This is a genomic window from Nocardia africana NBRC 100379 (assembly GCF_001612635.1).
Taxonomy (GTDB): Bacteria; Actinomycetota; Actinomycetes; order Mycobacteriales; family Mycobacteriaceae; genus Nocardia; species Nocardia africana.
Window position 1 is genome coordinate 57,430 of sequence record NZ_BDAV01000004.1, and the last position, 57,671, is coordinate 115,100.

The window sequence follows — 57,671 nt, forward strand, 5'->3', positions numbered from 1 at the left end:
TCGGAAGTATCTTTCAAGGGGGTATCTGGCTCGTTCCCCTGCTGGAATCGCTGGCATCCGGCGCCACCGTGATTCGCTCCACAGCCGAAGACGTCCCCTCCGACGCCGCCGCGATATCCACCTTCCTCACCGGCACCCTGCTGCCGTTCCTGCGCAACCCGTCGCTGAATATCCAATCCATCGGAACCCAGGACGGAACCGACCTGACCGCCGGATTGGGCAATGTGCTGCGCATCCTGGGAGCAGTCCGATGAAGCTGCGAAACGCGGTGTCGCTGTTGGGATTGTCGGCCGTCGCCGTCGGCTCGGTGCTGTACATGAATGTCCTCGGGCTCGGACTGGAACCGTCTCCCTACGACCGCGACGCGACCTTGACAGTCGGCGACACGAATGGGTTGATCGTCGGATCGAAGGTGTTGCTTCGCGGCGTCGCGATCGGCGAGATCGCTCAGGTGACGCCCGACGTCCACGGTGTGCGGATCCGGATGAAATACAAAGGCTCATATCGGATTTCCACCCAGAGCCGATTCCGGATCGATACCTTGTCCGCCCTCGGGGAGGCGTACGTTTCCGTCCTACCCCCCTCGTCCGCCGGCCCCTACCTGACGAACCACGCACAAGTCCCGGCGGCGAACGTCACCGTGCCGACGACCGTCCAAGAGCTGTCCGCGCGCCTGACCCGCCTGATGGAGCAGGTACATCCCGACCAGGTCCGCGACATCATGAACCAACTCGACCTCGCGCTGCCCGACGACAGCGTGGTCCTGGTCGACCTGAATCGCGCCTGGTCGCTCTACGAGCAGATGATCACTTCCCGAGCCGACGACCTGTCGGTCGTTCTCGACAAGTTCCAAGCACTGCTCGCCGACAGCGTATGGCTACCGAAAAGCCTGGCTGGCACCTCGGTCGATATCCGGAAATTCGGTGTGGATATGGGCAATTGGCTCAGCCATTCCGGAGACGTCGTCCTCGAGGCACCGTTCCCCGACGGCATCAGCAAGGGCACCGGTCCGTTCATCGACGAGCTGCAGAAGTTCCTCGACAAGGCAGCGCCCGGCCTGCAAGTCCTCGGTGTCACGACACTTCCGGCGGTTCGTGCGGGCGCTTCGGCCATCCGCACTCTCAATACTGCCGATCTCCTCGACAGCGCGATTGCGAACACCGCGAACGGAGCGCTGACCGTCCACGTTTCCACCCCCGGAAAGTAGTCCGGACCACGCCGAGAAGCCCATCGAGTACAGGAGCCGATCCACATCATGACAACATTCCGAGACGACATCGACACCTCGCGCGAACCGGACCCCGCGATCGCACCCGAGACGACAACATCCGCCGAGGCGAAGCCATCCGCCGAACGCACGCGCACAACACGCGCTGCTTCGGCGCTACGGCCGAACAAGGCGCTGGGCGGCAGTGTGAAGATCACAACGCTCGTGATCGCCGCACTTGTCGCCTGCCTGGCCGGCTCGTCGGTGTTCTTCGGCTGGCAGGCTCATACCCAGTCCGACCGGCTAGCATCCATGCGCGCCGACGAAGCCGACCGCGGCCACGCGGAAAAGGTGGCTCTCGACTACGCCACCGGCGCCGCCGACATGGATTTCAAAGACCTGCAAGCCTGGCAGAAACGACTGACGGCGAATACGACGCCGGAGCTGTCCAACAAGTTGAAGCAGGCGGCCGGATCGATGGAGCAGATCATCACCCCACTGCAATGGACGTCGAGCGCGACACCGATCGTGGCCAAGGTTCGCTCCGACACCAACGGCCAGTTCTCGGTGGACTGCTTCGTCAGTGTCCTCACCAAGAACGCGCAGGCGCCCGACGGCGTGCAATCGACGGCAACCTACCGATTGACGATCGACAAGAACGCCGGCTGGACGATCACCGACGTCGGTGGCATAGATTCCGCCCTTGCGAAGAAATGAAGTTCGTTTCAGCCGTGTCGGTTCGAGACGCGGCAGAAACGAGCCGGGGTTGTGCCCGTCCAGCGTTTGAAGGCTCGGGTGAAACCGCCGACGTGGGTGTAACCGAGCCGGGCCGCCACCACTTCCACCGACTCACCGCTCGCCAGACCGTCCGCGGCGATCAGATGGCGCGTCTCGTCGACAAGTTCCCGGAAGGTGGTGCCCTCCTCCGCCAGCCGCCGAAACATGGTGCGCACGCTCAGCCGCAGATCCGCGGCGATCTCCTGTTGCGACGCACTTCCACCACAGGCCAACAGCAACTGTCGTACCTGCGCCGCGACACTGGTTCGCAGACGTCGGCGGCGGCGAAGATCCTGGCACTGTCGTTCGGCCATCGCGGCGGCGTGCGGATTGGCTTGTGGCATAGAACGATTCAGAATCGACGGACTCACCGTCAATCGAGTCGCGGCCGCGCCGAAGATCGGTCGACAGCCGAGCACGCGGTCGTACAGCTCTTCGTAATCCGGCATCGGACAAGACAATTCGATCCGCGTCAGTGGCTGCTGCAGATCGAAAACACCACGAGCGGCGGCGACGACGCAGGCCACATCACGCTCGATGAGAAAGGTCCGGATCGTTGCGGGAACACACGCTGTGTCGATGACGATATCGACGCCGTCGGCACACTCCCGTAACTGCCAGTCGAAGAAGGAGCTGCCGAGATCGATGTACTCGATCGCGGTATGCAGTGCCGTTCGCACCGTCGGAGCGCTCAGCACGCACAAGGCCCACACACCATGGGTAGCGAGCTGATAACGGCTTCCCGCCGACAAGCCGATCCCCGGGACGTTTCCGACTCCGGCGACGACATTGCGCACCAGGCGAAGTTCTTGTTCCGCTTGAATGTCGGCGTCAGAATCCTCCAGGGTCACGGGATCAATACCGGTTCCCTCCAAGATCGCGGGCAACTCCATTCCGTGCTCGATGGATACTGCGGCCAGAAGCGCCGCACTCGCCGTCGATCGCGCCAGCAGCATCCGGGTTTTCGTCTCCATCGTTGTCGAAGTGTGGAAAGCACTGATCAAGAAGTGTTTTTCACTGCCCCCGCGTCACCGTATTGTAGACGAACCGGATGCGGTCACATTTTCTCGGCCGACCCCGCCGACTCCACCACCCAGGCCGCGATCTGGGCGCGAGAGGTGAAGCCGAGTTTGGTGAGGATGTGCTCGACGTGTCCCTCGGCTGTGCGTTGCGAGATAACGAGTTTCGTCGCGATCTGCTGGTTGGTGAGTCCTCGAGCGACCAGATCCGCGACCTGTCGTTCGCGTTTGGTCAAGCTCGATCCCGCACTGTGATCGGGCTCGGGTTTCGGTTCCTCGAGCGCGATGGCCACAGCGTCGCGACGACTCATCGACTGGCCACGGCGAAATTCCTTGTCGAAGTGTCGATCACCCAGCGCACGACGCAACCCCGTCTCGCATTGGTGATGAGCACGGTCCAGCTCTGGATATACGGAAAATTCCGAAGCCGAGGATTTCAGCAGCCGCTCGGCGGCCCCCAGCAGAACCGCCGCCCGGCCGGGGTCGCTATCGGCGACGCTCCATGCGAGCCCTTCGAGATCGAGCGCCGCGACCACGGGACTGTGCGCATTTCGATCCAGTTGGAGCGATTGCCGCAACAGGTTTCGCGCTTCGCTTCGACGCCCCTGGAGGAGTACGGCCAGAGCCAGTCCCCACAGGCCGCCGGCCCGAAAAAGCGTTTCGCCGTGTCTCTCGGTGATTGCCTGCAACTCCTTGTGGGAGTCGATCGACTGGGCGATATCCCCATTCGCCGCGCTGGCGACGCCGTACAGCATCAACATCTCGACTCGAACATGCTCCGGTCGCAGCGAGTCGATCCCGTCGACGGCACGATGCAGGCAGGAAACCGCCCGAGCGGCATCGCCTTCGTACAACGCCACGGCACCTTCCGCATAACCGATCAATGCCCCGTTCGCCGGCGTCGGATCCCGGTCGACAATGGCACGCGCCTGTGCGAGCAAGCGGTCCGCGGAGTCGATATCCCGTTGCAGCGCCGCGGTGACGATGCTCGCATGCAGCGCCCTGAGGCGCCCGGGGGCCGACGCGGCTCGCGGATGCGCGAGGACACTTTTGAGCCAACGCCTGCCTTCTCCTTGCATTCCGCGGAAACTCCAGAACGGGAACAGCGCAGCGGCCATACGAAGGCCGGCTTCGGCGGCCTCCGCACTGTCCTCGGTCAGCGAGAATTCCAGTGCGTCCCGCACATTGGACAGCTCGCGTTCGAGTCTGCGAAGCCAATCGATCTGCCGCTCACTGATCCACTCGGACTCGGCATTCACCACCATTCGCAGATACCAATCACGGTGGCGGCTACCGAATTCGGCGTCCTCGCCTGCTTCTCGTAGTTGGTCTCGGCCGTATTCGCGGACCGTCTCGAGCATTCGGAACCGCACGGTTCCGTCGCTGTCTTCGCGTAACACGATCGACTTGTCCACCAGCGTCGACAACGCGTCCAGCAAATCGTGCGGAGACCGATCCGGGCCGCAGATCTGTTCTGCGGCATCGAGTTCGAAGCCGCCTGTGAAGATCGACAATCGAGCCCACAGTTGTTGCTCGATGGGCGTGCACAATTGGTAGCTCCAGTCGATACACCACCGCAACGTCTGTTGCCGCCTCGGCGCCGTCCGGCTGCTGCGGGTCAACAGCGTGTAGCGATCGGTCATCCGCTGCAGAATCTGCTCCGGTGACATGGTTCGCATCCGAGCCGCCGCCAGTTCGATCGCCAGCGGGAGGCCGTCCAGCCGCGAACAGATGCCCGCGACGGCGTCCTTGTTGTCGTCGGTGATTTCGAATCCCGGCACGACGGCGGCCGCGCGTTCGGCGAACAAGGTGACCGCATCGTATTTGGGAAGGCCCCGCAATCGGTGCAGGCCCTCACCCGAGGGTGCGGACAGCGGCGGCACCCGAACCACCGCTTCCCCGGCAATGTCCAGCGGTTCACGACTGGTGACGAGAATCCGTACGTTCGGGCAGGACGCCAGCAGAGCCTCCACCAGAACAGCCAATTCCGCCACGACTTGTTCGCCGTTGTCCAAGACCAGCAACATATGTCGATCCCGCAGGAAGTCGATGAGAACGTCCCGCATGGGGCGAGCCGACTCACCCCGCAATCCCAATCCGGTGGCGACCACGTCGATCAGCAGGGATGGATCGTGCACGTCGGCCAGCGCGATGACCCGAACCCCGCCGGCGAACTCGGACCTGGAGTTCGATGCCGACCGAAGCGCCAGCCGCGTTTTGCCGACACCGCCGATACCCGTCAAGGTCACCAGCCGCGAGACCGCCAGCAGGTTCTTCACCTCTGTCGTCTCGGCACGGCGATCGATGAAACTCGTCAACTCCGGCGGTAACCCGCCAGTCCGATCCCAGTCTCGGGCAGTATCTTTCGATGCTTCAGTGGTCGGCTCGCGGTGGGAAGCCATGTCGGTGACCCGTTCTCCGCGAGCACGCTGCACGTCCTGCATCGCCTCACCGAACTCGGTCACCGACGGTCGCCTCGCCGGGTCGCGACTCATCGCCGACTCCACCAACGTCGCCAGGTCGCGGGGGACCCCGCGGTCACGCAAATCCGGTATCGGCTGGCTGGTGATTCTCAGGAACTGCGCGACGACCTGCTCACCGCTCCGGCGTTCGTACGCGGCATGTCCGGTCAACGCGGCGAACAGGGTCGCTCCGAGTCCGTACACATCGGCGGCCGGAGTGACCGAGTCTCCGCTCAACATCTCCGGCGCCGTGAAGGCCGGCGACCCGGTCAGAATGCCCGAGCCGGTCTCGAATCCTCCCGAGATCCGCGCGATACCGAAATCGGTCACCGCGGGGTCGCCGTAGTCGGTGAGCAAAATGTTGCCCGGCTTCACATCGCGATGCACGATGCCGACCCGGTGCGCGGCCGCGAGCGCACCGGCGACCTTCACCCCGATCTGCAGTACCGTCTCCACCTGGATCGCGCCCTGCCGGCGTATCCGGGCATCGAGGGAATCCAACGGGTAGTACGGCATCACCAGATACGGCCGCCCACTGGCCGTGACGCCCACCTGCAGGACCGTGACGATATTCGGATGCCCGGTCAACCGGCCCATGGCCCGCTGCTCCCGGAAGAATCTCGCTCGGTTGTCGGCGTCCAACTCCGCGGTCAGCACCTTCACCGCCACCGTGCGGTCCAGCGCCACCTGCCGGCACCGATACACCGCGCCGAAGCCGCCGTGACCGATCTCCTCCGCATCCTCGAATCCGGATGCGCTCAACTCCGCCGCCACAGGCATGTGCATGTCGCGGCGGGTCCGCTGGGGATCATCGTCGACCATCAGCGACGCTCGATTCGCTAGGCGGTGCACGAACCCGTGCACAACACGCTTACCTTCCGTCCACCGCTCAGGGTATCGCCGGCAATCGCGACCGACCTGCGAACCGAGGCACAGTTGTTACGCACTCCCCGCCACTCCACGGCAGAAAACGCGGAATCGACGTGCCACGCCTCGCGCAACGACTGCTTCAACCGAGACTTCAGGCCACGCACCACCGCGGTAGCACAATCAAAGACGCCCTCCACAAACGCCGCACCCCCATGTGCCCCGCCGGCGGAACCCGCAGCACACCGAACGCGTGTGTCGAAGTAGGGGGCTCCGGGAGTAATCGCCGAATATCGGGCGGATACGGCGTAGCTGCTGTTGGGGGTGACGTCATGGTTGTCCGCGCAGCGGGGTGGTTGGTCGGCGTGATGGAGGCTGGGTTCGTGGCGCCACGGGTCTGTCGTCGGAACCCGCGAAAGAGTCACTTATGTCTGTATCAGTGCTGGATATGTCGATGTCGCTCGACGGGTATATCGCGGACTCCGATGACCTCCTCGGCGGTGAGGACGGTGAGCGATTGCACCTGTGGGCCGAGGAGACCGACGCGTCCGGGCCGCTCGCCCAGTTTCAGGAGGAGTGGAACGCCGCAGGTGCGGTGTTGTCGGGCCGACGGACCGCGGAACTGATGGACCACTGGGGTGGCGATCACAACGGCCAACCGATCGTCGTACCCAGCCATCGCCCGCCCGCACCGGCCGCTCGCTGGGGTTACCCGCTGGTGACCTATGTGCGGGACGGCATCGAGAGCGCGATGGCACAGGCGAAAGCCGCTGCTGGGGAGCGGAATGTGCAGATACGCGGGCAGGTGAGGGCGGGCCCTCACCTCCTGGGGATCGGGTCGAACGCCGGCGGTCGACCACCAGCAGCGCCGAGGTTGCGGCGATGGATGGACTGGTCGGCCGGGACCGGGATGGTTGCCTCGATTCCATGCCGGCGCAACCAGTCCCGGTTCGCACGACTGGAACGGGCCTCGTCGGCGAGCCCAAGTCCACTGTGTCTGAGGAAATTCGCCTCGCGACCACTACCGGAGTTCCGGTGCTTGATCCTGCCAACGCAAGAGCCACCAGCAGTCGCCGGTCCAATGCCGAAGCGACCCGTTCGGCCTCGAACCACACCGTGTCCGACTCTGCAGGTGCACAGGTGTGAGGGCCGGACACGCCGGGGTGAGCGGACGTGTCGGCCGATGCAGGCGGTGCGCCTACCGTGGTTGCGTCGGGTTGTCTGCCCGGCGCCGCGCGTGAGCGCGGCCGGCCTGTCGATCAGCTTGTCCAGCAAGTTTCTTGCGCTGTCGCGGGGAGAAGCCGGCCTCGTGGCGGCACGACCGGATCGGTACGACACCCCAGGAGGTCGAAAATGCGTGATGCTCGTTGTGCCCGGCCCCTTGTGCCCACCGCCTTCCTCGCCGCCGCGGCCACGGTGACAGTGTGGGCGCCGACGGCCTCAGCCGAGCCGCTCGGTCCGCTGCCGGTCTACACCTGCGACATCGCGGAGCAAGGGTTCGGTGCGACGGAACTCGACGGAACCAGGGCCATCAGGGGGCAGAACTGCCAGGCCGACGAGGGCACGCCCACCAGCGGGAAGGTCGAGGAAGCGACGCTCATCCAGCCCAGAGATAGCGACCTCGCCTACATCTGCAACGGCACGGTGTTTGTCCACCAGAACATCATCAACGGCCAGTTGGACGTCACGACCGATCGTTGCCGCATCCCCGGGCAGTGACGAATTCGGTTACGTGCCTCCAGATCCGGGCTTGCCCAGCACCTGACGATGGACCGACCAGGAGTAGCTAGCTCGACGAGGCACCACCCGACGACAGGAGCGCCTACCGAATCCAATGACCACGAACATCACATATGCCACACCTGCATCAGAAGGCGCAAAACACCCAGCTGGGTTCGAAACAGGAAAAGAACGATATTTCCGCAGATCAGACGACTACACGGGCCGAAAACCAACCCAAAGACAACGAAAGGCCAGAATTCAGAAAAGCCTCCGACCAGGCATTATAAGAATTTGTGGACCTGGCTAGGCGTTACGCGAAACGAGACGACCTGCGGAAACTCGAAAAGCTCACCGCCGGAATCCAATCCGACAACCCCGAACCCACGCGACGGCAGCGGAAATCAGCCGGGCCGGTTCGGCCCAAGTCGGCCCGGAACATTCAACGCCGACTCCCCCGCCACACCATCGACCAACTCGTCCACGCCTACCGAGATGGCGCCACCACCCTCGAACTAGCCGCCAGATACGACATCTCAAAAACCGCCGTCCTGAACTTGCTCAACCGAGAATGCGTCACCCGCCGACACCAGCCCCTCACCGACGCCGACATCAACCACCTCGAAAACCTCTACCTCGCCGGCCACTCCCTCGCATCCTGCAGCCGACTCACCGGAACACCCGCCAGCACAATCAAAGACGCACTCCACAAACGCAGAATCCCCATGCGCCCCGCCAGCGGACATCGCAACAGCCACGCATGAGCCGATCCCGGGTGTCGACACGCTGGAAAGACCACCCAATTCAACCAATAGCGAATCTTCAGCAATCCCTGGGCTTTCAGCCGCGCGCCGTCGCTTACAACCCCACGTCGTCGACGAACAGCACACCCCCTGACAGGAGGAGGCCCGGATGACAACACGTACCCACATACCTGATCCGCCAGGTGAAAGCCCTGCATCCCCGCGAAAGCTTCGCCTCGATCCAGCACCCTCAAAGGGAATCCCGCGAACGCCCCGATTCACGCATAGCAGTGCTTCGGGAGGCCGGCATGAAGCTGCCCATCATCCTCCACCCAGTCGCCGCGTCAAGACCGGAGGGACTGTGCAAACAACTGTGTGCGACAGCCACTTAGCTCGACGTGCTCCCGTGTGGCCTCCTCGCCGCCCGGTAACCCCTTACCTGCCTACTGCGCCGGCGAGCCCCGCGGCCAGCAACTCGAACGACCTGCGTCGGTCGTGCGGGTCGTAGAGATCGGTCTTGATCAGAAGTTCCTCCGCGTCGGTCGCCTCTGCCAACTCGCGCAACTGCGGCAACACCGTCGCGGCTGCCCCGACGAAAACCCCGTCGAGTTCATCCGCGATGTCGCGTCCGGCCGCGTATCCGTAGTGATCTGCGGTCTGCGGGCTGGGTAAACGTATGGGCTGCACCTCTTTTCGCCGCGCAATCTTCATTCTCAGTGATCCGGACAGCCACCGGGCACGTTCGTCGCTGTCGGCAGCGATCGCCGACACGCTGACCATGACCCGCGGCCCGGGACACAACAGTGAAGGCTGAAAGGTCTGCCGGTAGACACGAGTGGCCGCGACGGCGTTTCCCGGCTCGAGATGATGAGCGGCGACGAAAGGAAGCCCGAGCACACCGGCGACACGCGCTGTGTAGTCGCTGCTTCCGAGCATCCAGATCTCAGGTCGGCTGCCTTGGGCGGGCACTGCCACGACGCGGCCCTCCGTCGTCGGATCGAACATGCCCAGCAGATCCCGGATCTGTTCTTCGAAGGGGACGGCCGACCGCTCGTGTGAGCTGCGGATACGATCGGCAACTTCGCGTGGCCCGCCAAGGGCCCGGCCCAATCCGAGGTCGATACGGCCGGGGTGAAAGACCTCCAACGTGCCGAATTGTTCTGCGATCACGATGGGTGAGTGATTCGGTGTCATGACACCGCCAGCTCCCACTCGCACATGACGGGTCACCGACGCGACGCGGTCGATGATGACTGCCGGTGCGGCACTGGCCACTCCGCGCATACCGTGATGCTCGGGTACCCAAAACCGGTGGTAGCCGAGCCTGTCGACGAACCGCGCCAGCTCGATACATTCGAGCAGTGCGGTCTTCGCGTTCGAGCCCTGCACGATCGGCGCCGTATCCAGGACCGAAAAACGCAGCGCAGCACGATGATTCGTCATACTCCGTACCTTTCCGCGGTTCGAAGGCCCGGGCTGTGTAAACGACGCAATGGCAGCCCAGCTCCGGAGAAGATCCGGTCACTCGAACAGCTGTAGCGCCGATAGCTTCGAAAAGTGATCGTCGACGCTGCTGGGTAGCAACTCGACGCACTGACGAATACGGTCATCACACTAGTCCGGCCAACATGTTCGATTCTTTTCGACCGCTTAAATGAGTCCGGCAAAGAGATCTACTTCCGGCATCGGCGCCCCGGTCACGTCGTAGGCGCGAATGTACTCTTCGACAGCGAAGACCGTGGGCCAGTATTCCACCGGTACCTTCGCGGTGGTGGAGGTGTGGATCTGGCTGACATGGGAAACAGCGCCGCCCGCTTTCTGGAAACGACTGAACGGATATCGATACGAGCTGCTATTTGTTCATCGATACGGTCGGTGACTCGGCGTCGACCGGGGTCGGGTTCAGGGTAGTCGATGCCTGCCTGCCGGAGAGCACCTCACACCCGGTTCCAATACCGCGTCCCATGGGCCGCGTAATACAACTTGGCCACCACGTTACCGGCGCGAACAGCGACTTCGGTTGCCGTCGCCGCATGGATGTGATCGACATGCCGAGTGCCGGTCGGCTCGTGAGTGACAACGACCTGCGGGCAGTGTTTATCGATGAGGGCGCTCAACTCCTCCGCGACGGTCTGCAGTGGAATGTCCGCGAATACTGTGCATGCCGGACGCATCTGATAGATAGAGCCCGAATCGTGATGAGAGAGTAGTTCGAGCGCGTCGACCCCGAGGTGCGTGCAAGCTGCGCGCAGCTCCTCCAGCCGGGTCCGGGCGACCTTCCCCGCGCTGTGTCCCTCAGAACCCGGTTTCGCACCGGCGACTCCGTCGCCGTACTCACCATTCGTGCAGGTCACCAACACGGTGCGCACCCCGCGTCGTGCGTACAAGCTTAAAACGCCTCCCGCACTGGTGGATTCATCGTCCGGATGGGCCATCACCGCCATCAATGTCGGAGGCGAGGCCGAGTCGGACATCATCGAGGCCCTTCTGTCGTTCACCCGCCCTATCCCACCACGGTGGTCGATGGTGATACTCGCCAACCGCAGCGTGGGCGTTTGCCTCACCGTGTGCGGCTTGTTCCCGGATCCAGCTGAGGTGGTCGCTGCAGTGTTGAACAGGTGAAGCGAGGAAAGCGGCTCGAGGACGAAACTGCGGCATACGTGAGGCGAACTCGACGCACGAGCGCACTCGCCCCAGGGCGCAACGGTGACGTTCGAGTGCGGGTTCAGTACCCAAGTTCGGCTCGATATGATCCCGGCTTCTGCAAATGTGAACTGTTGACGCTTCTGTCGGGGTTGAGGTTCTGGAGGCTCATTCATGGTCGGCAGCGCAGGGGCGAGGCGGCAATCGAATAAGGGGGTCGACGATCGGTGCCAGCTCTCGGCGGACGCGGCGGCGCGCGGTCCATATCCAGCGCAGCCGGGGTAGGACCGGATGGAATCCGGTGACGGTGGGATGCCACGCGGTATCGAAGGTGATGATCGTATGCAGCGGAAATTTCCAGTGCACCCCTGTGGTCGGCGGAGTACAGGCGGGAAGGTCGGGCAGTCGCGGCGGCGCCGGCCAATCTGGTCGGCCCGCAGCCCGACGCGTGTCTTCCTGCGTCACCGCGGACCGGAAATGCGCGTATTCCTCCGCGTCACCGGCGATCAACAGAACCAGCCGCGTGGGGGGCACGGTACGGACCGCCTCGGTGAATTCCCAGATCGTCCCGCGTCCCAGCGAAGCCATCATCAGGACCGCGTGCGCGCCCCGCAGAAGTTCGGTCACCGCGCCCTGCCAATCCTCGGCGGGCAGGTAACCGCGCTGGGCGCCGATCAACGGCAACCGCTCGCCGGGACGGCCGACCGCCACAACCCGACCTGCTGCGGCGAATTGTCGCACGACGACGTCCTCCACGGTGAGCCCGATGCCGAGAAGGATTTCGTAGGGAGAATTCATCCACCAGCGGGGACTGGTGGGCGCAGCGGCCGCGAGCGCCCGATCGTAGGCGAAGGAACGCAGATAGAGCAGGTAACGGGTGTCGTCCAGTTCATCGAAGGTGGTGACGATCCGCGCACTATATTGGCGACCGAGCCTCAGGGCCGGGAAGCTGACGGCGATGAGGAACACCCCGGCGGCATCGTAGGACAATGCCAGCATCCCGTTCCACAGCAGGGGAAGTGACGCGATGACGCTATCGAGGGCGTGTCCGCCGCTGAGCCCGATCGCGCCGATGAGGCGTGCGGACCAGCCGAGCCGCAGCAGCATACGCCGCGGTCGTGTAGAGCGCGGCCTGCCGCGGGCGCTGGGCTGGGAGGCCGAGGCCCAGTGGCGCGCCTCGGAGCGTTGGTCCCACCACAGCCCGAGCGCGATGCCGACCATGATGAGCACGAGACCCCCTTATGTCGAGCGTCCATCACCTCGGCGCCGAGGTGCGTCGATGACCGGACGGTACGCGTGGGGGCTGAGACTCGTCAACCGAACATGTTGCCGCCGAGGGTTTTTCGCCGCCGCCACCGAAGGAGTCCTCGATATCGCTTGCACCGGTATGGGTTCGTCGACCGCGACGGCTCCTGGACCAGGATCAAGAATTTTCAGGTCGGCGATGGGCTGTCGCCGGGGCTCTGTGTTGGCCCCGTCGGATCCCGGGGGAGTTCGAACGAAAGCGTTATGGTGCAACAAGATCCCGCACGTACTGAGTGCATACCGGAGCTGCCCCATCTGAGTGAACAGGGAGTGTGTTTCGCCGCGCGTTCACCGCCGTTACAGCGTGCTCGGCGTGTTGCCTATGTGTCGCGGCGCCCGGCCGACGCGGACGCCGAATATCTTGTCGAGGGCGAACATCGACACCGGTTCTGCCGGAAACGGATCCGCTTCCAGACCCAGCTACGGCGACGGCACGGTGAGCCCGAGCACCGGTCCCGGTACGTGCTCGCACCGCGGCGGCGAGGAGAAGAACCAGGGCCACGTCCACCACGGTGGCGGCGGCCACCGCGGATAGATGCGACTCGGCATCGGCGGGCGCGTAATGGGCGTCCGCATGGGGAATCAACGCGAGGTTTCGGCGCCGGCGTCGGCCCGTTCTCTGCCGGTAGCGGCTGGAGGGGTCGCCGACGCGGCCGCGGTCGACCATCGTCGTCATCTTCAGCCTGCGGCTGTCTGCCCGTGCTCGAACGCTGTTCGCCGGCTGTCTCGCACTGGCCGTGCTCTGGCTCGTGGAATGGCCGTATCTACTCGGAACCCGGCTCGTCGTTCAGGCGCACAATCCGTCGATCGCTCGCACGCTGATGGGATGGACGTTCGAGGTCCCATATCTAGCGCTCTTCGCGATGATGGCGATCGGCTGGATTACCGATGCGATGAAACCGACGCGGCCGCAACACCCGCCTGCGTACTACGGATGATCGAGCGCGGAATCGCCTTGTGATCTGATGTCTCTCGGGAAGCCGGCCGGATGGCAACGACCTGACGGCACGATCGCCCGAAGGCCACCGAGGCCCGGCGCGGCGAGCCGCCATGTCCGACTAACCGATATAGCCAAGTCAACGCGCAAAGCCGCAACGGGAAAGGAACGCCGCTGCTGCGACGTGATCCCCACGCCGCCGCCGATGTCCCGGCTCCCGTGCGGTCCGGTGCTGATAGCCGCGGCCTGCGACCGGGCACTTGGTTCGGACCGGAACGCGCGTCCGTCGGCAGTCCTGCACTCGTTCGGCGGTCGAACTGATTCCCGACGGGTTCAGCAAGGAAGACGCCGACGGGACCAGACGATGGAGGCCGCGCTGTCAGGGAAGTCGATCACCTCCGCCCAGCCCTCCGAGGAAGGGCGCGAACTCTGTTCACCGCGCTCCCGGCAGTCCAGAGGAGAGTGCAGAAATCGACCTTGCGATGTTGAAAGTGCTTCGCGCAGAACGAAACAGCTTCCGGTTAGCGAACACGAGCTGGAGCAAGAGATCGCGAAACTCACACGCAAGGAGCTGGCAATTGAGCGTTGAACGAAGGATTGCCAGGCGCTTCGCTCGGCGCGCATGTCTGAGGGGCGCATGGGCCCCATCTCCATCGGCCTGCTGCTCGGACTGATCACAAAATCGGCCGCCGGAGAGGCCGGCAAGAGCGCCTGGAAAGGGCTGTCCCAGCTCGCACGACGTGCTTCGGCGACGAGACCAGGCAGCACTGGACCTCCAGAACGCACAGGATCATGACGAGGGCGCACAAGACTTGGCCCAGCACTTGATGAGTCCCGCCGCCGCCGACCCCGGACCTTGCCGACCCCCTCCGAGACCGCCTGCAGACCGGGTAGTTGATGTTAGCGGCGATCGAGTTGGCGATGCGCATCGAACTTGATTGACCGACATCACCTGTGCGCACAGAGCGTATGTGTAATGATCGCACTTACGTGAGTCTGGGCGCGGGGGCCTGACGGTCTAGTCAAGGGGTTCGGGTTTGATAACGCATCGGTCCGATGCCGGGAACGATCATGGTCAGTTCTACTCGGGATTCATTTCCTACAACCATGAACACGATCTGGAGTTCGCGACAGCTTTGCAACGGGAACTCGAGAAGTACGGTCGACGATTCTATCAACTGCGATGTCGTCGAGTGTTTCGAGACAAGACCGAAGTCTCGATCGGGGATGAATTGCAGCCGGCTGCTCGGGCGGGTCTGGCAGACTCGCGGTGGATGATCCTGCTGGCGAACGAGCGCGCGGCGCGGTCGCGTCATGTTCAGGACGAGGTTGCCTGGTGGCTGAGTAATCGCCCTTCGGAAACTTTGCTCGTGGTCCTCACCGGCGGTGAGATCCTTTGGCAGACAGGCGCTTTCTTGGATCCGCGTTCGTCTGCAGTCCCGCCACGCCTGCTCGATTTCCCGTTGCCGGAGTTTGTGTATTCGGATCAGCGGTGGGCGTACGGCCAGGACAATTTCGCTTCGGACCCGAGGTTTCGGGAACTGGTGGTGGAGCTTGCCGCCCGCTTGGACGGCGTGCCGAAGAACGTCCTCATCGGAACGCACACAAATCAGCGACGGATTCTGAAATGGGTTGCAGCCGTGATGGTCTCACTGCTCGTGTTCGCGCTGGCGGCAACCGGAATCAGTTTGGCCGCGGTGGCTCAGAGCAGGGACTCTGTCAGAGAGAAGTCGATGCTCGCGATGTCGCGCCTGTTGGTCGCCGAGTCCGATGGACTGTCTGAATCGGACCCGGACACCGCGCGACAGTTGCTAGCGCACGCGTATCGTCTCGCCCAGACACCGCAAGTGAACGGCGCCATACAGAGGAGCGCTGCGTGGTCTCGGCAGATCTACGCTCGCGGACTTGTGCGTGCGGCGGCCTTCCGTCCCGACGGCAGAATTCTGGCGTCGGTTTCTGACGAAGGGTTGCAGATCGTGGACGTGCGCACCGGGCGGGTGCTCGCACAACGCAGCGATCAAAGCGGGTACGCCGGTGTGGTCACATTTTCCGACGACGGGACCGAACTCGCCGTTGGCAGCCGGTTTGGCGAGGTGATCTTGTACGACCTTACCGATCCCGCGAAACCTCAGGTGCGCTGGAAACGAGGCCGCTCCGAATCTTTCGTCTACGCGTTGCAGTTCGTGGGCAACGATCTCATAGTGAAAGGGGAGTCGAGCACCGCGTCGATTCTCGGTGCGCAGGGCGGAACCGGCGGACAACTGCGCACGAGTTCTGCTGCGGTCATAGACCGCCGCACCCGGATGCTAGCGACCAATGGGGGTTCCGGGGCGATGGTCAATTTCTCGTTCGTCGACCCGCACGGTGAGATCCAGCCGATCTCCGAGGTTTCGATGCCCGGCGCACTCGGCGCCTTCAGCCCGGTGGCTCCCATATTCGCGACCCTCGACGGAGCTACAGTACGCCTGTGGGACACGACCGAACCGAGGGCGCCTAGGCCGCTCGGCATTCTGTCGGTCGAGGACTATGAGGCCCAGCAGGTGGCGTTCAGTCCGGATGGCGACACCCTCGCCGTGGTCGGAAGTGGTTCGGGAACAATACGATTGTGGGATATCAGTGATCCCTTCTCCCCGAAGGCTGGCGACATGCTTCGGGGCCAGACAGGCGCGTTGCGGCGGCTCGTCTTCTCGCCCGACGGCAGGATGCTCGCCGCCTCGGGCTCGGAAGGCGCCACGGTATCACGGCCGGACAACCCGGACCGTGGATCGCTTCGGCTGTGGCCCGTGGACGGGTTCCGTCAAGGCTCATGGTCGGTTCGCTTGAATGTCGAGGGCGGCACGCCGAGGTTCTCGCCCGATGGTCGACTTCTATTCGTTTCTCGTCCGGCACGTATCTGGAACGTCGCCGGCGGTTCGGAACCGAACCCAATTTCCGACCTCAACGTGTCCCAGTCTTCCACCTTCGACTTTATGAGCCTGGATGGAGAGGGCTATGGGATAGTGCGTAGCTCGCCGCCGCAGGTGACTCTCGTCCGCGATAACGGGACGTACGGAGAATCCCGATCGGCGCCACCCGAGCTGCACGGTCCACTGACTGCGGGACCGCATGGTCTGATCTTTGCTGCGGAAACGAGCGCCGACAGCACGGTGTGGCAGGTGTCCGCGACTGGTGAGTTGCGCCGGGTGATGGTCTTGACCGGGGTGCGCAACGTCCGCTCTGCGTCTTTCAGTCCTGATACCGGACGATATCTGGCAATCGTCAGCTCCGAGGGGCAAGTGGCGGTGTGGGACCGCCGAGACGAGAATCGGCCCGCGCAGTTCGCCACATTCGCTCCACGCAGCCATGCGACACGAGTGCAGTTCCTCGATCATTCCACCCTCGTCGTGGGCGATGAAAAGGGCGCGATTTCGGTCTGGGACGTGTCGCGTCCCGCGTCGCCGCACATGATTACCAGTCGGGCCGGTCATGCGGGAGGGATCGAGGGCATAGAAGCGAGAAGCTCCGGCGATCTGGTCGTCTCGTGGGGCAGTGACCGCGTGGCCAAGTTGTGGACGCTTTATGGTGACGATCTCGTCGAGGTGTGGAGTTCGCCCTCCGCGGACGGCGATTCCGGCAACTCGATTAGTCCTGATGGAAAGCTCCTTGCGCTCACAACACCACAGGGCGTCCGGCTGGTCGATATCGACGTCGGCGCCGGAGTGATACGGCTCTGCCGGTACTCGGAAACGATCACCGAAGATCTGTGGCGACAATACGTTCCAGGAGAGGTTTATGATCCGCCGTGCAAGACGTAGCCGACAGCACCGGGGACGACTGGTTTTCGTGCTCTGCGCACTGTTGCTCGGTGGATGCGGTGGTGTACAGCCTCTGCCACCGATCGCCGGTGGGCCGGAAGACGCTTGGCTGCAATTAAATTCAGGTGACAGCAGAGAGCGCGAACCGCTCTCCGCGCCGAAGGCGATCGGACCCGCGCCGACGGATTTCCGCACCACCGACTGGACGAACCTGCGCCTGCCGGCGGAGTTCTGTCACGTGGAACAGCCGGTGGAGTTCCACAACGGCGAGGCGATGGTTACCTCCCGACAATGGGGCATCGTCCATATGAGTGCGCGCCTGGAGGCCCAGGGCGATCTGCTCAGCGACGGGAATGATTACGCCGCAGTGAGTCTCGGCTGCGACAACAACGGCGGCACGGCGGCCGGGTTGCTCGCGAACGGGGACGTGGTACTGACGGTCAAACAGCAAGCGCTGTGGAGTCTGGGAACCGTCACCCCGAAGAAGCGCCTACCGGACACGGGACCGAGCTGGACCACGAAAATCGAGCCCAGCGGGAAAGGCGCGCTCCGCGTGACGGAGTCTTGGTTTCGTCGATCCGACGGCACCTGCTGTCCGAGCGGAGTCGCTGAAACCGTCTGGACGTCAACCGATTCGGGATTCGTATCCGCCCCTACGCGCGTCGTGAAGTAGCCGCCGTCACGCAGAGGCCGGCGGATCGAGGTTCGGTGCTGTCGTGGATTGTTCCGAAGTTTGGGATTCGGCGCCCTGGGCGGGGCCAGCAGGTGAGCGGGGCAGTTCGAACGGCCGTCGCGGCGCTGCGTATCCACCGCGCTTTTGTGGCTCGTCGTCGTGCGCATCAGAGTCCGCGTTCTGCTCGTCGTGCATCTAATACTCCTGAATATCGAGGTACTCGATCTCGTTCCATCTGATCAACAGGCCGCGATCGCTGCTGACGGGTGTGGGCGTGCCCTCAGGCGTGAGAGACAACGCGCCGGTTGCACTGTCGATGTCGAAGGCAAGGGCGAGATACAGGTCGCCGTCTTCGGGAAATCCGGCCGCGTAGGAACGGCGGCCTTCGGAAGTGGTGCCGTAGTATCCGGCCAGCCAGCCCCCGGATTTCAGTTTGATCCGGACGACCGCACGTTCCGCGTGGCGCCACAGATAGTCCCAGGCACGGGGTTCCGGAGCCTCACCGACCAGTCGAATCGCCCAGTTCTTGTGGTGCTTGTGACCCCAGCCGAGGAGCGTGCCAACCAGTACAGGCACGATGACGTAAGTAAGGACCGATGCCTCCACCAGCCACGGATTGATCTTTCCGGTCGCCAGCCGGTTGCCGACCACGGCATGGCGGAACAGGAGATACTCTGGCGCGGCAAACAACGCATGGAAAAGCGCGGACGAGGCCAGGAATCGGATGAGCCGGTCGGCGAAGCTGATGCCGTAACTTCCGGCGACTCGTTCGAATGCGAAGGTGTATGACGCGCCCGGGAGAACCATCAGCAGCGCGACGACCAATGCTTGAAAAGTGGGAATCACGGCCGACGCACTCCCGGCGGCCAACTGATCAGCATGGGGCGTCCGATTGAGCGCGCGTACGCGACCGCGTCCGCGGTACCGCCGGGTCCTCGTGCGGGTTGTCCGTCCCAGACCGCCACAAGCACCTCGCAGTGCTCAACGACGAACACCCCCGCGGCGTGGAATGCCGCCTCATCCGGGCGGTCGTAGCCCAAGTGGGTGACAGTGCGCGCTGCCGCGCGCAACCGGCGATAGGAAGCCAAATCGTCGGCGCCGAAGGTAGATTCGTAGTTCTCGGCGGGAATGACGACATGCAGGCTGCCGCCATGGTCGAGTACTAGGCGCGCGAATATTTGATCAGCACCCGACGCCAGGCTGGTGATACCGACCGGAGGTTGGTTCTCGCGCGTCAGCAAGGCGCGGATGTCGGTCTCGGCTCGTCGTCGAGCGAGTTCAGGAAGCGACTGATGCCCGGTCACGCCGATGGTCGTCACAGGCGGTCTCGTTTCGCCAACTGCCAGTAGTGTCGGCCTAGGGGCGTCAGTCGGCATCCCAGGCTTTGCATCGCCGCATAATACATGTGCTGATGGCCGTCGGGCTCCACCAACTTGTTTGCGCGGCACGCTTGCAGTTGCGCGAAAACCGCCTCGTGTTCGGGATGTTTCGGCTCAGCGTCGGGCTCGTAGCTCGGGTCCAGCCGATACGTCTCGTCGGGGGTAGCGAACCAGAGGGGCAGTCGGCGCAGGGTTTCCAACGGCACCGAGGGATTGCACCGACGTAAGTCGTGCAACCGGTCCACGTTGGCCTTGAAGGTGGGGCGCTGGTCCCACGCGCCGAACGATTCGGACAGGTAGGCGTACAGGCCCGCGACGGTGACGTGACCGAGCACATCTGCCGCGCCACCGTCCAGCGCCCCTTCGAGATACGAGGAGAAAACTCCACGACCCGCGATCTCGTCCGACAGTTGGTCCCCGCGGCTCGCGGTCAGGAGCGAGAGTCCGTTCCGGAGTAGCACCTGGCGACGACTCAGAGCCGTGACCGTCCCCGCCCCGCCGGAGAAGCAGCAATCCAATATCACGACGATCTCACCGACCTCGGAACCGGCCACCATTTCCAGGATTTCGTTGAAACGGACGCCGGGCGTATTCCCTTGGCCATCGCTGGTGACCAGACAGACGTCATCTCCCACCGGAAGCCCATGGCCGGCGAAGTAGAGCAGAGCGAAGTCTGCGCCGCCGGCCAGGAGCGATACGATTCCGTCGAACAACTTCTCGCGAGTGACCGTGCCGAGCATCGTCTTGCAGTCGAAGTTGACCGAATCATCCTCGTTGCGAGCGAGCAACGGATGCAGAGCCTTCGCATCGTTGACACATCCTCGCAATGACTTGAAGTGGGTATAGTCATCGATACCGACCAGGATCGCACGTTTCATCTCAAAGCCGATCGATGAAGTCGGCGACTGCTTTCCAGGTCCACCCGCTACAGGGTGCATGACCCATTTCCGCTGGTTTCATCCTGCAGGAATCCAGCCAGATGCCTAGCAGCGGCTTGTTTTCTTCCCTCGCGCAACTGATTTCGAACAACTGCCCGGTGGCCTGCGCAGTACTCGAACTGAGCAGTGCGATCACGCCGTGGGAGCGGCGGATACGGGTACGCACCCGATCCTTCCACGCGGTCTCGTACGGCTGCTTCACCGACATGTCGATGAACTCGAACGGGGTGCGTGCGCTGATCCGCTGGCCGGTGAACAGATTTCGGCTCGCCTCGTCTTCTTTCGCAAATGCAATGAACACGGACTTCGCTGACGACATGCGACTCCATCCACTATCGGTAGGACCCAGGCGACCCGTTGAGGCGGTCACCATCAGGGGCACGGTTGCTCAAAGCGAAAGTCGCTCGAGTCGACCGCCGCGTTACGACGTCATAGCGATGCCGGAAGTAGGGAAGCGGTTTCGACGACAGGTCCGCGACCGCGGCGGTTGTTCCCGCACCGGCGCTCGGTGGTTCAATGCCGGCTATTCGGATCCCGGGAACGGCACGAAGTCCGGTCTTCCGCGGTCGGTCCGGACTGCGTCGAGCAGCAGCGCTCGTGCCTCGTCATCGGTCTTGCCGACCAAATCGACGTAGACGCGAGGGCCCAGCAGCCCCTTCACGTCGCAGCGTCGCACCATGACGGGCAGGAGCAGTCGGGCTTTGCCGTCGGCGTCGTCGATGAATTTCGCTGTCCATTCGGCTTTCACCATGGGTCGATCACCGAGGTACGCAGGCGATAGCACAACGATCAATCGGGTTGCGTCACGTACGAATTGGTCCATTTGAACGACGAAGTTCGCCCCTGTGTCGATGTCCCATGCTTGGAGCCGGCACGAGTGGCCCGCGTTCTCCAGCGTATCCGCGATCCATTGCGCCCATGCGGGATCGCCATCCTCGTTGGCGTAGCTTATGAAGAAGTCCCAAGGTGGTGCCATCGCTGAATTCTAGCGATGCGACGGGTAGGAACTTCCAGGAGGCGCGGCCCGTGCATGTCATCGTCGTGTATGACTGGCGTGATGCCGAGCAGAACAAGAAGGGGCTCTGGCTCGAGAACTACCTGCGTTCAACGGGATTTGCCCTGCGCGACTGGAAACGAGTGGGCAGCAACTGGATTGCCGACCTCGATGAGGCAATGGCGAAGTTCCGGGATCCGTGCTTCCTCGTCTTCACGCCCGGTGCCGGTGCGGCGGCCCCCGTCGACGTGTGGTGGCACGCAATTCTCGCGGCCGGCGACGACCGGCCCGTTATCCCGGTGTGCTTCGACGGGGCGCAGGTACCATCGCTTCTGGGTTCCCGGGTACACGTGGATATCGCCACGGACGAGGTCAGTGACGATGCCTTGGCCACCCTGGCTTCGGCCATGGCAGGGGCCGGACTACGGTCCCCAGCGCGCACGGATTCCATTACTGGCGGTCTCGATCCGCTCGCAATCGATCCCACCGGCGACCTGCCGCGGTTGCATCGTCTGACCGACCTCGCACTTCGGGACGCCGGCACTGTCGGGGAGCAGATTTTCACCTGGACAGTGAATGCCACTGGCCCTCGGCTGTATGTACGGCGCGATATACAGAACCAAGTCGTCGCGCGGCTGCGTGAGCAGCGCTTGGTAGTGGTGAGTGGTGCGGCCGGAGCGGGCAAGACGAGCCTGTTGTGGGGTGTTGCACAGGAGTTGTTGTCCGACCGTAACAGTCAGACGTTCTTTCTGCGTGGCCCCATGCTCACCGAGCGGGGTGGCCGGCGGCCTCTGATGACCGTAGACCGAATCCGAAATGCGGTGCGAGAGTGTCGGAAACTCGGTGTGCCGATCTTCCTGCTGATCGACACCGGTGACGTTCTCGTCAGCGACGACGAAGGGTATCTAACCCTGATGGACACCATCGATGTCGTCGCCGCCGCAGGGGGCTCCACTCTCGTCGCCTCGCGTCCGACCGAAGCGAAGCGGATTTCGAGCGCGGGGACCGAGCGCCTGACTCTTGGTTCCTACACGATGACGCCCAGAAAGTTCGGGCTGCCCTCCGAATTCGATCGAGCCGTTGCGGCGCACGCCATGGCGTACTGCCGAATGCCCGGCGACACGTCGGAACTCGCCGAACAGATCAGTTCGGCCGCTGTTCGCGAGCAGCCGTTGGGGGTCCTCGCGCAGCGTCCGCTGACGTTGCGGATGCTGTTCGAGTTGTACGCCCCCGGAGTGGTCCCGAGCACCATCGACGCCACCGAGCTCATGGAGCGGTTCTGGAACGATCGGGTGTTCCGGGATCGCCGGATTTGGACGACGGCCGTTGAGGAAAACCGTGATTCCGACTTGACCGGTACGGCGATGCGGATCGCTCATCAGATGATTCGGACCGGCGTCCCCGAGGTGGTCGTCGCCGACATTCCCGTTCCGACGCCTGCCGACCGTGGGAGGCTGCACGCGGAGATGGAACAACTGTGCTCGCGCGGGGTCGGGCAGCGGGGCGAGTTCGGAACGTTCACCTTCTTCCACCAGACGTTCTTTGAATTCGCTGCCGCAAAAAACCTTCTCGCGCGGTCGGTTTCGCCGACGACCGCGCTTTCGAGGCGGGTGCGCGACCGACCGGACGACGCCATTCTATTGGCGATTCTGGAACAGACTTGGATATGCGCCTACCGGTCGCCCGATCCTCATCGCAGCGCGGCCGACCGGCTCATGATGGAGGTGCTGACGGCGAGCGCCGATACCCTGCAGCGTCCGCCGTTCAGTCTGCGGCGGTGCGCGGTAGTGGTTGGTGCGCAGTCGGCTCTCGATGTCGCGTCCCGCGCGATGCTCGGCGAGGCCTTGCGACGTGAGGCCGACTCAGTCGTTGTGCGGGACTATCTCGCGTTACTGCCTCGGCCGGGTCGACCGTGGACCGCCGCGGACACTGCCCTACTGCTTCGTTGTTGGGCGCGGACGGATTCGAGTTGGCACTCCGCCGTGGATGTCCTACGCAGAGTGGCGGCGGCCGACCCGGAACACGCCCTGGCCGCTGCCGAGACGATCGCGCGCCGGAGACTGCCGGTCTCCTTGACGAGCGCCGACGGACTGCTGCACAAGCGGACCCGCGATCTGTTGGCGATGCTCCTGCCCGCATACACACGGTCGGTACTGCAACTACTGCAGCGGGCGGTGGACACGGATCCCACCGGGGTGCGCAGGGTGGCCGTCCTGGAGAAGCTCTACGAGATGCTCGACGCGGAGTCGGGCTCGCCCGCGGAGGTCGTGAGTTGGGCCCGGACTATCACTCCTACCCAACGTGCGACTTCTGTTCTGGTAGGTACGGCCGCTCGGCTGTACCGACGCGCCGCCCTAGCCGTATTGGATATCCCTTCGGACGCCGGTGGCGCGGACAACCTCCTCGAGCGGTTCGAGGCGGACCTCGATGTCATCGAGGACTGCGAGGGGCATCCGCCCATCCACGCCGCAGCGGCATGCTGGGGTTTGCTGTCAGCGCTCGGAAATGCCTCGGCGACAAAGGATCGTGCCGCGTTGGTGGATCGAGTGCTGGAAACTTTGCTGAGGTACGAGTCGCCCCGAGTTCACGAACAGATCCACCACGGCTGGCTCGTCGACCTCGTCAACACGAGCGCGGCAACGCGGCGGTGGGCCGCCGACCGGCTGGTCGCGGGATTGCCCGCGAACCACAGCGATCCGGCTGGTGGAGCGCAACGTTGGGCGGATTCGGTGCGCCGCACCCTCGAACGCCCCGACATCGAGCGTGCGGCATTAGCCGTGATCGTCGAATCCGTCGTCGACACGCTGTCGAATCAATGGGAAGCCTCACTGGTCTGGTCCGATCCGGAGCTCCTGCTGCGCGTGCTGTTGCCGAGCGCCTGCGCGAACCTGCGCGGCGCACGAGATACATTGGCGGCGATCATCGCTGATTCTCTGCCTATGACGGCGACTCAGGGCAGGATTCTCGCGCAGCAGGCACAACGGTTGCGGCCCCCCGACGCGGCGAACGGGATGGTTGTCGAATTTCTCGTGCTGCGCACCGAATACGAGGAGCTGAAACAGCTCTGTACCACGGAACCGCCGCCGACGTGGGATTCCCATACTGCTGCGGTGGCGGTCGCGTCGGCACTCGCCGACACGCTGTCGCATAAGCAGAAGGTGCGCCGTTCCGCCGCGAAATTCCTGGCTTGCGCGACCGAGGCGGGAGTAGCTCCTTTTCCACTCTGGGATGACATTTCGCGCTGTCTGGGCACTAGTACAGATGCGGTGGTCCGCGCCGACCTTGCCCAAATCGGCTACCACGCCGCCAACACTGGTGTGTTCGCCGCGTGGCCGCTGATCGACTATCTGCGGACCCGCCTGGCATACGCGTTGAACATCGGGAGCGTGGGAGACGACCACGAAATCCGCATCATGCGGCGCTTGCAGGTGAGTTTGCTGGCGATGCACGGCACCGAATCGAATTGCAACGAGATGATCGACCTGGCGTTCCTACCAGCCACCGAAACCAGCGCCATAGCCGGGCTCGCGGGATTGTTCGTGCCCAAAAATCGCCCCGGGGGCCCTGCTCCGATCGATGTGAGCACCGAGGTCCTCATAGAAGTCGGTCGACGACTCGCGAGCAACACCACCAGAGCGCCCCGCGATATCGCGGGCGCGTGGAAAAGTATCTTCGGTCAATTGCTCCATCAGGTCGACGAACCGACCCTGCTTCGGATCATCTTGGCACTGCCAGCAATGGCTTCGCCATACGCCGCCAACATCATTCATCGCCTCCCGGATCTGGACAGTGCGGATATCGCGCGCGGGCTGGCCGAGATCGCAGCGAAGCCGCTGTCCGCAGAAGTGCGGCGCGCGATCGAGTTCTATCGGAGAAGAGGGAATCTGCCCACCGGCGGGTGGCCGGAAATCGATCGCGACCTTGGCGTGACGTAAGCCAGCGGGTTCGCCGGTCGAGGTAGGCCGAACGACTTCCGCACGCCCGATCATTGTCGCAGCTGATCGGGTCTCCATCGGTTCGAATATGGTCGCAGCAGCGCGACAGGCGAGAATTCTTCCACCTCCAGTGGAGGTTTTGTCCTTCTCCGACGACGACATAAGGGCGGTAGCCGACATTCCTGTCGCCGCCGGCGCGATGTTATCGCCCGTTAGGCTGCCGCCGTTCATATTGCCCTGCCTTGGAATTCGTCATGAATGGCGACGGCCGTCGGTGTGATCAGCAGTAGTCGTCTCCGTGCTCACCGCCAGCGACCGTCTGTACGACGCGCTCCCCGGCCCCGTCAGGCCGGCAACAACATCGCCCTGTGGTTCTTCGCGCCGACCGCGCGTGAGCTGGTCATCGACTGCTCCCGCTGCCGTCGCTGTTCAGCGACTCTCGCTTGATGTTGCAACTCCGCGAAAAAGCCCCGCCTGCGGCCCACCGTCGATCCGCCTCTCATCTAGCGAGCTCCGGACGCACACTCACAAGGTGCGCGAAACTTCTTGCCTCGCTATCTGATTGCAACCCCCAAAACGTTACGCGGACTCGCCGGTAGATCGGCACCGCCCCCGCCTGCCTCCCATTCAAACGGGTCGAGGCCCCGGCTCCGACGCCACACATCGCCGTTGCCGAAGGCTGACGTCGTCGACGTCGATCTGCAGCGTCGGCGTGTCTATGGCCGGGCTGATATGTTCGCCGGCATGCCCAGTTCGGATGACAAGACTGTCGGCTTGGCCCTGGTCACCTACCAGAGTGCGGAAGACCTTCCCGGATTCCTCGAGACCCTGTCCGCTGCGATCGAGCCGTACACCGTGGACGTGGTGGGCATCGACAATGTCTCCACCGACCGCAGCGCCGAGATCGTCGAAGAATTCGGCGGCCGAGTCATCCGCAACACTCGCAACGTCGGGCTGGCAGCGGCGATCAATCAGGGCGCGGCCGCAACCGGCGGGCAATGGTCCTGGTCGCCAACCCCGACACGAAACTGTCCCCCGGCTCGATCGCGGCGCTCATCGACACAGCGAAGACCGATGACCGGATCGGCATGATCGGCCCCCGCATCCTGCGCCTGGACGGCCAGCCGTACCCCAGCGGGCGCCGTTTCCCGTCGCTGGCAGTCGGTATCGCACACGCACTGCTCGGCGGCATCTGGCCGAGCAACCCCGCAACGCGCCGATACTTCGGTGCCCCGGTCACCGAAGTGGGTGATGTGGACTGGATTTCGGGATGCTGCATGCTGTTTCGTCGCGAAGCGTTCGAAGCAGTCGGTGGGTTCGACGACCGCTATTTCCTCTACTTCGAGGAAACCAAGATGGCCCTCGACATGCACCGCGGCGGGTGGCGCGTCGTGCTCGATCCTAGGGTCGAGATCCGCCACCGCGAGGGCGGCAGCATGCGGTCCGCACCGTTCCGGAAGGTCCGCTCCCACCACCGCAGCGCACTGCGTTTCTACTGCGACTACCACCAGAGTTCGCCCTGGATCGTGTTCGCACCGCTGGTCGCGGCCGGGCTTGTCGTGCGTGGGACAGCGGCGGTGGCTCGGACCGCTCTGCTGCAGCGAATGAAGGGCCGGTAGACGAACAACTCCTCGTCCGAGCCGACACGGCTTTGCTACATGCGGTTCCTGTCCAACATGCGGTGGCGCCTACAGCTCATCGTCGTCCAGCAGCAACAGGTAGGCCGCCTCGGAGTGCACGAGGCATTCGTCCGGGTGGTGGAAGCGGTGGATATGCCGAAGCTCCCGGGCACGCTCGACCGTCAACTCCATCAGGTACACCTGGCACATGAACTCCGCCAGCCTTCCGTCGGCATGGACAAAGGTCCTGTAGCGCAGCGGTTCTGACATCGACATGGTTCAGTCCCACAATCGCGCGCACGGCAGTACCGGGAGGTCTGCGGTCACGTAGTCGTCGACTGTGACGACGACACCGGCGGATCCCTGAGCGAGGTTGTGGGCGACGCTTTGCGCCTGCTCCCCGGATGCCTGGTAATCCAGCGTCAACGCGCCGGATTCGATGCGAATGTGCCGAATCCGTCCCATCATGCCTGCCTCCCTCGCGATTCGAGTGGTGTGAACCTGGAGAAAGCCTGGAATCGGCAACGGCCGACGACTATGCCGCGCCCGCCCGGGCGGCTATACGTTCGGCGCATATTTCGTCGCCACCGCCCGCATTAGGCTGCGTGCGCACAGCAGTCATTCCGCACGAAGGCCCAGCTCAACGAGCATGAATAGGAAAACCAATTCATGACAGACGTAGTCGCCCGGCCCGCACACGGCTCGGGCTCCCACCGGCACAAGGTCACCGGGGACGTTCACCTGGTGCTGCGCCGCAACAACGAAATCCTGTTCGGCCGGCGCACGAACACCGGCTTCGAGGATGGTGCCTGGCACCTGCCCTCCGGTCACCTCGAAGCAGACGAGTCGGTGATCGAAGCGCTGATCCGTGAGGCACAGGAAGAAGTCGGGATCACCGTCAAGGCCGAGGACGTCCATTTCGTCCACGTCATGCACAACTCCTCATCCGGTGGTCGGATGGCGTTCTTCTTCTCAGTGCGGTCATGGGAGCGGCAGCCGGAGAACATGGAGCCAGATAAATGCGCTGAGCTGCAATGGTTCTCAGCAAGCGAGCTGCCCGAGCACATGATCGACTACTGCCGAGTGGCCATGGGTCATATCGCCCGCGGGCGTTCGTTCTCGACCTACGGTTGGTAGCGGTGCGCAATCCGTCCGGCCCGGTTGTATGCGTGAGTTATGTGGCGCTCGCCGAATTGTGGACAGTGCCGCGGTTTCCGCGCGTCAACTACGGCACGCCTATCAGCAGCATCGAATGGTCCATCGCAGCGGACGGACCGATGACCGCGGCAGCGCTGGTTGCAATGGGCGCACCAGTTCGCCTTCTAGCCAACGACATCGGAGGAGACGAGCACGGCCGCTTCGTGCGGCGATGGTTGGCGCAGCGCGACGTAATACCAGTGACCACGAGACCGGACGCAACGACGCCTCGGATCGTGGTGGCTGCCGATGACGCTCACACGCGGACGTGGTTCGCGCATCTGCCCCACGTCGTATCCGGCCTCGAGCAGATCGACCTCACGCCGGTCACGGCCGCCTCGTTCCTGTACGTGGACAGCTACGAAATAATCGAGGGTGCTGTCCTTCGCGCGATCGCCGCCGCTCGGAGAGCCGAAATCCCGATATTGCTGAACCTCGGTGGCTCACCGCTTGCCGCGCCCACCGCTGCGGCCATTGCCGGCTATCCACACCTCCTGGTGCAGACCAACGTCGACGACTCGGACTATCTCGAAGCCGTAGCCGTCGCCACGGCGTTACTCGAGAGAACCAGCGCGAAGTGGGCAGTCGTTACAGCCGGTGCGTTCGGTGCCGTCGCTGTCAGCCGATCGAAAGAACTTGCCGTGCCATCGTTTCCGGTGAACGTGCGGCATACACACTGCGCGGGGGCGGCCTTCTCAGCCGGGCTGCTCTACGGTCTGCGAGAAGGGTGGTCGATGCTGCACAGCCTCAGACTGGGATGCGCCAGTGGGGCGCTGCGATGTGCACGACACCACAGCGCACCACTGCCGAGCCTCACGGAGTTGCTGGCGGTCATCGACCCAACCGAACCACCCGCATCGGAAGATGCCTAGCCGATGAAGCGGGCGGTCCTGGCTGCGGTCGCGGGGTGGCGGCATCTGCCCGCGACTAGATCAGATTCCACTCTTTGAGCCATCCGCTCACCTCTGCGAACCGCGTTCGGCTCATCTGCTTCGCCTTGGCCTGTTCCTCGGGTTCGTCCTTGGCGCCGAACTGCCACCACGCATGGTCGGTGTGCCGGTCCATGACCAGAAATTTGTCTTTTACCGCGGGCCCGCGCACCACCAAACTGACGGTGAACGGCTCAGCGACCACCGCATGCACCATCGAGTGGTGCAGCGCGTAGCTGGTGCCTACCGGCTCCTCGCGGACGTGCAGAACCGGCAGCTTTCTCGGTTCCACCTGCTCGTCCAACTCGGCGTTGCCGAACAGGTAGTGCCGGTAATGTCCGCGCAGGATCTTGCTGGCGTAGCTCCAGCGGTGGTTGTGCGGCCGGTCGAAATAACCCGGCAGAAACACGTGCAGCCGCACCCGCACCCCGGGATCGTCGGCGCTGGCCAGCACGATTTTGTCCAGGATGTCGTAGTGCTCGCACAGCTGCATCAGCTCAGGCCGATTCGCCAGATCGAGCAGCCGGTCCCTCAGCAGGCTGGGCTGTCCCGCCAACTCGTCCAGCGCGGCGCGGCATGCCCGCTCCACTTCGTCGATGTCGTTCCAGTCGATCCGGCACAGTTCTGCGATCACGCGGTCCATCGGTCTACTCCTCGGGCTTGGCGCTGGATTTCCACAGTCGGCACACCGGCACGATGTCTTCGTAAGCCGCGCACGACGACTGGCCCATAACCACCTCTTCCGCAGGACAGCCGCCCATGCAGCCGCTGACTTTGCAGCCCTCACAGGAACTGTCGGCGAGCACGCCTGTGAACAGATCGAACTCGTTCGCCCCGGAATTGAGCTCGACTCGACCGTTCACCATTCGAGCGAAGTAGAGATCGGTGTCGAACAGGTACGAACAGACGTAGCACCGGCCGTCCGGGAAGATCGAAATTCGATCCAATGTCCGACCGATGCAGCCCTGGTAGCCTTCGTCGGCGTACCGCTGCATCTGATCCCGTCGGGCATACGTCGGCTGGTACCAGACGCGCGTGTTGTACTGCGGGGCAATCACATTGAGGCTGTCGGAGAAGTCGACCCATTCCGGTGGCGACATCGCTAGCTCCGGGTTGCCATGCCCGGTGCCTATTGTGGAAAACACGTGGAACTTCACCAGGCTGACGCCCAGCACGTCAGCGATGTCCAACAGCTGCAAGACATCTCGCTCATTGGCTTTGTTAACGGTACAGATGATCCGGGTGTCGAAGCCCCGCTCGCACAGCTCCCGCGTGGTCTCCATCGCCTCATCGAAAGTGCCCTCGCCCCGCACCGCATCGTGGGTCTCCCGGCTGCCACCATCCAGGCTGACCTGCACATAGGCGAAGTCATCCGGAGCCAGCTGACGAAAGCGCCGAAGTGCCGGTTTCTGGGCGTTGGTCGTGGTGATGACGTGCTCGTAGCCGAGTTGGCGACTGAGCCGGATCACCTCGCAGTAATGCGGGTGCAGCGTCGGCTCTCCACCGAGAATGGTCAGTTTGCTCCCGCCGAGCCGGCGCCATGTGGTGAGCGTGTCGACGATTCTGGGCAGCGGCATCTTCAGCGCCCGATCCAGCCGCTCACCCATATAGCAGTGCTCGCAACGCAGCTGGCACGCCTCGGTGATGTAGAGGTAGACGTTCCGGAAACGTCCATAGGCCACCCGTTCGATCTTCTGCGGTTGGGGAACATTCCCGCCCCGCGGCATCCGGGCGTGGCCGTAACCGTCGAGGCTCGTCCGCAGTGACGGCATGGGCAGATCTGTGCTTGTCATGACACTCGGCTCCGTGAAATAAGCAGGGGAGCAATCAGGTCGGCTGCCCCATGGATGGTGTTCGTTGTCTCGCACTCGGTGACAGCGATGCCCGAGGCCGTAAAGCCGGCGCGGATGCCCTCAGCTGCCTGCTGGTATCGCTGCAGGCGCGATCTGAAAAGCCCCGGCGAGTCGCCCCTCCGCGGATGTAGGAGACCACCACAGCGGCTGCACCGCCACGGGTCTTCGCCACTGGGGACTGCGGGTAGTCGTGGATCGTAGATCGGATCGCGCTCGCACCGGTGACACACCTTCCGGTTACGCGCCCGCTGCCGAAGGGTCCGAACGTCTGCCAGCACCTCGATCGGCTCGATATGCGGAGGCAGTTCCAACATCCACAGCGTGGCCAGCAATTGCCGCACCTGAGTGCCGGAGCCGGGGAAGTTGTCCAGCAACACCGTGTGAACATCCGGATCCGCATCCACCGCAGCGAAATAGTCGTCGAGTGCCTCCGCCACCGTGGCCCCATCGATCCAACCGAGACGCCGACTATCCGACGCGGTGGCGGCCAGTACCTGCTGTGGCACGTGTTCTCGAAGGCGAAATACTCGGCGTCCGGGCGATCGTCCCAGCTGTAATATCAGTGTGGTTTTACCCGCGGCCGGTGGGCCGAAGAGCGGAACTACCAGGGATAACGTCACGCCAACCCCTCTCCTGGCGGCCAGTTTCAAAGACGACTCAAGAGTTGGCTGCTCCCCCCGAGATGACCACGCCACTGGTGTATGCGCGGTATGCGCCGAACGTATGGCGGGCAGGTGTTGGCCCTGTTACAGTCGCGCGACCAGGGCAAACGGGTGGGGTCACGGCACCCAGAACAATCCGGAGTAGCCATGAATCGGGGATCTGACCAACAGCGCTACTGCGGTCGTTGCGGCGGCAGGCTCAACAGCTACAACGTGCAAATACTCTGTGGCGCTTGCGAACTCGTTGCCCGCGACGAGCTACACCAGCCACCTGCCGTGCCACCCGGGTTTTGGCAGACCGACCAGATGCGCGATTCCCTGGGCACCTGGCACATGGGCCGAGTGATCTTTGCCTACAGGACGCATCCGTACCACGGTCGGCAACTGCCGCAGGAATTGGTCGCCGGATGGCTCGGACTCACACAGGCCCAGCTCAGCCGGATCGAAAAGGGCGACGCACCGGAACAGCTGTCCAAATTGATCCGCTGGTCGCAGTGCCTCGGTATACCGAGCGGGCTCCTGTGGTTCAAGGTGCCGCAGATCGACGATATCGATGCCAGCGATGCCTCCGAAACAGGAACTGCTGCAAGCCATGACACTGTCGACCTGGCTCGATGGCTGGCGTCGAACGGTGCGAGTCCTCCTCCTTCGAAGCATGCCGACGAACTCGAGCGCGTCGGCCGAGCCCTCGAAGACGCACGCCGCTACTTCGACGGGACCATCATCGACTTCTTTCGTGCCCAACTCGAGCGCTGCAAGCGTGACGACGGCGCTCTGGGGCCGGCAGCCGCCCTACCATTGGTGCTCGGTGTGATCGGCGCTGTCCAGCGGCACGGTAAAGACGTTCCCTCGGACATCCGCCGACGACTCCTGGCGGTCGGCGCTGACGGAGCCGAATTCGCCGGCTGGCTGTACCGCGACCTCCACGACCCGTTGACCGCGCAGCTGCTGTACGACCGCGCGATGGAGTGGGCGCAGGCCGCGGGCAGCTTGCCCATGCAGGGCTACATACTGCTCAAGAAATCCCAGATGGCATATGAAACCCGCGACACTGCAACGCTTCTGACGCTCGCCCAAGCGGCAAAAGAAGGCCCATGGCAGCTGCCGGCATACGTCCAGGCAGAAGTAGTGCAGCAAGAGGCCCTGGGGTTGGCAATGACTGGCGCGCCAGCCAAAGTCGTGCAAATCAACCTCGGCCAAGCCCAGGAACTGCTGAGCGGCGCCGGCGATGGGCGAGACCACGAACTCGTGAGCTACTTCAACCAGGACACACTCCTCGTACGCTCGGCTTGCTGCTACACCGAAGCCGGCAAACCGCAGACTGCGAGCCAGCTCTTCGGCCAGGTGCTTTTGAATAGCTCCCTATCCCGGCGCGACGTCGGATTCTTCGGCGCTCGCCGAGCTAAGGCCCTGGCACTCTCCGGCGAGCCCGACGAAGCCGCGACAGTGGCCGCGCAGTCAGTTGCTGTGGCACGCGAAACGCACTCGGAGCGAACAATGAATGTCATCGTCGATGTCGTACGCACGCTCGACCCGTGGAGACACCGGCCCCAGGTTCGACAACTTCGCGAACTGTTACTGCCGTGATACGGAATCTGTTGTGAGCCAACGCGTAACGACGCCGATGACCTCAGCTTGGTATTCCTGGCTCTTCGGGTTCAGGTACTGCGGATCATCGTGAACCGCGAACCCGTGCTGCGATCCTTCGATCTCGATCAACTCGACGGGCGCAGTGAATTTGGAGGCGGCCTCGCGGGAGCCGCTGATCGGCACCAGGGTGTCGGCGTTTCCGTGGACGATCAAAGTCGGCGTCTTGATTTCGCCCAGCACCTCGTTCGGCTTGAGCCAGAAGACTTCGTTCAGCAGCGGCCTACCGTGCTTCAGGGACGGCGTGAATTGAACGGCGCCAGTCTCATTCAGCTCTGCCGCTCGTTCATCGCTGATGACGTCGTTCGTCCAGTAATCACGGCTGTCGATCGTCCGCCACTTGTAGTCGAACTGCGGATTCAGCAGCACCAGCCGATCGATATCCTCCGGCCGCTTCGCCGCGTAGTAGGCGCAGACTCCGCCACCGAAGCTGGCACCCAGCAGACCAACCTCCCTCGCGCCCACAACGTCGCGCAGGTAAGCAAGATTCACCCTGACGTCGTTGAGAATGGTCGCAAGAGTTAGCTCTTCCTGTCGTCCTTCGCTTTCGCCGTGACCACGGAGATCGAACCGTAGCGACGTCACCCCGCCTTGTGCGAGGCCGGCAGCGAGGCGAGTGAAGAACCCGCCCTCGTCCCGTGTGACACCGCCGCCGTGCACCATCACGACGGCACGCCCAGTCGTGTGGTCGGGCGCGACGAGAGTGCCCGTCAGGTGTAGGCCGTCGAGACTACGGACCTTGATGGTGGTGCTCGTCAGTGCCACGGAACCAGTCAACCAGAGCCTCACCATCACTGCAGTACCGCCTGAGATTCTCCGATGAAAAAGAGCAAGATTCGATATACCCCTTCCCCTTTGGCGACGCAGATGGAAGCCTCGAACGCATCTGGCGTAGCGCGAGGAACTCGATCGGAACCGAATCGAGGCCTCGACCATGTTGCGACTCTGGACATTCCGCCAAGGTAGTTGCGCCGACAATTGCGAACACAGCTGCACGCCCGGCACGCCGAGCGCACTAGTCGGATTCGGAAGCTGTCCCCCCGCGGCTGCCTACATATCGCCACCGATTCTCACTTCCGCGGCGACCGCGCTTCCGCCCGATGCGGGCAGCATGACTGAGGGACTCGGCTTCCGCCAGGCGGTACAGCGTCGCCCTCCACGCCGGCTGCTTCAGCCACGCTGGTTTCTCACCGGCAGAGCACATAAGCAGCTATCTTCCAGCGAACATTCGGTTCTTGTAATTCGATGCAGAGCCGAGAATCTTCATACCCGCAGCCAGTCTCGAACAGCCCGCAGTTCGGCCGCACGGCGCCTCTCAGGAATGTCCGATGCCTAGCGGCGGCGGCAGACCTATCGGCGAGCGACGTGAGCATCACCTGGTCGTCGAAAGCGATCGGCGCGAGCCGCCGGATCTTCGCAGGCTGAGCCGAGTCGTCATCGAGCTGGCGAAAGAGTCGAAAACCACCGAGGAGGAAACCCGTTGAACGGCACCGTCGCGCTCGCCGTCGCCTACCTGCGCGTCTCGGACAAGAAGCAACTGAACACCGCCATCGACATCGACCCCGACGGCAATTCCATTGCCACCCAACGCACGATCGTCGAACAACGAGCCCACACACTGCCCGCCCAGATCGTCCAGGAATTCGTCGAGCCAGGAGTCTCGGCCCAGTCGATCGAAAAGCGCCCCGCGTTCCAGCGGATGCTTACCTACCTTCAGCAGAACCCGCAGATCAAGTACGTCATCGTCTACATGCGCTCCCGCGCCTTCCGCAACTACATCGACGCCGCTATCACCAAACGCCAACTCGACCTGCTGGGCGTGAAGCTGATATCGGCCAAGGAAGACTTCGGCGACGGCATCTACGGCGACATGATGGCCGCCATCACCGACATCTTCAACGACACCCAGAATCGGTTGTCGGGCCAGGACATCAGCACCAAGATGCTGAACAAGGCCATGAACGGCGGCACCTGCAGCCGGGCCAAACTCGGCTACGTCAACGCACGGATCACCGTCGAGGGCCGCCAGGTCAACACCATCAAGACCGACGAAGAACGCGCATCACTGGTCGTTCGGGCATGGGAACTCTACGCGACCGGCGATTACTCGATCGAGGACCTCGAAGCAGCAATGGCCGACATGGGCCTCACATCCCGCCCGACCGGCGCCCGCCCGAATCCACGCCCCGTCTCCGCGGCGACCCTCCACAACATGCTGCGCGATCCCTACTACGTCGGCTACGTCACCTGGAAAGGCCAGATCTATCCAGGCCGGCACGAGCCACTGATCGACCACGAACTCTTCGAACGTGTGCAGAACGTCTTGCGCAAACGCAGCGGCAACGGCACCCGGGACCGCATACACGCCCACTACCTGAAAGGGTGGCTGTTCTGCGCACGCTGCCGAGACCAAGACACCACCGCCAGGTTGGTCTACAACGTCTCCACCGGCCGCAACCGAGTGCGGTACGCCTACTTCGTCTGCCGCAGGAGCAAACAAGGCCTCTGCGACCTCCCCCACCTGCCGGCCGAGACCGTCGAAGAAGCGATCCTCGACCACTACCGCACCCTGCAGCTGCCGACCGACTTCGCCACCACGACGCGACGCCTGCTCGAACAGGTCGTCTCCGACGAGCAGAACACCACCCGAGAGTTGCACGCCAACCTGAACCGCCAACTGAAGGAACTCGACCAGAGCGAAAACCGGTTGGTCGATCTGCTCGCCGATGGCTCGATGCCCCAAGCCAAGGTGCGCATGAAACTCATCGAGATCAAAGCTCAGCGCAACCGCATCGAAGCAGCGCTCACCAACACTTCCGAAGAACTCAGCGTCGGAACGACGGTTCTACGTCACGCCCTCGACCTCATCGCCGACCCCTACAGCCTGTATCTGGACGCAGGCCCAGACGTGCGGCGACTGCTGAACGAGACGTTCTTCGAGTGCTTCTACATCGATGACCTGGAAGACGCCACAGCACTACGAATCACCGACGACAAGACCGGCAAGTTCGCTGACCTTCACTCAGCAGCCCGAAACCACCCAAATCGGACGGCGGACAAACCCAGGACAAGCTGCCGCGATGCACGCCTGCGGACGGTCACTGTTTCGAATAAAGAGGTTCTGGTGGTCCCAGCTGGTTTCGAACCAGCGACCTCTCGCGTGTGAGGCGAGCGCTCTCCCGCTGAGCTATGGGACCCGGGGAATTCGGGGCGGCTGGGGTGCCGTTCCGAACGAGAAGGAACCTTAACACGCATCCCCGGGGTCACACCAAATCGGGGCTTGACCTGGGTGTTTCAGTCGGTCGGCGATGGACGGAACATGAACGGACACAGACGTTCTCGTCGGCCGGCTCGCCGGGCAGTCCACCCTCGCCGCCGGTGTGAAGCATCGCGAGCATTGGGCGGGGCCGGTGCCCGACCGGGCCCCGCGGGTTGCGGTTTGCCGCGCTGCGGGACGAGGACCGACCGTGCTGCCGCACCACCGGCTCTCCGCCGCAACCCCGGCACGGCGACGGATGCCGCTTCAAGGATCGGCGCCCGGCGGGCACCGCGCCGCCGCCACCGACGCCGGTGTCATCCCATGGGCACCCCCCGCAAAACACACCGGTGTTATTCACTTTTACCCCTATCTACCAGGCGATTTGTTGACGGTGCGGGTTGTGGGCTAATGTTCTCTCTCGCAGCCGGAAGGGGCCGAAAAGCCCCGGAGACGCAGCATGCGGATGTAGCGCAGTTGGTAGCGCATCACCTTGCCAAGGTGAGGGTCGCGGGTTCGAATCCCGTCATCCGCTCGAAGGCCAACCCGGCCTTGGTTGGCGGTGTGGCCGAGTGGTGAGGCAACGGCCTGCAAAGCCGTGCACACGGGTTCGATTCCCGTCGCCGCCTCTAGTAGGCGAACCACGCGCGATTAGCTCAGCGGGAGAGCGCTTCCCTGACACGGAAGAGGTCACTGGTTCAATCCCAGTATCGCGCACCAACGAAATAGCAGGTCAGCCCCGGTTTCGACCGGGGCTTTCTTGTATCCGCGTCAGGGACGTATCAACACGTGGACGACTGTGTCCGCCGTCTCATCGCTTGGGATACGGTCGAAGCCCAGCAAGCCGAGCGGCGAGGAGAGATGTCGTGCGCGATTCGGTAACCGTCCACATGGCGGCGTCGCCGGCACAGGTGTGGGCGGTGGTCAGCGATATCACCCGGATCGGTGAATTCAGCCCCGAGACGTTCGAGGCCGAATGGGTCGGGGGCGCAACGGGTCCCGCCGTGGGAGCGAAGTTCCGGGGGCATGTGCGGCGCAATCAACTGGGGCCCGTTTACTGGACCACGTGCAGAGTCGAGGTGTGCGAGCCCGAACGCGAGTTCGCCTACACCGTGCTCGGGCCCGGAGGGATGAGCATCAACCGGTGGGGTTATCGGCTGGAACAGCGCGACGGCGGCACCGACGTCACCGAATCGTTCGAGCTCGCGGCGATCCTGCCGTTGCGGCTGTACTGGTCGGCGCTCGGGTGGGCGCGTGGGCGGCGCAACCACAACGACATGGCCATCACCCTCAACCGGATGAAGATCGCCGTCGAACACCGCTGAGGACGGTGTGCTCGGCGCGGGCTATTCGGCGAATTCGACGCCCAGCACCCGGTCCAGCACGCGTGCTCCGCTCTCGGTCAGCCGCAGCGTGCGGCGGGTCCCGGGCCGTTCCACCCAGCCCGCCGATTCCATGCGGGTCAGGACCGCGGCACCGAGCGCACCGCTCAGGTGATGGCGTTGCTCGCTCCAGTCGACGCAGAAACGCAGCAGCGGGCGGCGCCGGCCGCGGGCGGCGTCCAGATCCACGCCCAGCTCGGCGAACAGGGCCTCGGCATTCGGGCCCAGGCGATACGGGTGGTCGGTCATCGGCGCCGAGATCGGATCTCCTTGTGCGCGTGCGGTTCCCGCGACGCCGTCCGTTCGGGTCAGCGCCTGCCGATCGAGCAGCGCCTCGGTGACCGCGACGCCCAGTCGGCCGGCCAAGTGGTCGTAGCAGCTGCGTGCCCGGCGCAGCGCCGCCGCGCGGGTGGATTCCCGCAGCGAGCGCACGGGCCGCGTCGGCGCCAGCACCGCCAGCGCTTCGATCGCCGCCCCGACCTGAGCATTCGCTATGCGGTAGTACCGGTGCCGGCCGGATCGTTCGACGGTGAGCAGTCCCCCTTCCACCAGCCGGGCCAGATGCTCGCTGGCCGTGGACGCCGCGACGCCGGCTTCCGCGGCCAGCACCGATGCCGGCAGCGCGCGCCCGTCCGCCAGGCCGATCATCATGCGCGCCCGGGTCGCGTCGGCCAGCAGGGCGCCGACAGCGGCGATATCGGAATATCCGTAGAGAGGTCGGCGATCGGTCATAACCCGAGTCTGCCGCGACAACACTTCGGCGGGCACCGAAGCATCGTCGCTCGGCGATGTCCGGCCGAAATCTGCCCGAGCGGTTCGTCCCGCGCTCGGCGGGCCGGCCCGGTTCCGAGACCTTGACTATGGTCCGGGTTCCGCCGAGATTGGGGTGGTGCGTGCGCGTGCGGAGGAACTCGATGCGGCGCCGGCCGAGGGATTCGAACCGGTCGGAGCGGTCGAGATGACGCTGAGCGCGTTCGGCGCCGGCGACATCCACGGCTCGATCGACGAGATTGCGTACGCCGCCGCCGACCTCGGTGGCGAGTACTTCTACGTCACCGACTCCCTGGGCGCGCGAGTCACCGCCGTGGTCTATCGCCGTAGTCGCCGGCGCCGCAGGTGGTTCCGCGGCCGGACCTGACCCGACGATACTTCGGCCCCAGCCGAAGGGTTCCGCACCGACACTGCGGATATGACTTCGACTCCACAGGTTCGCAACCCGGCCGCCATCCTGACGGTGATGTGCGCGGGGATGTTTCTGGTGTTGCTGGATGTGACCATCGTGAACGTCGCGCTGCCCGCGATCGGGCGTGGTCTGCATACCGGCGTCGCCTCGTTGCAGTGGGTGGTGGACGGGTATGTGGTCGCGATCGCGGGACTGCTGCTGGCGGCGGGCACGGTCGGCGATCGGATCGGGCATCGCCGCATGCTGCTCGCCGGTTTCGCGGTCTTCGGGCTGGCGTCGCTGGCGTGCGCGCTGGCCCCCTCGATCGGGGTGCTGATCGGGGCGCGGGTGGTCCAAGGTGTGGGTGGGGCCCTGCTGTTGCCCAGCACCATGGCCGTCATCGTGGACGTCTTCCCGGATCGCGCGGAACAGGCGAAGGCGCTGGGCACGTGGGCGGCGGTCTCGTCGCTGGCGTTGCCGGCCGGGCCGCTGCTCGGCGGAATTCTCGTCGACCGTCTCGGGTGGCGGCCGGTCTTCTGGATCGCGGTGCCGCTGACGATCGCGGCGACCGTCGCGGCGCGGATCGTGGTACCGGCCGCACCACCGCGGCGCGGCGAGCGCATCGACGTGCTCGGACTTGCCGGATTCGTGCTCGGTCTGGGGGCGCTGGTGTTCGCCGTCATCTCCGCGGGGCACCACGCGGGGACGGGGGTCGCCGGCACCGCGACGGTGGTCGCGGTGTGTGCGCCGGCGGGCGCCTACGTGTCGGCGCGGCGTAGCACGCATCCGTTTCTGCCGGTGGATCTGTTGCGGCACAAGGATTTTCTCGCTCCCAACATCGTCGCCCTGATGATGAACCTGATCTTCAACGGCATCCTGTTCATCGGCATGCTGTATCTGCAGGACACGCTGGGGCGCTCCCCCGTCGCGGCCGGTGTCAGCGTGCTGCCGCTGGCCCTGCCGCTGGTGCTGCTGGCGCCGGTATCGGGACGACTGACCGCCCGGTACGGCCCGCGCCCGGCGATCGCGATCGGCTGCGCTCTCGCGGCATGCGGTTCGGCGATGCTGCTCACGCTCGACGGCCACGGCGGAAGCGGCGGGCTGCTGCTGAGCTTCACCGTGCTCGGCTGCGGCTCCGGACTCATCACGACGTCGGTGGTCGCGGCGACGGTGCGCGCCACACCGGCGGACCGGTCCGGCCTGGCGACGGGAGTGTCCAATACCGCCCGTCAGGTCGGAACCGCCTGCGGTGTCGCGATATTCGGTGCGGTGGCCGGATCGCCGACCGGCCCCGGCTTCGTCGGCGCCATCCACGCGCTGGCGGCCGGATCGGCACTCGCGTGGGTGGTGGCGCTGCTGATCACCATCTTCGCCGTGGAGGCCGGCGGGTCACGAGCGGCCGAGTCGGGCCGGGACAGTCGCCTCACCGAACCTGCCCGCCGCTGAATCGGTCGCCACATCGCGGACACGCCCACGCGCGAGCGCACGGAACCCACACGAGGGCATAGGCTTTCGAAAGGACGTGCGATTCAGCGAAAGGCATGTGGTGACGACCAACCGCATCGAGGAGATACAGGCCGGGCTGCTCGACGACCTGCGTGACGGCATCTCCTTCACCTCCGAGCAGATGGCCGACACGCTGGCGGACATGGTCGCGGCCCAGGCCGAGGAACGCCCCCGCGACGGCGAGCTGCTCACCCGCCGGCTCGGGCTCGACGGTGTGCGCCCGGAAACCTTGACGCTGCTGGGCGCCCGCTTCGAACTCTCGCGCGACCGGGTCCGCCAGCTCTACACCCGCGCGGCGGGGCAGCTGCTGCGGCGAGTGCAGGCCACCGGCCATCCCGGCACCGCCGTCTTCGCCGACCAGTACCCGGTCGGCTGGGGCGATCAGCGCCTGACCCGCACGCTGCTCGTCGAAACCTATGTCGGAGATTGCGATATCGCCGCCCAGGATCTCGCCTATCTGAAATTGCGGCTGGCCGGGCATTCACTGATCGACGCCAAGCGGTTGGCGGGCTTCGTCTTCCAGCGCATCGCGGGCTGGCAGCAACGTGGCCGCTGGCATCTCGATCGTCCCCGCCCGGCCGAACCCGCTGCCGGGCAACTGCTTCCGCTGCTGCGCCGGGTGGAGTGGCCGAGCGGGGATCCCGCCGACCTGCCCGAGCTGCCGATCACGACCGTCGATGCCGACGACGATGCCCGCGGCCACATGTTCGCCGAGAAACTCGGCCGCGAAACCACATTCGACACCGCGCTGCAGGCCCGGCTGCTGCGCATGCTCGACGACGGCGAACAGGTCGACAGCTACACCGAGCGGCCCGTGGCCGTCGACTTCACCGTCGACGGGGTCGCGGACTCCTACTGCCCCACCGTCGGCGCGCGACTGACCGACGGACGCGTACTCCTGGCCGAGGTGGTCGCGTTGGGGCAGTTGGGATTACACGCCAACCGAGTGCGCCTCGAGGCGGCCCGGGCACAGGCGCACGCCCGCGGCTGGGGATGGCTGGTGTTCACCGGCAGCCGGCTCGGCGAGCCGGATCTGTTGCGGCATACGGTGTCCGCTCGTTCGGAGAACATCCTCCGCAACCGGCTCGCCACCGGCGCCGTGCACTGGGCCGAATTCCGGAGCCTGGTCGACGAGACCGGGATGGAACCGGTGGACCTGATCGCGCTCGCCCTGCGCCACGGCTGGCGCTGGGATCGTGCCCCGTTCCGGCTGAGCGCGACCTGAACAGTCCTACTTCAACATGAATCCCGCCACGATGAACGTCACGATCACCAGCATCGCGAAACAGGTCAACAGCTGCCAGTGCAGCACCGCCTCGCGCTGACGCGCGATTCGCACCCGCAGGCCGGCCTCGAGCCTGTCGCGATCGGACAGTCGGCGTTTGACCGCGTCCAGCTCCCCGGCGACGAGTTCGGCGCGTTCGAGCCGGTGCATCATCTTGTGCATCTGTTTGGCCTTGTCCCGAGCCGCCCTGCGCGCCAGGGCCAATTCGGTGCGCTGGTCGAGCAGTTCCTGCCGCTGCTGCGCGATCATCATCGCCTGTGCGTGGGTGTGGGCCTCCCAATCGCTCACCGTCGCCCACCCTCTCGTGTCCTCGTCCAGATACCCGCAGGCCAACTCGCCCGCGACCCAGCCATCGATGAATTCCCTTATTCCCCAGGGGGTTTGCCTGGGACTGAGGATACCGTCGGAATCGATGACCAGCCCACCCGACAATGCCCGGTACTCACACCCGGCGGCGGCGAAATCGTCCACGCCCAGCGCCGGTATCTGCCCGATCCAATATCCCGTCGGGCACAGCCACAACACCTCGTCACAGCCCACCGCCTTCAACCTGGCCGTGCGTATGCGCGCGTCCTCGATCGAGACCGGCGCGCTGCGCACCTCGATCGCGCACAACCGGTCCCCGCGCCGCCACAGCAGACCGGGTGTCTGCGCACCCAGCGGTTTGTCCACCTCGGCATCGTCGGCACCCGCCGCCAGCAGCCTGCCGCGCAACCAGTACTTGAGCCGTTGCACATCCCAGTGACAGTCGCCACATCCGGGTTCGCGACACCGGTCACCCGCCTGATGTCCACGCGGATTCGGCTCCACCACAGGCAGTTTCACCGGCTCCAGGGGAGCCAGCGTCGTCGTCTGCTGCCTCGTCTCGGCCCGTTCTGTCGTACTCACGCGACCACTCCCCTACCCGTGCACCAGCGGCCCGTGCGGCCCGCTGTATCCAGAGTGCCGCACGTGCCAGGGGGCTACACGTCCCCGTGACCGGTTTCGTTATCCAACCGGGAGCCCCACGTGATCATCGAGTCGGGTGAACTGCGGAATCGCCCGCGATCGGACAGCGGCGTAATCGCGACGTTGCGAAGCCGGAACTACTGCTGCCGAGTGCGAGGCTCGGGGGCTCCGCTACCGTCTCGGGGCTCCGACCCATTAGGCTGCGCAGATGTTCGACCGCGGATACATTCCTGTATCGGCCGTGCGTGCCGCCCGCACCGCCAATTCGGTGGCCTTCGCGCTGCAGGGCTTCTTTCTCGCGGTGGTGCTCACCGAACTGCCGCAACAGCGGGATCGACTCGGGCTCACCGACACCGTCATCCTGGTCGCGGTCGTGATGATCTCCGGGCTGGCCGCCGGCGGCAGTCTGCTGGCCGAGCGGGTGGCGGTGCGCTGGTCGAGCCGGGTGGCGTTGCGGGCCGGGCTGGCTCTGATCGCGGTGACCGGACTGGCGATCGCGGTCGCGCCGACCATCGCGGTCGCGCTGGTCGCACTCGGCTGTTACGGGGTCGCGGTCGGCATGGTCGACGCGGGCACGAATATGCAGGCGGTGTTCATTCAGCACGGGTACGGGCGGTTCGTGCTGTCGTCGTTCTACGCCGCGTGGAGCGCCGGATCGATTCTCGGCGCCCTGTTCGTCTCGGGCTGCGCGAAAGCCGGAATCACACTGCCCTATGCGGTCACCATCGCCGCCGCGGTGGTCGCGGTGGCGAGCCTGGTGTTCGGGCCTCGACTGCTCGGGGCCGGCCAGGCCGAAGCGCAGCCCGCCGATTCGGGGCGGGCGCCCGAACCCGTTGCGGCCGTTGCCCTGCGGGCCTATCTCGCCCTGGGTATCGCGATGGCGCTGGTGTTCGCCATCGATCTGGCGGTGGGCAACTGGTCCGCGCTGTACCTCACCGACGATCTGCTGTCGTCGTCGGCGACGGCGGCCCTGGCGCTGGCCGCCTACCAGGGCGCCTCGCTGCTCACCCGGCTCAGCGGCGACTGGTGGGTGCGCCGATTCGGCGCGCGGGCGGTGGTTCGAGTGGCCGCCGGGATCGGCGTTCTCGGCCTGACGCTGGTGGTGGCCGCGCCCGGACCGGCCACGGCACTGGCCGGATTCCTCGTCGCGGGCCTCGGCCTGCCCGTGATCGCACCGCTGTGCTTCAGCGAAGCCGGGCGACTGACCGAAGGCCGCGGACTGGACGCGGTGATCGCCCGGCTCAACCTGTTCAACTACGCCGGCACACTGATCGGCGGCGGCGTGGTCGGGGCCGTCGCCGCTGCGTCGAGCCTGCGGATCGGGTTCGTGATCCCGCTGCTGTTCGCCCTCGTCCTCATCGCCACCGCGCGTTTCTTCCGGCCGCGCCCGGCCCCCGGCGAGCCGGCGGCGACCCGATCCGGACATGTTGTACTGGACCCATGACCGAGCAGGAAGTCGTCGTCGACCGCGCCGGCCTGTGGGACGCGGAGAAATTGAGCGACGTCGCCACCGCGACGTTCCCTTTGGCGTGCCCGCCGGAGCTGACCGAGGAGAGCATCGCCGCGTTCATCGCCGAGGTGCTGTCCGGCGAACGCTTCGGCGAATATCTGAGCGATCCGCAGCGCGTCGTGCTCAAGGCCGTCATCGGCGGCGACATCGTCGGCTACACCATGCTGATCGCCGGTGAACCCGTCGACCCCATGGTCGCCACCATGATCGAGGCCCGCCCCGCGCTCGAGATCAGCAAGATGTACGTGATCCCCGGCTACCACGGCCGTGGCGTCTCGACCGCCCTGATGGACGCGGCGGTGGACTATGCGCGCCGCGGCGGATTTTCGGTGATCTGGCTCGGCGTGAACCAGCGCAACGAGCGGGCCCAGCGCTTCTACGGCAAGCACGGTTTCCGCCGAGTCGGCACCAAGACCTTCACTGTCGGCAGCCAGGTGTGCCACGACTTCGTGATGCAACGGGAGCCGTGAATCCGGCTGCCCCGCAACCGGATTCACTCGCGCCGGAAATCCGCGGTCAGGAGAGCAGTTTCGCCTTCAACGCCGCGATATCGCCGTCGGTCAGCTTCAATCCGTCGTGGACGTAGTCGTCGAAACTGCCGTAGCTCTGGTTCACCTGATCGAAGGCGGAATCCAGCGCCGACTGCACGACCCCGTTCACCGTGTCACCCTCGGCGGCGTCGCGATAGTAGTTCGACAGCAGGAAGTCGTAGTTCACCGTCTCGCGGTCCACGCCGAGGATCGTCAGCAGGACCGCCGAGGTCCAGCCGGTGCGATCCTTGCCGGCCGAGCAGTGGAAGAGCACCGAACCGTCGCCGCCGGCGATGTCGTGCAGGACGCCGGCGAACGCCTCGCTCGCACCGGGAGCCGTGATGAACGCGCGATACAGGTCGGTGCCGGCGCTCAGCGTCGAGGCCACGACCTGCGGCGGCGCCTGGCCGATCACATCGTGGATGTTCAGCGTCGCCCCCACCGGCACCCGGTCCGGGCTCAGCGCGCGTTCGTAGCTCGTGCGCAGATCGGCGACGACTCGCAGCCCGCGCGCGGACAGCGCGGCGGAATCGGCGTCGGACAGTTTGCCCAGGTCCCCCGAGCGGAAGACCAGGCCGGTCCTGACGACGTGACCGTCGGTGGTGCGGTATCCGCCGATATCGCGGGCATTCTGCACACTCGCCAGATGCAGCGGCCGGTCCTCGGTGTTCACCGAGACCGACGAGGGGGCGGCGGGCGGGTCGGCGGCGACCGCGACACCCAGCGCCGGACCGGCCGCGATGAGAGCGCCGACGGCGACGGTGGCAGCGAGGCGAATCGAACGATGGGCCATGTCAGCTCCGTTCAGAGGGAAACTGGACAGTCGTCCATTACGGGTTCGCCTCCCGACAGTACGCCGTACGGACCGGGCTCAGCCCGCCGGCACCTCGAATCGCGACAGCGCCAGCAGGCGCGAGATCGCGCGCAGGTACTTCTTGCGGTACCCGCCGCCGAGCATCTCCTCGGAGAAGATCTTGTCCAGCGGCGCACCCGAGACGGTGACCGGCGTGCCGGCGTCGTAGAGCCGGTCCGCCAGCACGACCATCCGCAGCGCCACCGCCTGATCGGTGATGGTGTGGACCGCCGAGATGTAGACCGCCGACACGCCCGCGATCAGCGAACCGTACTTCGACGGATGCAGCGTGCTCAGGTGCGTGAGCAGTCCGTCGAAGTCGTCGAGCGTGGAATTCGGTGTGGCCGCGGCCTTTTCGGACAGCAGTCCCGGATCGGTGGGTTCCGGCGCGGGCGGCAGGTCGCGGTGGCGGTAGTCGGGGCCGTCGACGCGGACGGTGTCGAACAACGAACCCAGCTTGCGGATCTCGCGCAGGAAGTCCTGCGCGGCGAACCGGCCCTCACCCAGTTGATCGGGCAGCGTGTTCGACGTCGCCGCCACCGACACGCCGCGCGCGGTCAATTCGGTGAGCAGCCGCGACACGAGCATGGTGTCGCCCGGATCGTCGAGTTCGAATTCGTCGATGCACAGCACGCTGTTGCCGCCCAGGCGTTCCACCGCGTTCGTGAAGCCCAGGGCGCCCACGAGATTCGTCACCTCACCGAAGGTGCCGAACGATTTCGGGCCGGGTGAGGCATGGAAGATCGAGGCCAGCAGGTGCGTCTTACCGACGCCGAATCCACCGTCGAGATACAGCCCGGCACCGTCGACGTGCTTCTTCTTCCCGAACAGCGACTTCTTGCCGGCGGCGGCGTGGATCTTGCCCACGCGCGCGGCGAAATCCTCGGCCGCGCGCACGGCCGCGGCCTGGCTCGGCTCCTTGGGATCGGGAATGTAGGAGGCAAAACTCACCTCGTCGAAGGTGGGCGGGGGCACCATCTGGGCGATGAGTTGATCGGCCGGAACCTCCGGATGACGATCGACGAGGCGTTGTTGCACGCTCGTAGCGTACTGACGTGGTGTGATCGGACCTTATGCAGCGTGTCCCCGATGCGATCCAGTTCACAGCACTGACCACCGACGGTGCCGGCGAGATCACCGACCTGGTTCAGCTCTACACCTATCCGGCGGCCCTGGAGCGGCCGTGGATCCGGGTCAACTTCATCGCCAGCCTCGACGGCGCGGTCACCGTCGACGACCGCTCCGGCGCCCTGGGCCGGCCCGCCGACGCCACCGTCTTCGCCATCCTGCGCGATCTGGCCGACGTGATCGTCGTCGGCGCCGGTACCGTGCGCGTGGAGAACTACGGCGGTGCGCGCACCGATTCCCGGCGCCGCATGCGCCTGCATCACCACGGGCTGGGCGGGGCGCGCGACGGTGCGCCGCCGCCGGTCGCTGTGGTGACCGCGAGCGCGGCGCTGGATCCGTCGAGCCGGCTGTTCACCGACACCCAGCGCCCGCCGATGATCCTCACCACCGCCGCGGCCGACGGCGAACGCAAACGCCTGCTCGCCGAGACCGGCGCCGAGGTGATCGAGGCCGGGCAGAGCACCGTCACCGCCGCCGACATCCGCCGGGTGCTGGGCGAGCGCGGCCTGCTGCGGGTGCTGTGCGAGGGCGGCCCGTCGCTGTTCGGCGAACTGATCGGCGCGGGCGCGGTCGACGAGTTGTGCCTGACCGTCTCGCCGCTGCTGGTCGGCGGTACGGCGGGCCGAATCGCGGTGTCGCCCAATGCCTTGCCGACGCCGATGAGCCTGCGCCACGCACTGATCGACGACGACGGCACGGTGCTGACGCGGTGGGAGCGCAGCCGCACCCAAGGCTGAAACGACGCACCGGACCTGGCAGGCTGTAGCGCATGCGTTGGACTCGCGCCGCTCTGCTGGCATCGTCGCTGACGGTTCTGCTGACCACCGCCTGTGGTGCCGGACCGTCGCAGCGACCGGGCGTCGCGGTGGAACAACCGCACGGCGGCTCGGGCCCGGCCACCAGCACCCGCGCCGCGCCGGCGGCACCACCGCGGGCACCGGTCCCCAAAACCGATCTCGCCTGGCACGATTGCGCGGCACCGACCTTCACCTCGCTGGGCACCGGGGCACCGCCGGCCGGAGTGAGTTTCGACTGCGCGGAGTTCTCGGCGCCGATCGATTCCGGCGGCACGGTCCTGGGCACCTTCCGGATCGCCGCGGTCCGCGCCCGCACGCCGCAGACGCCCGCCGACGCGGCGCCGCTGGTGGTGACCTCCGGCGGTGATCGATCCTCCACCGCGACCGTCGCGGGTCTGGTCTCCGGACCGGGCGCGGCGATTCTGGCGAGCAGGCCGGTGGTCGGGGTGGATCGGCGCGGTATCGGCAGCTCGCAGCCCATCGACTGCCTGCCCGACGACACCCGCCGGGGGCTGGCCGACAACGGCCAGTTCGCCCCCGGTGGCGGCGACCGGGTGGATGCGGTGGCGACACTGAGCCAGAACGCCACCGTCGCCTGCCAGGACTTCCTCCAGCCCTATCAGGGCACCTTCGACGCCCCGCACGCCGCCGACGACATCGAACAGCTGCGCAAACAGTGGCAGGTCGACCACATCGATCTGCTGGGCACCGGAAACGGCGCACGAGTGGCACTGAGCTATGCCGCCAAGTTCGGCAACCGGCTCGCCCGGCTGGTGCTCGATTCGCCGGAACCGGCCAATACCGACGCGGTGACGCGCACCGAACAGCAGGTGAAGGGTGCCGAGGCGGCGCTGACCGGATTCGCCCGGCGCTGCGCCGATCTCGGATGCTCACTGGGCGCGGATCCGCGGGCCGCGATCACCGATCTGATCAACCGGGCAGGAGCGGGACAACTCGGCACACTGTCGGCATCGGCGCTGACCACCACCATCACCGCGTTCCTCGGCGACCCACGCGCCGATCAGGCCGCGCGCACCACCGAACTGGCCGATGCGCTGTCGGCGGCCGGACGCGGCGATCAGGGGGCTGTGCAGGCTCTGGTCACCCGGGAGGCTGCGGCGGTGGGAGCCGACGGGCAGTTCGTGTCCCGCTGTAGCGACAACCAGCAGCCCGCCACCCCCGAGCGCGCCAAGCAGCTCGAAATCGAGTGGGCCGCCAAATATCCCGCCTTCGGGAAGACCGCGGCCACCGGATTGATGGAATGTTCGGCGTGGCCGGTGGCGCAGGCGCCGCGACTGCCGGACACGTTCACCCTGCCGGTGCTGGTGCTGGGCACGGCCGCCGATCCCGTCGTCGGCGGCGACGGGCGATCCTCGGTCACCGGCGCGCTGGGTGCGGCCGGTGCGCGCAACTCCACCGTGCAGTGGCAGGGCTGGGGGCATCCGGTGTTCACCCATTCGGGTTGTGCGCAGCAGAACATCGTCGGCTATCTGAAGGACGGCACGCTGCCCGCCGACGGCACCGCCTGCCCGGCCTGAGGCGAGCGTGCGGGTACGCGCGACGTGGCCCGGCACACACCTGGCAAAAGCGGTCTCCGGCGCGCCCGACGGCGGGTCCGCGCAACCATCGCCCAGGTTTCCGGTGTACCGTGCCCCAGTGTTCCTTCGTCAGCTCGAGCCGCGCACCGCTCGCACCACCGCCGAAGTGTTCAACTTCGCACTGTGGCCGTTTGCGATCCTCACAGTGCTGCATCAGGTCATCGTCAAAGGGACCAACTTCTCCATCACCGACGATTTCGCGCCGGTTTACAAGGCCTCGCTGGCCTTCCTCAACGGGCGGGCGATCTACGGCGAGAACTTCGACCTGGTCGACCCGCACTATCTGTACCCGCCCAGCGGCACCCTGCTGATCGCGCCGCTGGCGCTGATCGACCCGGAGAAATCGCGCTGGTGTTTCATCGCGCTCAACGCGGTGGCGATCATCCTGGCCTGGTATCTGCTGCTGCGGCTGTTCAAGTACTCGACGAAATCGGTGGCCGCGCCGCTGCTGCTGTTGCTGATGTTCGCCTCCGAAACCGTCATGAACACATTGGGTTTCGGCAATGTCAACGGCTGCCTGCTGCTGGCGGAGGTGCTGTTCATCCACCTGCTGCTGCAGCGGCGGGACCTGCTGGCCGGACTCGTCATGGGACTCACGATCGCGGTCAAACCGACGCTGGCGCCGATGCTGCTGATACCGCTGGCGCGGCGCCAGTGGCAGGTCTTCATCACCGCGATCGGCGTGCCGGTGGTGCTGATGGCGGTCGCGTGGCCGCTGACCAAGGATCCGATGGACTTCGTCCACCGCACGCTGCCCTATCTGCTCAAATCGCGTGACTACTTCAACAGCGCGATCGCGGGCAATGCCGAGTACTACGGACTGCCGATGTGGCTGTCCTGGGGTATGCGCATCACGCTCGGCGTGCTGGTGCTGATCTCGCTGTGGCTGCTGTACCGATACTGCCGAGACGACGAGCTGTTCTTCGTCTGCACCACCGCGGGCATCATCCTGATCGCGTCCTGGCTGCTGTCGGGTCTGGGACAGCAGTACTACTCGATGATGCTGTTCCCGTTCCTCATGACGGTGGTGCTGCGCAATTCGGTGTTGCGCAACTGGCCGGCGTGGATGGCGATCTTCGGGTTCATGACCTACGACAAGTGGCTGCTCGACCACTGGCAGAGCGCCGGGCGCGCGCTCGAGTACCTGCGCGTCACCTTCGGCTGGGCGCTGCTGCTGATCGTGACGTTCTGCGTCCTCGGCGACCGGTATCTCGCGGCCCGGCGCGAGGGCCGGCTGGATTCGGGTATCGAGCCGGCGTTCCTGTCGCACACGGCGACCACGACGACTCCGGCCGCCACCGCCGATCCGGCGCCGCGCATCGATCGCCACGAATCGGTGCCCGATGACGACACGATGGATCCCACGGCCCAGTCCGAGGCCGGTGCACTGCGCTGACCTGCGGTGATCTCACGCGCATCGAGGGTGGTCGCGCGGCGCCACTAGACTCGCGTCATGAGCTCACAGGATGGTTCGCCCGCGACCTCATCGCTTCCGGCACCCAAGATCGAGCTGAGCCCGCAGCAGTGGCGGGCGCGGCTGACCCCGCAGGAGTACGCGGTGCTGCGCGAAGCGGGCACCGAACGCGCCTTCACCGGTGAATACACCGATACCGAAACCACCGGCGTCTACACCTGCCGGGCCTGCGGCGCCGAATTGTTCCGCAGCACCGAGAAATTCCATTCGCACTGCGGGTGGCCGTCGTTCTTCGATCCGGCCGATTCCGATGCGGTGATTCTGCGGGCCGACGACTCGCTGGGGATGCGCCGGGTCGAGGTGCTGTGCGCCAACTGCCACAGCCACCTCGGGCACGTCTTCGAGGGCGAGGGTTATCCGACCCCGACCGACAAGCGGTATTGCATCAACTCGATCGCGCTGCGCCTGCACCCCTCGGACGACGCGGCGGGCTGATCGCGGCGCAGCGAGGCGTTCGAGCCCGCTGTGGTCCGAACTCACCGCCCGAGTGCCGGATGCGATCCGCCGCTGCGGATCGCGCGCCGAGCAGGCGCGCGACCGAGCTGACGGGACGACCCTACGGGCCCGGCCGCATTCCGGCACGCCCCGAATTCCGGGGGCACAGGGGGATCACGCGGCTCAGGGCAGCGCGTTGACCAGCTGCTCGACCTCCACGCGCGGGCCGCTGAAGAACGGAATCTCCTCGCGCACGTGGTTGCGGGCGTCGGTGGCGCGCAGATCACGCATCAGGTCGACGATGCGGTGCAGTTCCGGGGCCTCGAAGGCGAGAATCCACTCGTAGTCGCCGAGCGCGAACGAGGCCACCGTATTGGCCCGCACGTCCGGATAGGCGCGGGCCTGCTTGCCGTGGTCGGCGAGCATGCGGCGACGCTCCTCGTCGGGCAGCAGGTACCAGTCGTAGGAGCGCACGAACGGGTAGACGCAGATGTAGTTGCCCGGTTCCTCCCCGGCCAGGAAGGCCGGGATGTGGCTCTTGTTGAACTCCGCCGGACGGTGCAGGGCGGCATTGCTCCACACCGGCGTGCTCGCGCGGCCCAGATCGGTGGTGCGGCGGAAATCGGCGTAGGCGGCCTGCAGATCCTCGATCCGCTCGGCATGCCACCAGATCATGAAATCGGCGTCGGCGCGCAGACCCGCCACGTCGTAGAGGCCGCGGACCACGACGCCACGCTCCTCGAGCGAGTCGAAGAATTCACGCGCCTGCTTGACCACGGTGTCGCGCTGATCCCCCAGTACTCCGGGTTTGACCTGGAACACCGAGAACATCAGATACCGGATGGTCGAATTGAGAGCTTGGTAATCGAGTCGCGCCATAGCGTCCATCGTGCCACTGGGCACTGTGCGACAGAACGGCCGCATCCCGTGTTCTGCCGCACGACAACGGTCGTGGGTCGCGCGCGGATCCACCCGTGACCGTGGCACGGCCATCCGGAACCGGGCCGAGCCGGGCCGCCGGAACGCGGCGACAGACTGGGCGGCGAGTGATGGCGAACCTGGTGCACCGTGCGTCAGTGCGACAGAATGCGTTGCGCGGCAGCGGTTCCCGAGGCAGCACAGGCCGGGACGCCGACGCCGTGCAGGTAGGCACCGGCGATCGCCAGGCCGGGCAGCGCCGCGACCGCCGATTCCAGTTCCGCGATCCGGGTGGTGTGGCCCGGCGCGTACTGCGGCAGGCCACCGCGCCAGCGTTGCACCAGGGCCGTGTCGGGACGAATCGCACGTCCGGTGACGGTGGACAGGTCCGCCACCGCGGCGGCGACGAGATCCTCGTCCGACCAGGTCAGAGGGGTGTCGTCGCCGAAGCGGCCGAAGGAGGCGCGCACCAGCGCCACCTCGCGCTCGGCCAGATGCGGCCATTTGCGGCTGGACAGCGTGAAGGCCTTGGCGCGCAACGGTTCTCCGGTGGCGACCAGGATCCCCGAATTGTCGGGCAGTGGGGTCTCGGCCGGCAGGCCCAGCGCCACCACGGCCGACGAGGACAGTTCGATGGTGGCCGCGACCGCGGCGGCCGCGGGCGCGGCGGCGCCCAGCAGCGTCGCGGTGACCGGGGCCGGGGTGGCCAAGATCACAGCGTCGGCCTCACCGATGGGGTCGACCCGCCAGCCCGTGGCCGTACGCGCCAGACCCGTTGCGGCCGTATCGGTTTCGACCTTCGGCGCGGCGGCCTCGCGCAGGGCGTCGAGGAGTACCCGGTATCCGTCGCGCAGGCCGCCGAAGACCGGGGCCGTGGACGGCGGCGGCAGGGCGTCGGCGACCGCGCGGGTGAGATTCGGAGCGCCGGCGTCGAGGGCGGCGGCCAGGGTCGGCAGCGCCGCCCGCACCCCGATCGACTCCGCACGCCCGGCATACACCCCGCCCAGCAGCGGGTCGACACTGCGCCGGACCACCTGCGTGCCGAAGCGGTCGCCGACCAGCTCGGCGACCGACACATCGCCGCCGCGTTCCCAGCGCAGCGGCCGGCTGGGCTCGGCGGCGATACGGTCGAGCGTGTCCGCGTCCACCAGGCCGGCCACGGCATCCGGGCTGGCGGGAATGCCCATCAGCGTGCGTTCGGGCAGTGGGTGGGCGGCGCCGCCGGACCAGATCAGCGGTCGCCGCCCGGCCGGGTGCACCAACTGTTCGGTCAGCCCCAATTCCGCGAGGAGCGCCGGGATCTCGGGCCGGCGGCCCACGAACGCCTCCGCTCCCAGGTCCACCGGCTCACCTGCCAGCTCACCGGTGTGCAGAATGCCGCCGACCCGGTCGCGTCGCTCCACCAGCACCAGTTCGAGTTCCGAGCCGAGGGCCATCCGCAGCCGATACCCCGCGACCAGACCACTGATCCCGCCCCCGACCACCACGACCCGCATAGCCTGCTCCTCACTCGTCGAGCGCGTCGGCGCCGCACCGCACCCGCGCCTCTGCAACGTACCCGCCCGCAGACGAGCGCCCGCTCACCGCCTCGTCCGGGACCCCGGCCGACCCGCGCCGCGCATGACCGACATCGGCAGCTGTCCGGCAGCGGATTCCGTTACAGCGGCGTGGGCAGGCTGTGGATCAGTTCGACCGCCGCGGTGATGGCGCCGGGGTCGGTGTCGGGCAGCACGCCGTGGCCCAGGTTGAAGATGTGGCCGGTGGCGCCGAGGGTGATCGCCTCGTCCGCCTCGTGGGCGATGCGGCGAATCTCACGCTCGACGACCTCGCTGCCCGCGAACAGGACGGCCGGATCGAGGTTGCCCTGCAAGGCTTTTCCGGGCCCGACGCGCCGCGCCGCGGCCGTCAGCGGCACTCGCCAGTCGACGCCGACGACATCGGCTCCGGCCTCCCCCATCGCACCCAGCAGTTCACCGGTTCCGACACCGAAGTGGATGCGCGGCACACCGGCTTGCGCGATCTCGGCGAAAACCCGTTCCGAATGCGGCAGAACGAATTCCCGGTACTGCGCCAGCGACAACGCGCCCGCCCACGAGTCGAACAATTGCACGGCGTCCACGCCGGCCGCGAGCTGGGCGCGCAGGAATTCCACGGTGATATCGGTGAGCACACCGAGCAGCGCGTGCCAGGTCTGCGGGTCGCCGAACATCAGCGCCTTGGTCCGTTCGTGGTGGCGGCTGGGCCCGCCCTCCACCAGATAGGACGCGAGAGTGAAAGGGGCACCGGCGAATCCGATGAGCGGTGTCTCGCCGAGTTCGTCGAGCAGCAGCCGCACCCCGTCGGTGACCGCGCCGACCTCCTCGCGCCGCAACCGCGGCAGTGCGCGCACATCGTCGACCGAGCGCACCGGCTTCGCGATCACCGGCCCCACGCCGGGCACGATATCGAGATCGATGCCGGCGGCCTTGAGCGGAACGACGATGTCGGAGAACAGGATTGCCGCATCCACACCGTGGCGGCGGATCGGCTGCACGGTGATCTCGCACACCAGCTCCGGATCGAAACACGACTCCAGCATTCCGATGCCCGCGCGCAGTTCGCGGTACTCGGGCAGGGACCGGCCGGCCTGCCGCATGAACCAGACGGGACGGCGGCCGGGTCCGGCGCCGGTAGCGGCGGCGAGGAACGGCGCATCGGGCAAGCGGCGGCGGGTTGGTGTGCTCATCCCCGCTATCGTAAGCCGCCGCCGGGCACCCACCCGCGCGGCCGTCCCCGCCCGGTCACGGCGCCCGTAGCGGCGCGCCTCCGCGTGCCGGACACCGCAGAGGTCTACCGTTCACAGACGTGACACCGCTCGACTTCCGCGACGGCGCCGCACCGACCCCGGGCCCTGACAGCGAACCAGCCCAGTTTCGCGCCGCGGTCGATGCGATGGGCACCGCATCCGTCCATCCTCGGATCGAGCTCGCACCGATCCGGCCCCCACAACGCCTGGCACCCTATTCGTATGCCATCGGAGCCGAGGTCAAACATCCCGACACCAATGTCATCCCGGTCGATTCCGACGACGACGCCTTCGGCCGCCTGATCCTGCTGCACGACCCGAACGGGCACGAGGCCTGGCACGGCGTTTTCCGATTGGTGGCCTACATCCAGGCCGATATCGATGCCGCGCTGGCCGGGGATCCGCTGCTGCCGGAGGTCGCCTGGAGCTGGCTGGTCGACGCCCTGGAATCGCGCGGCGAGGAGTTCACCGCGCTCGGTGGCACGGTCACCTCCACGAGTTCGGTCCGCTACGGCGATATCGCCGGGCCGCCGCGCGCCTATCAACTGGAGTTGCGTGCCTCGTGGACGGTCGGCTCACCCCAGCTGGCCCAGCATGTCGAGGCGTTCTGCGAGGTGCTGGCCTACGCCGCGGGACTGCCCCCGGCCGGCATTACCCATTTGCGCCCGCATCCGCAGATTGCCGACGACCAGTTCTGAGCGACACGTAGAGTTCGGGCTATGCCCGAAGCCGACGAGTCCGACACCCTCGCGAGGACACCACCCGCACCGCAGCAGCCCGCGCAGGACGCGGACAGCGCGGTTCCTCTGCTCGCCCCGGCCGACGGCATTCCCCCGGTTCTCGATTCCGCCCGTGAGATCGCGGAGGCGGCCGCCGCGCTGGCCGCCGGTTCCGGCCCGCTGGCCGTCGACGCCGAACGCGCCTCCGGGTTTCGCTACTCCAACCGGGCCTATCTGATCCAGCTGCGCCGGCGCGGCAGCGGGACCTTCCTCATCGACCCGATTCCGGATCCGGGCGCGGTGGACGCGCTGGCGGCGGTGATCAACGATTTGGAATGGGTGCTGCACTCCGCCGACCAGGACCTGCCGTGCCTGGCCGAACTGGGGCTGCGACCGGCCCGGCTGTTCGACACCGAACTGGGTGGCCGGTTGGCCGGGTTCGAGCGGGTCGGACTGGCCGCCATGGTGGCCCGGCTGCTGGGCCGGGAACTGCGCAAGGGGCACGGCGCGGCCGACTGGTCGACCCGGCCGCTGCCGCAGGACTGGCTCAACTACGCGGCCCTGGACGTGGAACTGCTGGTCGAATTGCGCGACGAGGTCGCGGCCGTGCTGGCCGAACAAGGTAAATCCGACTGGGCCGCACAGGAATTCGACCATGTGCGCACCGCCCGGCCCGCGCCGCCGAAGCCGGATCGCTGGCGGCGCACCTCGGGCATCCACACGCTGCGGCGGCCACGCCAGCTCGCGACCGTGCGCGAATTGTGGACCGCCCGTGACGGTATCGCGCGTCACCGCGATGTGGCCCCCGCCCGGATTCTGCCGGATTCGGCGATCATCGCCGCGGCACAGGCGGATCCGAAGACGATTCCGCAGTTGCGCGCCCTGCCGGTGTTCGGTGGGCCGCGACAGCGGCGATATTCGCGGGAATGGCTGAACGCGGTGGAACGTGCTCGCGCGCTGCCGGATTCGCAGCTGCCGCCGATGTCGCAACCGTTCGACGGTCCGCCGCCGGTCAATCGCTGGGAGCGCCGCGATCCGGTCGCTGCGGCTCGTCTGGCCGCGGCCCGGGCGGCGATGAACGCGCTGTCGGAACGCCACGCGGTGCCGGTGGAGAATCTGCTGACTCCCGATCTGCTGCGCCGGCTGTGCTGGGACGGCCTGCCCGAATTCCGCACCGGCGCAACGCCGTCGGATCCCGCGGCCGCGATCGCCAAGTATCTCGAGGCCGGGGGCGCCCGGACCTGGCAGCGCGAACTGGCGGTTCCCGAACTGACCGCGGCACTGTTCCCGGAGCCGGCTCAGTCCTCGTAGACCGGTGTGCGCCGGTCGCGGCGCGCGCGGATGGCCTCGTCGAAATTCTCGGTGGTCAGCCGCACGTAGAGTTGCGCCGTACCTTCGTGCTGCATATGCGATTCCAGGCTGCCGGCCTCCATTCCGCTCCACAGCATGCGCTTGGTGAGCTCGGTGCCGACCCGGCTGTAGCCGATGATGCGTTCGGCCAGTTCGTAACACGTGTCGAGGAGTTTGTCGGCAGCGACCGTGCGGGACACCAAGCCGATCCGCTCGGCCTCGGCGGCGTCGATGTCACGGCCGGACAGCATGATCTCGAAGGCCCGGGAGGCTCCGATCGCGCGCGGCAACAGATAACTGATGCCGAGTTCGGCGGAGGTGAGCCCGTTGTTGATGCCGGCGGCACGGAAATAGGCCTGCTCCGACGCGATGCGGATATCGGTGGCCATGCTCAGGCAGAACCCACCGCCGATCGCGGCCCCGTTGATCGCCGCGATCACCGGCTGATGCATGCGCCGCAGTGTGGTCATCACATTGTCGAGCAGATCCATCGAACGCCGCGCCACGGTGGTGCGGGTGAGGCCCTCGATATTCGGCACCCGGCCGGCGCCCTGCAGATCGGCGCCGGAGCAGAAGCCATGGCCGGCGCCGGTGAGCACGACGACGCGGACCTCGTTGTCGGCGGCCACGGATTCGAGCGTCTCCCGCAGCGGGATCATGACGTCGAACGCCATGGCGTTCATGCGTTCGGGCCGGTTCAGGGTGACCAGCGCGATCTGCGGGCGAGGCTTCTCGA

49 protein-coding genes and 4 tRNA genes (2 of these 53 only partly in view) are annotated in these 57,671 nt (G+C 65.7%); 28 read left to right on the forward strand and 25 right to left on the reverse strand.

What is annotated here, in order from left to right; genetic code table 11:
- The 3 genes in view from NA3_RS04195 to NA3_RS04205 are tightly spaced (at most 48 nt apart) and all read left to right on the forward strand, a layout consistent with a single transcriptional unit that may run on beyond the window.
- A protein-coding gene (locus NA3_RS04195) for an MlaD family protein (protein ID WP_227995047.1) crosses the window boundary here: on the forward strand, positions 1 to 254 show its end. The gene continues 709 nt to the left of window position 1, outside the view; 254 of the gene's 963 nt are visible here — the last part of the coding sequence; its start codon lies beyond the left edge, outside the window; its stop codon occupies positions 252 to 254.
- Positions 251 to 1,207, forward strand: a complete 957-nt coding sequence (locus NA3_RS04200) for an MlaD family protein (RefSeq protein WP_062962253.1) — start codon at positions 251 to 253, stop codon at positions 1,205 to 1,207. The genes NA3_RS04195 and NA3_RS04200 overlap by 4 nt, the downstream gene beginning before the upstream one ends.
- Positions 1,208 to 1,255: 48 nt before the next feature.
- Complete coding sequence (locus NA3_RS04205; protein ID WP_227995045.1) at positions 1,256 to 1,924, forward strand: hypothetical protein; 669 nt, start codon at positions 1,256 to 1,258, stop codon at positions 1,922 to 1,924.
- 8 nt (positions 1,925 to 1,932) lie between these two features.
- Here NA3_RS04205 and NA3_RS04210 read toward each other — a convergent pair whose 3' ends face one another.
- Together NA3_RS04210 and NA3_RS04215 are read right to left on the reverse strand one after the other, a co-directional pair.
- A complete protein-coding gene (locus NA3_RS04210; RefSeq protein ID WP_062962254.1) occupies positions 1,933 to 2,958 on the reverse strand; it encodes an AraC family transcriptional regulator in 1,026 nt (341 codons plus the stop codon).
- Positions 2,959 to 3,041: 83 nt separating this feature from the next.
- Positions 3,042 to 6,287: a protein kinase domain-containing protein gene (locus NA3_RS04215; RefSeq protein WP_062962255.1), complete on the reverse strand. Its 3,246-nt coding sequence runs from the start codon at positions 6,285 to 6,287 to the stop codon at positions 3,042 to 3,044.
- Positions 6,288 to 7,685: 1,398 nt separating this feature from the next.
- Here NA3_RS04215 and NA3_RS04225 point away from each other — a divergent pair.
- A complete protein-coding gene (locus NA3_RS04225; protein WP_147287708.1) occupies positions 7,686 to 8,051 on the forward strand; it encodes a hypothetical protein in 366 nt (121 codons plus the stop codon).
- A 1,178-nt stretch (positions 8,052 to 9,229) separates the two neighbouring features.
- Here NA3_RS04225 and NA3_RS04235 read toward each other — a convergent pair.
- The 3 genes from NA3_RS04235 to NA3_RS04245 all read right to left on the reverse strand — a co-directional run bounded on the left by NA3_RS04235 (position 9,230) and on the right by NA3_RS04245 (position 12,667).
- On the reverse strand, positions 9,230 to 10,237 hold the full coding sequence (locus tag NA3_RS04235; RefSeq protein WP_062962259.1) for an LLM class flavin-dependent oxidoreductase: 1,008 nt from the start codon (positions 10,235 to 10,237) through the stop codon (positions 9,230 to 9,232).
- Between the two features lie 494 nt (positions 10,238 to 10,731).
- Complete coding sequence (locus NA3_RS37520) at positions 10,732 to 11,271, reverse strand: PIG-L family deacetylase (RefSeq protein ID WP_181838477.1); 540 nt, start codon at positions 11,269 to 11,271, stop codon at positions 10,732 to 10,734.
- Between the two features lie 334 nt (positions 11,272 to 11,605).
- On the reverse strand, positions 11,606 to 12,667 hold the full coding sequence (locus NA3_RS04245; protein ID WP_062962261.1) for a hypothetical protein: 1,062 nt from the start codon (positions 12,665 to 12,667) through the stop codon (positions 11,606 to 11,608).
- Positions 12,668 to 14,716: 2,049 nt separating this feature from the next.
- Between NA3_RS04245 and NA3_RS04255 the strand changes: the two genes are divergently transcribed.
- On the forward strand, positions 14,717 to 17,473 hold the full coding sequence (locus tag NA3_RS04255; RefSeq protein WP_084491128.1) for a TIR domain-containing protein: 2,757 nt from the start codon (positions 14,717 to 14,719) through the stop codon (positions 17,471 to 17,473).
- Entirely contained in the window at positions 17,451 to 18,146 is a 696-nt protein-coding gene (locus tag NA3_RS04260) for a hypothetical protein (protein ID WP_157126526.1), read from the forward strand. The genes NA3_RS04255 and NA3_RS04260 overlap by 23 nt, the downstream gene beginning before the upstream one ends.
- Before the next feature lie 195 nt (positions 18,147 to 18,341).
- On the opposite strand, the gene NA3_RS04265 is transcribed toward NA3_RS04260, so the two are convergent.
- The 5 genes from NA3_RS04265 to NA3_RS35460 form a co-directional block, all read right to left on the reverse strand.
- Positions 18,342 to 18,992 carry a DUF6338 family protein gene (locus tag NA3_RS04265; protein ID WP_128145355.1) on the reverse strand — a complete coding sequence of 217 codons (651 nt, stop codon included), beginning with the start codon at positions 18,990 to 18,992 and terminating at the stop codon, positions 18,342 to 18,344.
- Positions 18,989 to 19,465 carry a TIR domain-containing protein gene (locus NA3_RS04270; protein ID WP_062962266.1) on the reverse strand — a complete coding sequence of 159 codons (477 nt, stop codon included), beginning with the start codon at positions 19,463 to 19,465 and terminating at the stop codon, positions 18,989 to 18,991. Before NA3_RS04270 ends, NA3_RS04265 begins: the two co-directional genes overlap by 4 nt.
- Positions 19,462 to 20,403, reverse strand: coding sequence for a caspase family protein (locus NA3_RS04275; protein ID WP_062962267.1), 942 nt, complete (start codon positions 20,401 to 20,403; stop codon positions 19,462 to 19,464). The genes NA3_RS04270 and NA3_RS04275 overlap by 4 nt, the downstream gene beginning before the upstream one ends.
- Position 20,404: 1 nt before the next feature.
- Positions 20,405 to 20,782, reverse strand: a complete 378-nt coding sequence (locus tag NA3_RS04280; RefSeq protein WP_062962268.1) for a TIR domain-containing protein — start codon at positions 20,780 to 20,782, stop codon at positions 20,405 to 20,407.
- 204 nt (positions 20,783 to 20,986) lie between these two features.
- Positions 20,987 to 21,439 (reverse strand): toll/interleukin-1 receptor domain-containing protein, encoded by a 453-nt coding sequence (locus NA3_RS35460; protein WP_063917287.1) that lies wholly within the window; start codon positions 21,437 to 21,439, stop codon positions 20,987 to 20,989.
- A gap of 50 nt (positions 21,440 to 21,489) precedes the next feature.
- Between NA3_RS35460 and NA3_RS04290 the strand changes: the two genes are divergently transcribed.
- The 3 genes from NA3_RS04290 (at position 21,490) to NA3_RS04295 (ending at position 27,011) form a co-directional block, all read left to right on the forward strand.
- Positions 21,490 to 25,392, forward strand: a complete 3,903-nt coding sequence (locus tag NA3_RS04290) for a TIR domain-containing protein (RefSeq protein WP_062962270.1) — start codon at positions 21,490 to 21,492, stop codon at positions 25,390 to 25,392.
- A gap of 744 nt (positions 25,393 to 26,136) precedes the next feature.
- The gene (locus tag NA3_RS38395) at positions 26,137 to 26,484 is read left to right on the forward strand and encodes a glycosyltransferase (RefSeq protein WP_227995043.1); all 348 of its coding nucleotides are present in this window, start codon (positions 26,137 to 26,139) and stop codon (positions 26,482 to 26,484) included.
- Positions 26,391 to 27,011: a glycosyltransferase family 2 protein gene (locus NA3_RS04295; RefSeq protein WP_227995041.1), complete on the forward strand. Its 621-nt coding sequence runs from the start codon at positions 26,391 to 26,393 to the stop codon at positions 27,009 to 27,011. The genes NA3_RS38395 and NA3_RS04295 overlap by 94 nt, the downstream gene beginning before the upstream one ends.
- A 69-nt stretch (positions 27,012 to 27,080) precedes the next feature.
- On the opposite strand, the gene NA3_RS38995 is transcribed toward NA3_RS04295, so the two are convergent.
- Together NA3_RS38995 and NA3_RS04305 are read right to left on the reverse strand one after the other, a co-directional pair.
- A complete protein-coding gene (locus NA3_RS38995; protein WP_258562247.1) occupies positions 27,081 to 27,203 on the reverse strand; it encodes a hypothetical protein in 123 nt (40 codons plus the stop codon).
- A gap of 87 nt (positions 27,204 to 27,290) precedes the next feature.
- The gene (locus NA3_RS04305) at positions 27,291 to 27,479 is read right to left on the reverse strand and encodes a hypothetical protein (protein WP_062962272.1); all 189 of its coding nucleotides are present in this window, start codon (positions 27,477 to 27,479) and stop codon (positions 27,291 to 27,293) included.
- Between the two features lie 276 nt (positions 27,480 to 27,755).
- On the opposite strand from NA3_RS04305, the gene NA3_RS04310 reads away from it, so the two are divergent.
- On the forward strand, positions 27,756 to 28,148 hold the full coding sequence (locus NA3_RS04310) for an NUDIX hydrolase (protein WP_233427272.1): 393 nt from the start codon (positions 27,756 to 27,758) through the stop codon (positions 28,146 to 28,148).
- A 2-nt stretch (positions 28,149 to 28,150) separates the two neighbouring features.
- Positions 28,151 to 29,080 (forward strand): carbohydrate kinase family protein, encoded by a 930-nt coding sequence (locus NA3_RS04315; protein ID WP_218021766.1) that lies wholly within the window; start codon positions 28,151 to 28,153, stop codon positions 29,078 to 29,080.
- A 55-nt stretch (positions 29,081 to 29,135) separates the two neighbouring features.
- On the opposite strand, the gene NA3_RS04320 is transcribed toward NA3_RS04315, so the two are convergent.
- From NA3_RS04320 to NA3_RS04330, 3 genes are read right to left on the reverse strand one after another with little or no spacing between them, the layout of a single operon-like run.
- A complete protein-coding gene (locus tag NA3_RS04320) occupies positions 29,136 to 29,780 on the reverse strand; it encodes a hypothetical protein (protein ID WP_062962275.1) in 645 nt (214 codons plus the stop codon).
- Positions 29,781 to 29,784: 4 nt separating this feature from the next.
- Positions 29,785 to 30,930, reverse strand: a complete 1,146-nt coding sequence (locus NA3_RS04325; RefSeq protein ID WP_062962276.1) for a radical SAM protein — start codon at positions 30,928 to 30,930, stop codon at positions 29,785 to 29,787.
- Positions 30,927 to 31,427 carry a hypothetical protein gene (locus NA3_RS04330; protein WP_227995039.1) on the reverse strand — a complete coding sequence of 167 codons (501 nt, stop codon included), beginning with the start codon at positions 31,425 to 31,427 and terminating at the stop codon, positions 30,927 to 30,929. Before NA3_RS04330 ends, NA3_RS04325 begins: the two co-directional genes overlap by 4 nt.
- Before the next feature lie 531 nt (positions 31,428 to 31,958).
- Between NA3_RS04330 and NA3_RS04335 the strand changes: the two genes are divergently transcribed.
- Complete coding sequence (locus NA3_RS04335) at positions 31,959 to 33,239, forward strand: NsdA family TPR-like regulatory protein (RefSeq protein ID WP_062962278.1); 1,281 nt, start codon at positions 31,959 to 31,961, stop codon at positions 33,237 to 33,239.
- Here the strand turns inward: NA3_RS04335 and NA3_RS04340 are convergent.
- Entirely contained in the window at positions 33,228 to 34,064 is an 837-nt protein-coding gene (locus NA3_RS04340) for an alpha/beta hydrolase (RefSeq protein WP_227995037.1), read from the reverse strand. The genes NA3_RS04335 and NA3_RS04340 overlap by 12 nt on opposite strands.
- Positions 34,065 to 34,779: 715 nt before the next feature.
- Between NA3_RS04340 and NA3_RS39210 the strand changes: the two genes are divergently transcribed.
- The gene (locus tag NA3_RS39210; RefSeq protein ID WP_227995454.1) at positions 34,780 to 36,465 is read left to right on the forward strand and encodes a recombinase family protein; all 1,686 of its coding nucleotides are present in this window, start codon (positions 34,780 to 34,782) and stop codon (positions 36,463 to 36,465) included.
- Here NA3_RS39210 and NA3_RS04355 read toward each other — a convergent pair.
- Positions 36,422 to 36,496, reverse strand: a tRNA-Val gene (locus NA3_RS04355). The genes NA3_RS39210 and NA3_RS04355 overlap by 44 nt on opposite strands.
- A 521-nt stretch (positions 36,497 to 37,017) precedes the next feature.
- On the opposite strand from NA3_RS04355, the gene NA3_RS04360 reads away from it, so the two are divergent.
- From NA3_RS04360 to NA3_RS04375, 4 genes are all read left to right on the forward strand, one after another.
- Positions 37,018 to 37,090: transfer RNA gene (locus tag NA3_RS04360), tRNA-Gly, on the forward strand.
- 23 nt (positions 37,091 to 37,113) lie between these two features.
- Positions 37,114 to 37,184, forward strand: a tRNA-Cys gene (locus NA3_RS04365).
- Positions 37,185 to 37,200: 16 nt separating this feature from the next.
- Positions 37,201 to 37,275: transfer RNA gene (locus NA3_RS04370), tRNA-Val, on the forward strand.
- Between the two features lie 146 nt (positions 37,276 to 37,421).
- On the forward strand, positions 37,422 to 37,880 hold the full coding sequence (locus NA3_RS04375; RefSeq protein ID WP_084491131.1) for an SRPBCC family protein: 459 nt from the start codon (positions 37,422 to 37,424) through the stop codon (positions 37,878 to 37,880).
- Positions 37,881 to 37,901: 21 nt separating this feature from the next.
- On the opposite strand, the gene NA3_RS04380 is transcribed toward NA3_RS04375, so the two are convergent.
- Positions 37,902 to 38,669, reverse strand: a complete 768-nt coding sequence (locus NA3_RS04380) for an ArsR/SmtB family transcription factor (RefSeq protein ID WP_062962281.1) — start codon at positions 38,667 to 38,669, stop codon at positions 37,902 to 37,904.
- 157 nt (positions 38,670 to 38,826) lie between these two features.
- Between NA3_RS04380 and NA3_RS04385 the strand changes: the two genes are divergently transcribed.
- The 3 genes from NA3_RS04385 (at position 38,827) to NA3_RS04395 (ending at position 41,830) form a co-directional block, all read left to right on the forward strand.
- Entirely contained in the window at positions 38,827 to 39,075 is a 249-nt protein-coding gene (locus NA3_RS04385) for a hypothetical protein (RefSeq protein WP_128145358.1), read from the forward strand.
- Between the two features lie 51 nt (positions 39,076 to 39,126).
- Positions 39,127 to 40,545, forward strand: coding sequence for an MFS transporter (locus tag NA3_RS04390; protein WP_062962283.1), 1,419 nt, complete (start codon positions 39,127 to 39,129; stop codon positions 40,543 to 40,545).
- 100 nt (positions 40,546 to 40,645) lie between these two features.
- A complete protein-coding gene (locus NA3_RS04395; protein ID WP_062962397.1) occupies positions 40,646 to 41,830 on the forward strand; it encodes a hypothetical protein in 1,185 nt (394 codons plus the stop codon).
- A gap of 6 nt (positions 41,831 to 41,836) precedes the next feature.
- Here NA3_RS04395 and NA3_RS04400 read toward each other — a convergent pair whose 3' ends face one another.
- Positions 41,837 to 42,778, reverse strand: a complete 942-nt coding sequence (locus NA3_RS04400; RefSeq protein ID WP_227995036.1) for a hypothetical protein — start codon at positions 42,776 to 42,778, stop codon at positions 41,837 to 41,839.
- Between the two features lie 268 nt (positions 42,779 to 43,046).
- Between NA3_RS04400 and NA3_RS04405 the strand changes: the two genes are divergently transcribed.
- Both NA3_RS04405 and NA3_RS04410 read left to right on the forward strand, forming a co-directional pair.
- Positions 43,047 to 44,282, forward strand: coding sequence for an MFS transporter (locus tag NA3_RS04405; RefSeq protein ID WP_062962285.1), 1,236 nt, complete (start codon positions 43,047 to 43,049; stop codon positions 44,280 to 44,282).
- Positions 44,279 to 44,818, forward strand: coding sequence for a GNAT family N-acetyltransferase (locus NA3_RS04410; protein WP_062962286.1), 540 nt, complete (start codon positions 44,279 to 44,281; stop codon positions 44,816 to 44,818). Before NA3_RS04405 ends, NA3_RS04410 begins: the two co-directional genes overlap by 4 nt.
- Positions 44,819 to 44,864: 46 nt before the next feature.
- Here NA3_RS04410 and NA3_RS04415 read toward each other — a convergent pair whose 3' ends face one another.
- Positions 44,865 to 45,671 (reverse strand): tyrosine-protein phosphatase, encoded by an 807-nt coding sequence (locus NA3_RS04415; RefSeq protein ID WP_062962287.1) that lies wholly within the window; start codon positions 45,669 to 45,671, stop codon positions 44,865 to 44,867.
- Positions 45,672 to 45,749: 78 nt separating this feature from the next.
- Entirely contained in the window at positions 45,750 to 46,769 is a 1,020-nt protein-coding gene (zapE, locus tag NA3_RS04420; protein WP_062962288.1) for a cell division protein ZapE, read from the reverse strand.
- A gap of 35 nt (positions 46,770 to 46,804) precedes the next feature.
- Here zapE and NA3_RS04425 point away from each other — a divergent pair, with 35 nt between their 5' ends.
- From NA3_RS04425 to msrB, 4 genes are all read left to right on the forward strand, one after another.
- Complete coding sequence (locus tag NA3_RS04425) at positions 46,805 to 47,596, forward strand: pyrimidine reductase family protein (protein ID WP_062962289.1); 792 nt, start codon at positions 46,805 to 46,807, stop codon at positions 47,594 to 47,596.
- 32 nt (positions 47,597 to 47,628) lie between these two features.
- Positions 47,629 to 49,194, forward strand: coding sequence for an alpha/beta fold hydrolase (locus NA3_RS04430; RefSeq protein ID WP_062962290.1), 1,566 nt, complete (start codon positions 47,629 to 47,631; stop codon positions 49,192 to 49,194).
- Positions 49,195 to 49,312: 118 nt separating this feature from the next.
- Positions 49,313 to 50,650 carry a glycosyltransferase family 87 protein gene (locus NA3_RS04435; protein WP_227995035.1) on the forward strand — a complete coding sequence of 446 codons (1,338 nt, stop codon included), beginning with the start codon at positions 49,313 to 49,315 and terminating at the stop codon, positions 50,648 to 50,650.
- 57 nt (positions 50,651 to 50,707) lie between these two features.
- On the forward strand, positions 50,708 to 51,163 hold the full coding sequence (gene msrB / locus NA3_RS04440; protein ID WP_062962291.1) for a peptide-methionine (R)-S-oxide reductase MsrB: 456 nt from the start codon (positions 50,708 to 50,710) through the stop codon (positions 51,161 to 51,163).
- Positions 51,164 to 51,346: 183 nt separating this feature from the next.
- Here msrB and hemQ read toward each other — a convergent pair whose 3' ends face one another.
- From hemQ to hemE, 3 genes are all read right to left on the reverse strand, one after another.
- Positions 51,347 to 52,042: a hydrogen peroxide-dependent heme synthase gene (hemQ, locus tag NA3_RS04445; RefSeq protein WP_062962292.1), complete on the reverse strand. Its 696-nt coding sequence runs from the start codon at positions 52,040 to 52,042 to the stop codon at positions 51,347 to 51,349.
- Positions 52,043 to 52,236: 194 nt separating this feature from the next.
- A complete protein-coding gene (locus NA3_RS04450) occupies positions 52,237 to 53,577 on the reverse strand; it encodes a protoporphyrinogen oxidase (protein WP_062962293.1) in 1,341 nt (446 codons plus the stop codon).
- 161 nt (positions 53,578 to 53,738) lie between these two features.
- Positions 53,739 to 54,806 (reverse strand): uroporphyrinogen decarboxylase, encoded by a 1,068-nt coding sequence (gene hemE, locus NA3_RS04455; RefSeq protein WP_062962294.1) that lies wholly within the window; start codon positions 54,804 to 54,806, stop codon positions 53,739 to 53,741.
- Between the two features lie 119 nt (positions 54,807 to 54,925).
- Here hemE and NA3_RS04460 point away from each other — a divergent pair, with 119 nt between their 5' ends.
- A complete protein-coding gene (locus NA3_RS04460; protein WP_084491137.1) occupies positions 54,926 to 55,564 on the forward strand; it encodes a DUF3000 domain-containing protein in 639 nt (212 codons plus the stop codon).
- Positions 55,565 to 55,585: 21 nt separating this feature from the next.
- Complete coding sequence (locus tag NA3_RS04465) at positions 55,586 to 56,896, forward strand: HRDC domain-containing protein (RefSeq protein ID WP_084491140.1); 1,311 nt, start codon at positions 55,586 to 55,588, stop codon at positions 56,894 to 56,896.
- On the opposite strand, the gene NA3_RS04470 is transcribed toward NA3_RS04465, so the two are convergent.
- Positions 56,884 to 57,671 carry the 3' portion of an enoyl-CoA hydratase gene (locus tag NA3_RS04470; RefSeq protein ID WP_030517206.1) on the reverse strand. It continues 16 nt past the right edge of the window, so 788 of the gene's 804 nt are visible here — the last part of the coding sequence; its start codon lies off the right edge, out of view; the stop codon is at positions 56,884 to 56,886. The genes NA3_RS04465 and NA3_RS04470 overlap by 13 nt on opposite strands.

Bases quoted from the DNA above. Each gene is read 5' to 3' on its own strand.
- NA3_RS04200 (WP_062962253.1), top strand. From the start codon at position 251: ATGAAGCTGCGAAACGCGGTGTCGCTGTTGGGATTGTCGGCCGTCGCC.
- NA3_RS04205 (WP_227995045.1), top strand. From the start codon at position 1,256: ATGACAACATTCCGAGACGACATCGACACCTCGCGCGAACCGGACCCC.
- NA3_RS04210 (WP_062962254.1), bottom strand. From the start codon at position 2,958: ATGGAGACGAAAACCCGGATGCTGCTGGCGCGATCGACGGCGAGTGCG.
- NA3_RS04215 (WP_062962255.1), bottom strand. From the start codon at position 6,287: ATGGTCGACGATGATCCCCAGCGGACCCGCCGCGACATGCACATGCCT.
- NA3_RS04225 (WP_147287708.1), top strand. From the start codon at position 7,686: ATGCGTGATGCTCGTTGTGCCCGGCCCCTTGTGCCCACCGCCTTCCTC.
- NA3_RS04235 (WP_062962259.1), bottom strand. From the start codon at position 10,237: ATGACGAATCATCGTGCTGCGCTGCGTTTTTCGGTCCTGGATACGGCG.
- NA3_RS37520 (WP_181838477.1), bottom strand. From the start codon at position 11,271: ATGATGTCCGACTCGGCCTCGCCTCCGACATTGATGGCGGTGATGGCC.
- NA3_RS04260 (WP_157126526.1), top strand. From the start codon at position 17,451: ATGATCCGCCGTGCAAGACGTAGCCGACAGCACCGGGGACGACTGGTT.
- NA3_RS04275 (WP_062962267.1), bottom strand. From the start codon at position 20,403: ATGAAACGTGCGATCCTGGTCGGTATCGATGACTATACCCACTTCAAG.
- NA3_RS04280 (WP_062962268.1), bottom strand. From the start codon at position 20,782: ATGTCGTCAGCGAAGTCCGTGTTCATTGCATTTGCGAAAGAAGACGAG.
- NA3_RS35460 (WP_063917287.1), bottom strand. From the start codon at position 21,439: ATGGCACCACCTTGGGACTTCTTCATAAGCTACGCCAACGAGGATGGC.
- NA3_RS38395 (WP_227995043.1), top strand. From the start codon at position 26,137: ATGCCCAGTTCGGATGACAAGACTGTCGGCTTGGCCCTGGTCACCTAC.
- NA3_RS04295 (WP_227995041.1), top strand. From the start codon at position 26,391: ATGGTCCTGGTCGCCAACCCCGACACGAAACTGTCCCCCGGCTCGATC.
- NA3_RS38995 (WP_258562247.1), bottom strand. From the start codon at position 27,203: ATGGAGTTGACGGTCGAGCGTGCCCGGGAGCTTCGGCATATCCACCGC.
- NA3_RS04305 (WP_062962272.1), bottom strand. From the start codon at position 27,479: ATGATGGGACGGATTCGGCACATTCGCATCGAATCCGGCGCGTTGACG.
- NA3_RS04320 (WP_062962275.1), bottom strand. From the start codon at position 29,780: ATGGACCGCGTGATCGCAGAACTGTGCCGGATCGACTGGAACGACATC.
- NA3_RS04325 (WP_062962276.1), bottom strand. From the start codon at position 30,930: ATGACAAGCACAGATCTGCCCATGCCGTCACTGCGGACGAGCCTCGAC.
- NA3_RS04335 (WP_062962278.1), top strand. From the start codon at position 31,959: ATGCGCGATTCCCTGGGCACCTGGCACATGGGCCGAGTGATCTTTGCC.
- NA3_RS04380 (WP_062962281.1), bottom strand. From the start codon at position 38,669: ATGACCGATCGCCGACCTCTCTACGGATATTCCGATATCGCCGCTGTC.
- NA3_RS04390 (WP_062962283.1), top strand. From the start codon at position 39,127: ATGACTTCGACTCCACAGGTTCGCAACCCGGCCGCCATCCTGACGGTG.
- NA3_RS04405 (WP_062962285.1), top strand. From the start codon at position 43,047: ATGTTCGACCGCGGATACATTCCTGTATCGGCCGTGCGTGCCGCCCGC.
- NA3_RS04410 (WP_062962286.1), top strand. From the start codon at position 44,279: ATGACCGAGCAGGAAGTCGTCGTCGACCGCGCCGGCCTGTGGGACGCG.
- NA3_RS04415 (WP_062962287.1), bottom strand. From the start codon at position 45,671: ATGGCCCATCGTTCGATTCGCCTCGCTGCCACCGTCGCCGTCGGCGCT.
- NA3_RS04425 (WP_062962289.1), top strand. From the start codon at position 46,805: ATGCAGCGTGTCCCCGATGCGATCCAGTTCACAGCACTGACCACCGAC.
- NA3_RS04430 (WP_062962290.1), top strand. From the start codon at position 47,629: ATGCGTTGGACTCGCGCCGCTCTGCTGGCATCGTCGCTGACGGTTCTG.
- msrB (WP_062962291.1), top strand. From the start codon at position 50,708: ATGAGCTCACAGGATGGTTCGCCCGCGACCTCATCGCTTCCGGCACCC.
- hemQ (WP_062962292.1), bottom strand. From the start codon at position 52,042: ATGGCGCGACTCGATTACCAAGCTCTCAATTCGACCATCCGGTATCTG.
- NA3_RS04450 (WP_062962293.1), bottom strand. From the start codon at position 53,577: ATGCGGGTCGTGGTGGTCGGGGGCGGGATCAGTGGTCTGGTCGCGGGG.
- hemE (WP_062962294.1), bottom strand. From the start codon at position 54,806: ATGAGCACACCAACCCGCCGCCGCTTGCCCGATGCGCCGTTCCTCGCC.
- NA3_RS04465 (WP_084491140.1), top strand. From the start codon at position 55,586: ATGCCCGAAGCCGACGAGTCCGACACCCTCGCGAGGACACCACCCGCA.